A 56,503-nucleotide genomic window follows, 5' to 3' on the forward strand; every position below is an offset into this window, starting at 1 on the left:
TTCGTCTTCCCGAACGCCGCGTTGTTCTCGAGCTCGGAGACGACGTACTCGCAGTAGAACGGGTACGGCCCGTTGCCGCAGCCGAGCTTGTTCGAGCGGACCTTGTTCGGGTCGATGACCGGCGTCTTCAGCGCCGAGTTGGCCTGGGAGACCGAGATGACGTGCAGCTCGAGCATCCGCTTGATGACCACGTCACGGCGGTCCTTGGCGCGCTTGGCGTTGTTGGTGGGGTCGTAGCCGGTCGGGTTCTTCACCAGGCCGGCCAGCATCGCGGCCTGCGGCAGCGTCAGCTGGGAGGCGTTCACCGAGAAGTAGTGCTGGGCGGCGGCCTGGATACCCCACGCGCCGTCGCCGAAGTTGGCGAGGTTGAGGTACTTCTCCAGGATCTCCTGCTTCGAGTACTGCTTCTCGACCGCGATCGCGTACCGCAGCTCGGCGACTTTGCGCTGGTAGTTGTCGGCGGTCGCGGCCGCGACCTCCTCCGGCGTCTTCGCCTTCTCGACCAGGCTGATCTTCACGTACTGCTGGGTGATGCTCGAACCACCCTGCTGCACCGAACCGGCGGACTGGTTCTGCATCAACGCGCGCAGCGTGCCCTTGAGGTCCAGCGCGCCGTGCTCGTAGAACCGGTCGTCCTCGATCGCGACGATCGCCTTCTGCATGATCGGCGCGACCTGGGCGAGCTTGACCGGCGTCCGGTTCTGCTCGGCCAGCGTGGCGATGACGGAACCGTCCGCCGCCAGGATGACGCTCTTCTGTTTGAGCGGCACCTCGTCGAACTGCTGCGGCAGGTCTTGCAGGGTAGTGGATGTCTTCTCTGTGGTGAACCCGGCGAGGCCGGCGAAGGGGATGGCGAGACCGGCGGCAAGAGCCCCCGACAGCACGCTCACCCCGAGGAACAGAACCACAGATTGGACGACTCCCCGGTCACCCTTTTCCCTGACGCGCATGGTTATAGAGACTACGGGACGCGCTGTTTGGGTTACCGCTCCGCTTATGACTTCAGTCACACCTGCTGGACAAAGTTCATCCAAAAGGACGAGGGCCCGAGCAGATCGCTCGGGCCCTCGCTGCTGACTACAGCTGTACTGCGTTACGCGGCGTACTGGTGTGCCTGTACCTCGGCCGGCTCCAGGGCCAGCTCCAGCACCTCGCGGACATCGCTCACCGGGTGAACGGTCAGCTCCGCGAGCACGGATGCCGGCACGTCCTCCAGGTCAGGCTCGTTCCGCTTCGGGATCAGGATCGTGGTCAGCCCGGCCCGGTGGGCGGCGAGCAGCTTCTGCTTCACCCCACCGATCGGGAGCACCCGTCCGGTCAGCGACACCTCACCGGTCATCGCGACCTCCGAACGGACCGGCCGTCCGGACAGCAGCGATGCCAGCGCCGTTGTCATCGTCACACCCGCCGACGGTCCGTCCTTCGGGACGGCACCGGCCGGTACGTGGATGTGGGTGTTCCGCTCGGCCAGATCGCCTACCGGCAGCCCCAGCTCCGCGCCGTGCGAACGCAGGTACGACAGGGCGATCTGCGCCGACTCCTTCATCACGTCACCGAGCTGTCCGGTCAGCGTGACTCCGGTCGGGCCGGTCTCCTTGTCGGCCAGCGACGCCTCGATGAAGAGCACGTCACCACCCGCACCGGTCACCGCCAGGCCGGTCGCCACACCCGGAAGCGCCGTACGCTCGGCCGACTCCGGAGTGAACTTCGGCGAACCCAGGTACTCCTTCAGGTTGTCGCCGCCGATCGTCAGGGCGCCCAGCTCCTCGCCCAGGGCCAGCTTTGCCGTCACCTTCCGCAGTACGCGGGAGATGGACCGCTCCAGCTGCCGTACGCCGGCCTCCCGGGTGTACTCACCCGCGAGCACCCGCAGCGCCGAGTCCTCGATCTTCACCTCGTCCGCTGTCAGGCCCGCCCGCTCCAGCTGACGCGGGAGCAGGTGGTCACGGGCGATGATGACCTTCTCGTCCTCGGTGTACCCGTCCAGCTGCACCAGTTCCATCCGGTCCAGCAGCGGCGCCGGGATGGAGTCCAGTACGTTCGCCGTGGCCAGGAAGACCACGTCGGACAGGTCCAGCTCGACCTCCAGGTAGTGGTCCCGGAAGGTGTGGTTCTGCGCCGGGTCCAGGACCTCCAGCAGCGCGGCCGTCGGGTCGCCCCGGTAGTCCGCACCCACCTTGTCGATCTCGTCCAGCAGTACGACGGGGTTCATCGAACCCGCCTCGGTGATCGCCCGGACGATCCGGCCCGGCAGCGCACCGACGTACGTACGCCGGTGACCGCGGATCTCGGCCTCGTCCCGCACACCACCCAGAGCGACCCGGACGAACTTCCGTCCCATCGCACGGGCCACGGACTCACCCAGCGAGGTCTTACCCACACCAGGCGGACCGACCAGGGCCAGTACGGCGCCACTGCGGCGTCCGCCGACCACGCCGAGACCACGGTCCGCGCGGCGACGCCGTACGGCCAGGTACTCGGTGATGCGCTGCTTCACGTCATCCAGACCGGCGTGGTCCGCGTCCAGCACGGCCCGCGCCTCGCGGATGTCGTAGCTGTCCTCGGTCCGCTCGTTCCACGGCAGCTCGAGGACGGTGTCCAGCCAGGTACGGATCCAGCCGACCTCGGGGGACTGCTCAGCGGTCCGCTCGAGCTTGTCGACCTCGGTGAGCGCGGCCTTGCGGACGTGCTCCGGCAGGTCGGCCGCCTCGACGCGGGCCCGGTAGTCCTCTTCCTCGGACTCGGCCTTACCGTCCAGCTCGGCCAGCTCCTTGCGGATCGCGGCCATCTGCTGGCGCAGCAGGAACTCCCGCTGCTGCTTCTCCATACCCTCCTGGACATCCTTCTGGATCGTCTCGGAGACCTCGAGCTCGGCGAGGTGGTCCTTGACCCAGCCGATCAGCTTCTCCAGCCGCTCGGACACGTTCGCGTTCTCGACCAGCCAGGACTTCTGCTCGTTGCTCAGGTACGACGCGTAGCCGGCCAGGTCGGACAGCTCGGAGGGGTCGTCCACCTGCTTGATGGAGTCGATGACCTGGTACGCGCCGCGACGCTGCAGCACGGAGGTCGTCAGAGTCTTGTACTCGCGGGCCAGCTCGGCGGAGCGGTCGTCGGTGATCTCGTGCATCACCGTCGCGCCCACCCACAGCGCCGCACCCGGGCCGGCCGTACCGGCGCCGATGCGGACCCGCTGGGTCCCGCGGATCACGGCCGCCTGGGCACCGCCCGGCAGCCGGCCGATCTGCTCGATCTCACCGAGCGTTCCGGCCTTGGCATAGTTACCGTCCAGCCGCGGCACCAGGAGCACCTGGTCCTGACCCGCAGCCTGCGCGGCGTCGATGGCCGCCCGGGCCTCGCTGTCGGCGAGTCGGACCGGCACGACCATTCCCGGCAGGACCACGACGTCGTCCAGCGGCAGTACCGGAAGATTCAACGTATCGGTCACGCTGTCACACCCTTTTCCAAGTTGAGTCTGACAGGCTCAACCATTGGCGCCATCAGGTCATTCCCGGGGCTTCGGGGTGTTCGCTGACGGTGAAATCAAGTAATCATGCGGTCAGCAGGTCACCGATCTGGCGCAGACCGGTCAGGTCGTGCACATCGTCCGCGAGCGCCGGCACCTCGACGGTCCGGATCGCACGGTGGCCACGGCGGAAGCGGTCGGCGCGGCGGTGGTCGCCCACGACCTGTTGCATCTTGTCCGCGTGCAACCGCAGTACTGCGGCCGTCAACGGCGACTTGTCCGCTTCCTCGAGCTTCTCGGCTGCAGCGAGTGACCGCTGCGCCGACAATTCCGTGGCCTGCGAGCTCGTCACCCTGTTCAGCACGACGCCGGCCAGCGGCATTCCCTCCGCCCGCAACCGCTCGGCGAAGTACGACGCCTCGCGCAACGCGTCGTTCTGCGGCGCGGCCACCACGAGGAACGCGGTGTGCGGCTCGCGCAGCAACGCGACCGTCTGCTCGGCCCGCTGCCGGAACCCGCCGAACAACGTGTCGAAGGCCGCAACGAACGTTTGTACGTCGGTCAGCACCTGCGCGCCGAGCACCTTGTTCAGCACCGACATCGCCATGTTCACGCCGGCCGACATCAGCTTGAACGGACCGCGGGCCGGCGCCAACAGCAACCGGAGGAAGCGCCCCTCGAGCAGCGAGGCCAACCGCTCGGGCGCGTCCAGGAAGTCCAGCGCGGATCGCGACGGCGGGGTGTCGACGATGATGAGGTCCCAGTCGCCGGTCTGCTCGGCCTGCTTGTGCAGCTGGCCCAGCTTCTCCATCGCCATGTACTCCTGCGTGCCGGCGAACGACGAGGAAAGCGCCTGGTAGAAGGGATTCGCCAGGATCTGCTCGGCCTTCTCCGGCGTCGCATGCTGCAGTACGACGTCGTCGAACGTCCGCTTCATGTCGAGCATCATCGCGTCCAGCCGCCCGCCGTTGGCCACATCCACCTCGGCCACCGCGCGCGGGGTGTTGTCCAGCTCGGTCAGCCCGAGTGACTGCGCCAGCCGTCGCGCCGGGTCGATCGTCAGTACGACGACCTTCCGCCCCCGCTCCGCCGCCCGCAGCCCCAGCGCCGCAGCTGTCGTCGTCTTGCCGACCCCACCCGCGCCGCAGGTGACGATGATCCGCGTCCCGGCGTCGTCGATCAGCGCGTCCAGATCCAGCTCTGTCATGCGCGCAGTTCCTCCGCCAGATCGAACAAGGCTCCGTGGTCGATGCCCTCGGGCAGCAGTTCCAGCTCGACGACTTTCTTGCCCAGGGCATCTATCCGGTCGCGGTTCTCGCGTTCGAGCCCGACCCGGATCGCGTGGTCGTGCGCCTCGGCCGCGAGCGTCCCGACCAGGTCGTCGCCGATCGTGATCCCGGCCGCCTTGAGGCCCCTGGTCAGCTCCGCGGTGGGCAGTTTCTCCTTCACCGCAAGGGCCAGCGCGTTGTCGTCGAGCGGGCTGTTGCGGACCATGTTCACCACGATCGACCCGATCCGCAGATCGATCTTCTCCAGCTGCTCGACCGCGTCCAACGTCTCCTGGACCGGCATCTCCTCGAGCAGCGTGACCAGGTGCACCCGCGTGACGTCGGAGCGCAGCATGCCCATGATCGCGTCGGCCTGGTTGCGGATCGGCCCGACCTTGGCCAGTCCGGCGACCTCGTGGTTCACGTTCAGGAAGCGTCCGATCCGCCCGGTCGGCGGCGCGTCCAGCACGACGGCGTCGTACGCGAGCCGCCCGTGCGCCTTACGGCGGGTCGCCTCGTAGACCTTGCCGGTGAGCAGTACGTCGCGGAGCCCCGGCGCGATCGTGGTGACGAAGTCGATCGCGCCGACCTTCTCGAGCGCTTTCCCGGCGCGGCCGAGGTGGTAGTACATGTCGAGGTACTCCAGCAGCGCGGCCTCGGCGTCCACGGCGAGCGCGAACACCTCACCGCCGCCGGGTCCCTGGGCGATGCGGCGTTCGACGTACGGCAGAGGAGGTACGTCGAAGAGCTGGGCGAGCCCTTGACGGCCCTCGACCTCGCAGAGCAGAACCCGCTTGCCCTCGTCCGCCAGGGACAGAGCCATAGCGGCCGCAACGGTTGTCTTCCCGGTGCCCCCCTTACCGGTGACCACGTGCAGTCGCGCCATGGTCCCAGGGTAGGACGTGGCCCAGGACACACCGTTAGAGTCCCCTTCATGAAGAAGTTCGAGTACTTCACCGCGCCGCTGCTGGTCCACTCGACCAAGGAGATCCTGGACAACTTCGGCCAGGACGGCTGGGAGCTGGTCCAGGTCGTCCCGGGGATGAACCCGGAGAACCTGGTCGCCTACTTCAAGCGGGAGATCGAGGACAAATGAGCCACCCCGAGGAGAAGCTCGCCGAGCTCGGCCTGAAGCTGCCCGACGTGGCGAAGCCGGTCGCCGCGTACGTCCCGGCGGTCCGGACCGGTGACCTCGTCTACACCTCCGGCCAGCTGCCGCTGCGCGACGGCACGCTGATCGCCACCGGGAAGGTCGGGGATGAGGTCAGTGCGGAGGTTGCCAGCGAGTGCGCGCAGCAGTGCGCGCTGAACGCGCTGGCCGCGGTCAAGGCGGAGATCGGCGACCTGGCGAACGTGAAGCGAATCGTCAAGGCGGTCGCGTTCATCGCGTCCACACCGGACTTCACCGGCCAGCCGCAGGTCGCGAACGGCGCCTCCGAGCTCTTCGGCCAGGTCTTCGGCGAGGCGGGTCAGCACGCCCGCAGCGCGGTCGGCGTACCGGTCCTCCCGCTGGACGCCCCCGTCGAGGTCGAACTCATCGTCGAGGTCGGTTAACCATCCCGTGCGGGACCTGAACTCCGAACTGATGACCGGCCGAATGGCCGAAACAGCCCTCGAGTACGCCCGCGGCTCCCGGACGCCGGTCGCCCCCCGACCGGCGTCCACAGTCATCCTGCTCCGTGACGCACCACTCGAGGTGTACCTGCTGCGGCGGCAGCGGACGATGGCGTTTGCGGCGGGGATGACGGTGTTTCCGGGTGGGCGGGTTGATCCGGCTGACTCGGCGATTGCCGACTCGTGGTCGGGACCGCCGCCGAGCGTGTTTGCGGAGCGGCTCGGGTGTTCCGCGGAGTTGGCTGCGGCGTACGTCGCCGCCGCGGTCCGTGAGACCTTCGAGGAGTCAGGCGTCCTGCTCGCCGGACCGTCCACCGAGACGGTCGTCGGAGACACCACCGGCGCGGACTGGGAAGCCGACCGCGTAGCCCTCGAATCCGGCGAGCTGCGCTTCGCCGACTTCCTCCACCGCCGCGGTCTCCTGCTGCGAGCCGATCTCCTCGGCGCCTGGGCGCACTGGATCACCCCGGAGTTCGAGCCCAAGCGCTACGACACCGCGTTCTTCGTCGCAGCCCTCCCCGCCGGCCAGGTTACCCGCGACGTGACCAGCGAGTCCGACCAGGTCACCTGGATCCGCCCAGCCGACGCGGTCGCCGCCGTCGACGCCGGCGAGGTGCTGATGCTGCCCCCGACCTACCTCTGCTGCCGCGACCTCACGCAGTACGACGACGTCAAAAGCATCCTTGCCGGTGCGGGCGACCGGGAGATCCGGACGATCATGCCCACCGTGCGCATCGACGGCGACCAGGCCTATCTGGAGACCACATGACTGAGTACGCGACCCTGATCCGGGCCGACAACCCCGGCCCGATGACGCTCGACGGCACCAACACGTGGATCCTCAAGGCGCCCGACGGCGAGCGATCGGTCGTCGTCGACCCCGGCCCCATGCTCGAGGACCACCTGACCGCGGTCCTGGAGGCGGCCGGCAAGGTAGCCGTCGTACTCCTGACCCACAAACACCCGGACCACTCCGAGGGCGCCGCCTGGTTCGCCAACCGGGCCGGCTGCGGCGTACGCGCCGTCGACCCCGCCTTCCGGATCCCCACCGACCACGCGCACGGCCTCGGAGAGGGCGATGTGATCACCGCCGACGGCCTGCGCATCGAGGTCCTCCCGACCCCCGGCCACACGCTCGACTCGGTCTGCTTCTGGCTCCCGCAGGACGGCTCGCTGCTCACCGGCGACACGGTCCTCGGCCGCGGTACGTCGGTCGTCGCGTACCCGGATGGTGCCCTAGGCCCCTACCTTGACTCCCTGAACCGCCTCCGCGCCTTCGCCAACTCCCCGGCCGGCGTAGAACGTCTGCTCCCCGGCCACGGCCCCGTCATCGACGACCCCGCCGCCGTACTCACCTACTACCTCGACCACCGCGAGGAACGCCTGAACCAGGTCCGCGCAGCCGTCGCCGAAGGCCACACCACCCCGGAGGCGATCGTCGAACACGTGTACGCCGACGTCGACAAGACCCTCTGGCCCGCCGCCGAACGCTCGGTGCGGGCCCAGCTGGACTACCTGAACGGCTAGCGCGCCCGCCGCTGCAGGCGGTCGACGTCGAGGAGTACTACGGAGCGCGGCTCCAGGCGGACCCAGCCCCGGGAGGCGAAGTCGGCCAGCGCCTTGTTCACGGTCTCGCGGGAGGCACCGACGAGCTGCGCCAGCTCCTCCTGGGTGAGGTCGTGGTGGACGTGTACGCCGTCGTCGGCCGTGCGGCCGAAGCGGCTCGCCAGGTCGAGCAGGGCCTTGGCGACCCGGCCCGGTACGTCGGAGAAGACGAGGTCGGCGACCACGTCGGAGACCTTGCGCAGCCGGCCGGCCAGCTGCAGCAGCAGGCCGCGAGCCACCGCGGGGCGGCCGTCCAGCCAGCGGAGCAGCTCGTCGTGGGTCAGCGACATCAAGGAGGCGTCGGTGACGGCGGTCACGGTCGCGGACCGCGGTCCCGGGTCGAACAGTGACAGCTCACCGAACATCTGGCCCGGGCCGAGCACCGCGATCAGGTTCTCCCGGCCGTCGGCCGACGTCCGGCCGAGCTTGACCTTGCCCTCGACCACGACGAACAGCCGATCGCCGGAGTCGCCCTCGTGGAACAGCACCTGGCCGCGCCGCAGCCGACTCTCGGACATCGATGCGGCCAGGGCGTCGGCCGCCTCGTCGTCGAGCTGACTGAACAGCGGTGCCTGTCGGAGCACTGCGGCATCCACTTTGGGCCTCCTAGGACCTTCGACCACGACTGCGAGCGGGGGATCTGCCCCGTCCGGCACCGGGTCGTTCACACCCGGTCGCCACAAAACCGTAGCCCCTCCGGTGTCGGCACCGCCACGTAGGCTTGCCTCCATGCCATCCCCGCGTGTCGCGGAACCAGTCCCGGGAGCCCTCCCGACGGTCTCGCTGAACCTCCCCCGCAAGGCCCCGGTGTTCGTCGACGAGACCCACACCCAGCTGGTCCGGCGGGCCCGCAAAATGCACAAGGTGCTCACCGATACGTATCCGGACGCCCACTGCGAGCTGGACTTCAGCACTCCGCTCGAGTTGCTGGTGGCCACGATCCTGTCGGCCCAGACCACCGACGTCACGGTCAACAGGGTGACCCCGACGCTCTTCGCGAAGTACCCGTCCGCCCAGGCGTACGCCGAGGCCGACCGGGACGAGATGGAGGCCATCCTCAAGCCGACCGGCTTCTTCCGGGCCAAGACCAACAGCGTGATGAAGCTCGGCCAGGCCCTCGTCGACGACTACGACGGCATCGTGCCCGGCAAGCTGACCGAGCTGGTCAAGCTCCCGGGCACCGGCCGGAAGACCGCCAACGTGGTCCTCGGCAACGCCTTCGGCATCCCGGGGATCACGGTCGACACGCACTTCGGCCGCTTGGTCCGTCGGTTCGGCTGGACCGCCGAGGAGGACCCGGTCAAGGTCGAGCACATCATCGGCGAGCTCTTCCCGAAGAAGGACTGGACGATGCTGTCGCACCGGCTGATCTTCCACGGCCGCCGCCGCTGCCACGCCAAGAAGCCGGCCTGCGGCGCCTGCCCGATCGCCCAGTGGTGCCCGTCGTACGGCACCGGCCCGACCGACCCGGACGTCGCCGCGAAGCTGGTGAAGGTCCCGGCGTGAACCTCCCGGCACGATCGCGTACGACGTCCCGCCGCCTGCCACTGGTCTGTACGGCGACGGGCGTCGCGCTCGCGATCCTGCTGGCTGCCTGCGGCACCGAGAAGCCGGGGGCCGCTTCCAGCACGCCACCGGTCGCGGGCGCCGACAAGCTGACGGCCTGTCCCTCGACGCCCTCGAAACCTCCGACGACGAACGGCCTCCCGGATGTCAGCCTGCCGTGTCTGGGCAGCGGCCCCGACATCCGGCTCGCCGACCTCCGCGGTCCGCTCGTGATCAACGTGTGGGCGCAGTGGTGCGGTCCGTGCCGCGACGAAGCGCCGTACCTGGCCAACCTCGCGAAGGCGGGGACGGTGAAGATGCTCGGGATCGATTACGACGACCCGCGGCCGGAGTTGGCGGTGAAGTTCGCGGCCGATGAAGGGCTGACGTATCCGCACGTCGTCGATCGGGACAAGGCGATCCAGCGCGCGTTGAAGATCGGCGGTCCGCCGCTGACCGCGTTCATCGACAAGGACGGCGCGGTCGCGTTCGTGCATCGCGGCGTACTCACCTCGCAGCAGCAGCTCGACCAGTTGGTGGAGGATCACGCGCGATGACCTTCGACGTGGAGATCCCGGACTGGCTGCAGCCGTTGGCGAAGGCGTCCGACGACGTCGACCCGAGCCAGTTGTCCCGGTTCCTGCCGCCGGACGATCCGTCGGTACGGAAGTCCGCCGTCCTGATCTTGCTTGCTGATGGCAACGATGGTCCCGAGGTGCTGCTGACCGAGCGGGCCTGGACGTTGCGCAGCCACGCCGGGCAGATGGCGTTCCCGGGCGGGGAAGCCGATCCCGAGGACGGGACCGGCGACGAGGGTCTGGTCCGGACCGCATTGCGTGAGGCCGAGGAAGAGACCGGGCTGGACCCGGCCGGCGTCGTACCGTTCTCGATCTGGCCGGCGCTCTGGGTTCCGGTGAGCAACTTCGGCGTGTCGCCGGTGCTGGCGTGGTGGCGCGAGCCGTCGCCGGTCGCGGTGGTCGACCCGGCCGAGGTCGCGTCCGTGCACGAGGTGCCGATCAGCGCGCTCGCCGACCCGGCGAACCGGATCAGCTGCCTGCATCCTTCCGGGTTCACCGGTCCGGCGTTCGTCGTCGGCGACCTCTACATCTGGGGTTTCACCGCCGGGTTGCTGGATAAATTGCTCCTTCTCGGCGGATGGCGCCGCGACTGGGACCCCTCGGTCGTCGTACCGTTGCCCGACCGACTGGTCGAGGCGGCCTGGCGGAGGCACGGGGACAAGTCGGAAGGCGTGGAATGAGCTGGCTCGACTGGGCGGTGCTCGGCACCGCGGCACTGGTGGCGATCTCGGGGTACGTCGAAGGATTCGTACTCGGGGCGTGCGCCACGCTCGGCCTGCTCGGTGGCGCCGCGATCGGCGTCTGGGGTGTCCCCAGGATCCTGGACCACTTCTCACCGAGCGTGACGGTGTCGTTCGCTGCCCTCGTGCTGGTGGTGGGACTGGCCGCACTCGGGCGAATGCTCGGAGCGATGGTCGGCACCAGAGTGCGCAATCGACTGTCCTGGAAACCGATCCGCTTCCTCGACGCGCTCGGCGGCGCCGCACTGGCGGCCGCGTCGGTGCTGATCGTGGCCTGGGTGCTCGGCGTCGCGGTGAGCGGGGCGCGGATCCCGAGCGTGACGTCGGCGGTCCGCGGATCGCAGGTGCTGGCGAAGGTCGACGAGTTCCTGCCGAACAGTGCGGACCGTGCGCTGCAGTCGTTCAACGACGTGGTCAACACCGATCTGTTCCCGCGGTTCCTCGACCCGTTCGTGCCGGAGCGGATCCGCGAGACCCAGCCGCCGGACAGCGCGATCGCGCGGCAGCAGCCGGTGCGGTCGGCGTACACCCGGATCGCGAAGGTGACCGGGGTCGCGAGCTGCTCGCGCGGTCTCGAGGGCAGCGGGTTCGTGTACGCGCCGCAGCGGGTGATGACGAACGCACACGTCGTGGCCGGTGTCAGTTCGCCGTCGGTCGAGGTGAACGGGAAGAAGTACGACGCCAGGGTCGTCGTGTTCGACCCCGAGACCGACATCGCGGTGCTGTACGTGCCGAACCTGAAAGAGCAGCCGCTGACCTTCGACTCCACCGGTAAGGCCGACGATTCGGCGGTCGTGCTCGGCTACCCGGAGAACGGTCCGTTCGACTCCGAGCCGGCCCGGATCCGCTCCGAGGAACGGCTCCGCGGCCCGGACATCTACGGCGACAAGACGGTCACCCGCGACGCGTTCTCGATCTGGGCCTCGGTCCGCCCCGGCAACTCCGGCGGCCCACTGCTGTCGGCCAAGGGCACCGTGTACGGCGTGGTCTTCGCCGCCTCCGTCGAGGACAACCGCACCGGCTACGTCCTCACCGCCGAACAAGTCTCCACCGACGCCCGCACCGGCACCAGCGCCACTCAAGAGGTTTCCACCCAGTCCTGCACCTGATGCAGCAGGACGGAGTGGTCATCGCGTTGAAGGGGTGTGGCGGTGACAACTCGGGCGCTCCCCTTCGACGAGCTGGTGCAGTCGAGTCAGCAGCGGCTGCTGCGGCTCGGGCTGATGCTGACCGGGAGCGTGCACACCGGGGAGGACCTGGTCCAGGCGGTCCTCGCGCGGGCACATCGCCGGTGGGAGCAGATCAGCGAGCTCGAACATCCTGAGGCCTACCTGCGGACGATGGTGGTCAACGAGTTCCTGAGCTGGCGCCGGCTGCTGAAGAACAACGAAGTACCGCTCGCCGAGCCGATCGAGCAGCCGACCAGCGAGGACCTCAGCGCCCGCCAGGCCCAGCGCGACGCCACCTGGCAACTGCTGGCCGGCCTGCCGCGCAAACAACGCGCCGTCCTGGTCCTGCGGTACTACGAGGATCTGCCGGACGCGGAGATCGCCGAGGTTCTGGGTATCACGCCCGGCACCGTTCGCTCCAACGCCGCCCGGGCCCTGGCAACGCTTCGCGACCGGCTACCCGAAGAGGAGGCCTGAGATGACCAAGCTGACCGATGAGGAGCTCGGCGACCTCCTCCGCGAAACCTTCGCGGACCGGGAGACCTTGGTCCGTCAGTTGCCTGAGGCGACGAAACGCCGCCACCCCGGCCCGATCCTGCTCGCGGCCGCCGCGGTCCTCGCCGTACTCGCCGGCGTTCTGTACGGCGTACACCGTGCCGACCGACCGGATCCTGCGCCGCCCGTGGCGGCCGCCACTGAGCCGGGCGACATCTGGGGCGCCGCTATCGTCGCCATCGCGCGTCAGTTCGCCCCGGCCGGCGGATGGCAGTCGATCGAGGTGTCCGGGCCGGGGGATCGGCCGTGGACCCTCCCGTCGGGGGCGACCCCGCCCCCCCGTCGTGAAGTTCACTGCGGAGGACCGGAAGCGGATCGAGCAGGTGGTCGCGCCGGTCGCACCGGTGGTCTGGAACGGGCGAGACTCCGGAAATGCCTGCGACGGTAGGCGCGTGGCAAGCATCTCGGTCGGTCCGATCGTCGACAAGGGCGATCACCAGGAGGTTGCCGTCAGCATCTTCTACGACTGCGGTCGCGGCTACCTGCCGACGTACCGTATCGAGAGGGTCGACGGCGTCTGGAAGGTCACCGGGACGATCGGTTATCCGACCGGTGTCGAGCCCCTCGGCGGCTGTCCTACGCCGGAAAAGACTTCAACCAGTCCACGACGAGCCTGTTGAACAGGTCCGGTGTTTCCTCGTGGGGGAAGTGGCCGGCTGGGGCGATGAGCTCGTCCCGTAGGGGCGCGGTGACGAGGCCGGCCGGGGTGGACGTGGTCGGGGAGATGGCGGAGTCCTGGGCGCCGTTGACCTGCAGGACGGGTACGGCGACCGGCGTACGCATCCGCGACGAGTACTTGCGACCGTCCGGTCGCAACCGGGATCGAGCGAACCAGCGGTGGTACTCGAGGGCGCAGTGCGGCGCCGGCCACACCTGGAGTGCTGCGCGGTAGCGGCGTGACGCCTCCGCGTCGGGGAAGGTGCCGTCCGGCGCGGCCCAGGCGCGGAGCAGGCCCTCGATGTGGATGCCGTCGTGAGCGAGCAATCGCCGTTCCGGAAAGACCGGTAGCTGGAACCACGCCGTCCGGCTCAACGCCTTGGCCCGGCCGGCACGAGCCAACACGAGCGGATGCGGCGCCGACACCGCGGCCAGCCCACGGACCTGCCGAGGCGCCAGTACTGCGGCTGACCAGCCGATGAAGCCACCCCAGCCGTGCCCGACCACGACCGCGTCGGTCGCGCCGAGCGAGCGGATCACGCCGGAGACGTCAGCTGCTGCGGTGTACGGGTCGTATCCGCGCGGCGTCTTGTCGCTGGCGCCGTACCCGCGCAGGTCCATCGCCACCGCGCGGTAACCGGCGGCCGCGATCACCGGCAGTTGGTGTCGCCAGGCCCACCAGAACTCGGGAAAGCCGTGCAGGAACAGGACGAGCGGGTCGTCCGCCGCGCCGCACTCCGCCACGTGGAACCGGGCCCCGTTGGCCGCGACGAGCGAGTGCGACCAGGGGCCGTCGACCAGCAGATCGACGACTCCCGCCGGGCTCAGCGCCGTACGCCCGACTCAGGCAGGGCTGCGTGCTCCCCGTCGCCCTTGCCGATCGCCTTGAGCGCCTCGACCGACTCCTTCGAGGTCTCGATCGTCCGCTCCGGGCCCTTAGCGCTCTTCAGCGCCCGCATCCCGATGAACACCAGGATCGCGCCGATCAGCAGGAAGGCCCCGGCCACGATCAGGAACGCGATGGCCGGGTGCAGGCCGGCCGCGGTCAGTCCGTACGCCGCGGCGATGCTCAGCAGGATGACCGCGAGCAGCGCCAGGAACGCGGCCGCCGCGAACAACCCGGCGCCGGTCCCGGCTGCGACCGCGGTCTTCTTCAGCTCGGTCTTGGCGAGCTCGACCTCACCGCGGACCAGGCTGGACAGTTCCTTGCTGGCGTTCGCGACAAGCTGGCCGACCGTGGGCTCGTCCCCGTTCTGCCCCATCGACATCGCAACTCCTTCCCACACGTCCGTGCCCCGACACTACAGTCCGTACCCGCGGTCAATCGGCGTACGCGCGGTTTCGGCGAGCCAGTAGGAGCGCGGCGATCAACGCGGCCAGTACCGAGGCAACCAGTACGGCGGCCTTGGCGCGCTCGACCTGGGCCGCATCCGATCCGAACGCCAGTTGGGCGATCAGCAATGCGACCGTGAACCCGATGCCGGCCAGCACGGACACCGCGGCGACGTCGCGCCAGGCCAAGTCGGAGTTCAACTCGGCCCGCGTGAAGCGTGCGGTCAGCCACGAACCGCCGAACACCCCGACGGACTTGCCGACCAGCAGCCCGGCGACCACACCGATCGCGACGGGATCGGTCAGCATCTGCCGTACGGCGGTCCCGCTCAGCGTCACGCCTGCGGCGAAGAGTGCGAACACCGGTACGGCGACACCCGCGGACCACGGCCGCAGCCGGTGCTCGATCCGCTCGGCCGGGGCGTGCTCCTCGCCTGGATCCGCGACGACGCGGGTGACGAGCCCGAGCGCGACGCCGGCGATCGTGGCGTGGATCCCGGACTCGTGCATGAACCACCACGTCGCGAGTGCGATCGGTATGTACAGGAACGGCGTACGGACGCGGCGTCGCTGGAGGAAGTACCAGAGCGCGATCAGGACGACCGCGGCGAGCAGCGAGAGCAGGTGGAAGCCGTGCGAGAAGAACACCGCGATCACGAGGATCGCGCCGAAGTCGTCCACCACGGCCAGCGTCAGCAGGAACGCCCGCAGCGCACTCGGCAACGACGAGCCGACGATCGCGAGCACAGCCAGCGCGAACGCGATGTCGGTCGCGGTCGGCACCGCCCAGCCGTGCGGTTTGCCGTCGTCCGAGACCAGGTTGGTGACCAGATAGATGATTGCCGGAAGCACCATTCCGGCGATCGCCGCGACCACCGGTACGACGGCCTCGTTGAGCTTCGACAACGTGCCGACGACGAGCTCGCGCTTCAGCTCGACACCGGCCAGGTAGAAGAACAACGCCAGCGCCCCGTCCGACGCCCACGCCTCGACCGTCAGCGGGCCGAGCTGGACGTCGCGGACGTGGTGGTACGCGTCCTGCCACGGTGAGTTCGCCCAGACCAGCGCGACGACAGTGGCCGCGAGCAACAACAACCCGCCGGTGGTCTCAGCACGCAGCGTGTCGGCGAGGAACGCCCGTTCGCGCCCGAGGATGCGGGGGAACGCGCGCTTCTTCTGCCGGATCCGCGGGTGCTGGCTCATGTCGGCCCTTCATTTCGGGGTCGGTCGGACGGACGCCGACCAGACTTCCCGGCACACCCAGTAGCCGATTCTACCGGGTCGCGTGCGCTTTGCTAGCTGATCCAGACGCGCGGATCGGGACCCTTCGGGACGATGCCCGTCGGGTTGATGTTGGTGTGGGTGACGTAGTAATGCCGCTTGATCTGGTCGAAGTCGACCGTCTCGCCGAAGCCCGGGAGCTGGTACAGCCGGCGCGCGTACGCCCACAGGTTGGGGAACTCGGTCAGCTTCTGCCGGTTGCACTTGAAGTGGCCGTGGTACACCGCGTCGAAGCGGACGAGCGTCGTGAACAGCCGGATGTCGACCTCGCGGAGCGTGTCGCCGAGCAGGTAGTCACGGCCCGCGAGCCGTTCCTCGAGTACGTCGAGACGCGCGAACAGGGCGTCGTACGCCTCCTCGTACGCGTCCTGGCTGGTCGCGAAACCGCAGCGGTAGACGCCGTTGTTCACGTCGCGGTAGATCTCGTCGATCAGCGCGTCCATCTCCGCGCGATCCGGCGGGATCAGCTGAGGCGCGCCTGGCTTGTGGAAGTCGGTCCACTCGGTGGAGAGGTCCAGCGTGATCTGCGGGTAGTCGTTCGTGACCACGTCGCCGGTCAACGTGTCGACGATCGCGGGCACCGTCACGCGTCCGTCGTACGTCGGATCTGTGCGCTGGTACGCCTCGGAGAGGAACTTGATACCGAGCACGGGGTCGGTGTCGTCAGGGTCGAGGGTGAACCGCCAGCCGCGTTCGTCGCGGATCGGGTCGACGATCGCCAGGCTGATCGCGTCCTCCAGGCCGAGCAGCCGGCGGACGATGACGGACCGATGCGCCCACGGGCAGGCCAGACTCACGACCAGCCGGTACCGCCCCGGCTCGACCGGCCAGCGACCCTGGTCGTCCGGACCCTCGCCCGGCGCCGAGGTGGAGTCCCGCGTGATCCGCCCGGTGAATCTGTTGCCCTGCCGCTTCCATTCACCGGCCGACGACGTCTCCTGTACGAACTGTCCCGGGGTCATAACGACAAAACTACCCCTGCTGGGAATTGGCTGAGGCTGTGGATGGTCACTGGCCGTAAGGCGGCACTGGACGTTACAGTCGGGCTGACAAGGTCGTCCCGGGGCAGCGTGGTCGCCGGGCGTCTTGCGCGGTAAGACACACCGCGGTCCGCGTACCCCGGCAACCGGTTTGCCGGGCAGATTCCCAGGGATACTTGAGCTCATGGCCCGCCCACGGAACAACCCCGGCGATCTCGCCGAGCTCCCTACGGAGCTGCGGACCGATCGTCCGAAGGGTGACCAGATTCGCGAGATTCTGGAGAACCTCACCCGCTCGCTGGCCGTCGGTACCGTCCTGCCGTCCGAGCGCGTCCTGGCCGAGCGCTTCGGCGTGGCCCGGATGACGGTCCGGCAGGAAGTGGACCGGGTCGTGGCCGAGGGCCTGGCCAACCGCCGCCCCGGCGGCGGCACCTTCGTCGCCGAGCCGCGCCCGTCGCGGATGCTCGCCTCGTCGTTCACCCAGGACATGATCAACCGCGGCATCCAGCCCGGAGCCAAGGTCCTCGAACACCGCGTCGGTGCCGCCGATGAGGACCTCGCCCGCGAACTCGAAGAGCCGATCGGCACTCCCGTCCTGCACCTTGTCCGGCTCCGCACCGCGGACGGCGACCCGATGGCGATCGAACGCACGGCCCTGTCCCTGCAGCGCTACCCCGGCCTCGACGAGATCGACTTCGCCGAGAAGTCGCTCTACACCGAACTCTCCACCCGGTACGGCGTGACACTGGGCATGGTCTCCGCCTCGATCGTCGCCGCCCCACCAGAACCCGGCGACGCCGAACTCCTCGAGATCGACAACTCCACCCCGTGCCTCATCATCACCGTGGCCCCCCGCACCGCCACCGACCAGGTCATCGAATTCGGCCGATCGGTGTACAGGTCGGACCGCTACGACATCACGGTCGCGTACCGCGCCACCTGACCCCCCGCGCGCTTCCGCAGCCGACTCTCGTCGCTCCGCTCCTCGGCGCGGCAGCTCCGCCCGCTGCCCACCCACCCCCGGGCTTATCGCCCGGAGCATCCTTTCCGGCTGCCGCCGGGGTTTGCGGCTGCCGCCGCGTTGGCTCGCTGTCGCTCGCGTGTGACTGCGTCTGGCGGGCGTCTGCTCATCGTGCGGCTGCTGCGCGGGGAAGCTGGTCCGTCCCCCGCGAGCTACGCAGCCGCCTCTCGTCGCTGCGCTCCTCGGCGCGGCAGCTCCGCGCGCTACCCACCCACCCCCGGGCTTATCGCCCGGAGCATCCTTTCCGGCTATCGCCGGTGTTGGCGGCTATCGCCGCGGCTTGCTCGCTGTCGCTCGCATGTGACTGCGTTTGGTCGGCGCCTACCGGTCGTGCGACTACTGCGAGTGGAACTGGTTCGTCCCCGCGTGCTTCGCAGCCGCCTGTCGCCGGCGAGTTGCGGGCTGCCGCCCGCGGTGCGCTCGCTTTCGCTCGCGTGTGACTGCGTAGGCCGGGCGTCGCCGTGGAGGTGATGGCCGATTCACCCGTCATGCTCGCGCGGATCTTGGACGTAGATCGTTTGACCCGGCTGCCGAAGCCTTGCGGGACAACGTCAGCGGTTCGACATGGTCATGCACGCTGGGCGACTGCGTCGCTCGCAGCCCCGCGCATTTGAGCTGATGCGCGGCTGCTTGAACAACCACGAACGGGCACCGCCAGCAGGCAGTCAACGAGCGAGGCAGCGCGACCCGCGGGCGGCGACGTAGCTCGCGGGGCTGACCAGCACGCACTCGGAGTAGCCGCACGATGAGCAGACGCCGACCAAGCGCAGTCACCTGCGAGCGACAGCGAGCAGACCGCGGCGGCAGCCGCCAACACCGGCGATAGCCGGAAAGGACACTTCCGGGCGATAAGCCCGGGGGTGGGTGGGCAGCGCGCGAAGCAACCGCGCCGAGGAGCGCAGCGACGAGAGGCGGTTGCGTAGCACGCGGGGGCTACGTCTCCAGGTACTTCGAGACCTCGTCCAGGATCAGGTCCATCGGCTTTGTTGCGTCCACCTGGAGATAGCCGTCAGTCGGGCGTTTCGTCCGTTGGATCCACTCGCGGAACAGTTGTTCGCCGTCCGTGTCCGTGCCGCCTGCATCGATCGCATGTTGGCCGATCGCTCGACGTTGGCTGCGGAGTGTGGGTCTGCCTCGGAGGCGGCTGTCGATGAGCGCGAGATCCTCCGTCCAGCACTCGACGTACTTGTACGCCGCACCCCGCTCCCCAGCGATCTCCCGACCCGTCGCCAGGATCTCGTCGTACCCGCACGGGCTGTCCATCACCACGCTCACGCCCTGGTCCAGCAGATCGCGTGTGAGCGCAAACATGACCGGATACGCGGCCCGCCCGCTCGCCTCGATCGGTAAGCCGCCGTCCAGGATCGCGCTCCGGATCACGTCGAGATCCACGACGATCGCGCCGTACCGCGCACCGACGTGTCGCGCGACGGTCGACTTGCCGGCGCCGGGAATGCCGGACATCTGTAGAAGGAACTGCTTCATACGTTCAGACTCCGGAGAACGTTCGGGGTCTCGCCGCGCTCCGCCAGACGGGCAACGACCTCCACGGTCAGCGCCTGGAGGAGCATCGCGCCGATCATCGTCGACGTGGCGCCCGTGCGTTCGGGGGAGCCGGGCACCTCGATGAGCGCGTCACCCGGTACGCCGCAGTTGTCGATCACCACGTCCGCGGTCTCGAACAACCGCTGGCCACCCGGCACCCGGGACGTGGTCGCCGTGGTGTGCGCCATCGATGTCAGCGCGATCACCTGCGCACCCCGCTCCCGTGCACCCAGAGCGAACTCGACCGGTACGGCGTTCCGCCCGGAGTTCGACGCGATCAGTACGACATCGCCGGACTCCGGCTGGTTGATCTCCAGCAGAACCGCGGCCAGACCGGGCAGCCGCTCGAGCAACGAGCTCTTCTCCAGCCCCTCGTGCAGCATCAGCCCCGGCTCGAGAATCGCCCGTACGTCGGCCAGCCCGCCGGCGCGGCCGTACACCTCCTCGGCCAGCGCGTGGCTGTGCCCCGTTCCGAACACCCAGAACCGCTTCCCGCCGGCGAGCGCGTCCGCGACCAGCCCCGCCGCCACCCGGATCGCCCCGAGTTGCGTCTCGGCCGCCTTCTGCGCGATCGCCAACGCCCTACCGAAGTACTCCTCAGCCCCAGCCATACGCCGAACCTATCGCCCGCGCCCCCGGGCCCGCGAGCACCCCGACTAGACCAGTATTCCGCGGCCCGGAATCTTGCTCACCGCAACTACGCCGGCCCGCGAATCGTGGGTGCGGCCAACGCTGAGATCACCGATGGCGGACCTCTCGCCCCATAGACTGCCCAGGTGGACGAGCAGCAGACTCCGACCGCCCTGACTCAGTTGCCGAGCTGGCTGCTGACCCAGAGCGCGGCCCAGGCGCACCGGATCGTCACCGAGTCGTTCGCCGCCGGGGGTGCGCGGGCGTACCACTTCCGGTTGCTCGCGACGCTGGTGGAGTTCGGCCCGGCCAGTCAGGCAGAGCTCGGGCGGCGCAGCTGCATCGACCGCAGCGACGTAGTTGCCGCGCTCAACGAGCTGGAGGGCGACGGGTACGTCGAACGCAGCCCGGACCCGGCCGATGCCCGACGCAACATCATCACGATCACCACGGCCGGCAAGCGGCAGTACAAGCGGCTGACGAACCTGGTCGGCAAGGCGCAGGAGGAGATCTTCGCGCCGCTCTCGGCCACCGATCGTGCCCGGCTGACCACGATCCTGACCAAGCTCCTGGGCTATCACCAGGAGCTGTAGGCCTACACGTCCGGCAGCTGGGCGCGAGCCGCCCGCTGGGTACGGCGTACGCGCAGCTCACGAGCGTGAACCCGGCGGCGCGCGGCCCGGGAGATCTTCCGGCGTTCCTCGGTCACAGGTGTCGGCTGGGAGTCGGTCTGCATCGCGTTCACAGGTTGTCCGATGCGCGGACCGGCGCGATGGTTCCGCCGTACGCCGGAATTTCTGCTCCGCCGGGCCCGGAATCGGTCCTGTTCGGCGCAGATTCGAAACGACTCGGCGATACCCCGGTTCCGTGGCAGGGTGAGCGTTGGTAGAAAGGTAGCCGGGCGCGCCGGCGCGCCGAAGCCAGCGATGAGGAGTCGTCGACGTGACGAATGCAGAGTCACCCAAGCCCGAGGCCCAGTCCGAGGCGCTGTCGAACCTGATGCACGAGGAGCGCCGGTTCGAGCCGCCCGCCGAGCTCGCCGCGAACGCCAACCTCAAGGCCGACGCGTACGAGCGGGCCGCGGCCGACCTGGAGGGGTTCTGGGCCGAGCAGGCCAAGCGCATCACCTGGGCCACCGAGCCGACGGAGACGCTGGACTGGAGCAACCCGCCGTTCGCCAAGTGGTACGCCGACGGCAAGCTGAACGCGGCGTACAACTGCGTCGACCGCCACGTCGAGAACGGTCTCGGCGACAAGGTCGCGTACTACTTCGAGGGCGAGCCCGGTGACACCCGCGAGATCACGTACGCGCAGCTCAAGGACGAGGTCAGCAAGGCGGCCAACGCGCTGCTCGAGCTGAACGTCCAGGCCGGCGAGATCGTCGCGATCTACATGCCGATGATCCCCGAGACCGTGGTCGCGATGCTCGCCTGCGCCCGGATCGGCGCCCCACACACGGTCATCTTCGGCGGCTTCTCCTCCGAGGCGCTGAAGGACCGGATCCTGGACTGCGACGCCCGCGTCGTGATCACGTCGGACGGCGGCTACCGCCGGGGCGCGGCGGCGGCGCTGAAGCCCGCGGTGGACGCGGCGCTGGTGGACTGCCCGGATGTGCGCAACGTGCTCGTGGTGAAGCGCACCGGTCAGGACACCGAAATGGTCGAGGACCGCGACCTGTGGTGGGAGGACTTCGTCGGCAAGCAGTCCGCGGACCACACGCCGGAGGCCTTCGACGCCGAGCACCCGCTGTACGTGATGTACACCTCCGGCAGCACGGGCAAGCCGAAGGGCATCCTGCACACGACGGGCGGCTACCTGGTCGGTACGGCGTACACGCAATGGGGTGTGTTCGACCTCAAGCCGGACACCGACGTGTACTGGACCGCCGCCGACATCGGGTGGGTCACCGGCCACAGCTACATCGTGTACGGCGCACTCGCGAACGCGACCACGTCCGTGCTGTACGAAGGCACGCCGGACACCCCGCACCAGGGCCGCTGGTGGGAGATCGTGCAGAAGTACAAGGTGTCGATCCTGTACTGCGCGCCGACCGCGATCAGGACATTCATGAAGTGGGGCGCGGACATCCCGGCCAAGTTCGACCTGTCGACGCTGCGGGTGATCGGGTCGGTCGGCGAGCCGATCAACCCCGAGGCATACATCTGGTACCGCGAGAACATCGGCGGGAACAAGGCGCCGGTCGTCGACACGTGGTGGCAGACCGAGACCGGTATGCACATGATCTCGCCGCTGCCGGGCGTGACCGCTGGCAAGCCGGGCGCCGCGATGCGGGCGATCCCGGGCGTGAACGTGGATGTCGTCGACGACGCGGGCAACTCGGTGCCGGACGGGTCGGGCGGCTACCTGGTGATCACCAAGCCGTGGCCGTCGATGCTCCGGACGCTGTGGGGCGACGACCAGCGCTTCGTCGACACGTACTGGTCGCGCTTCCCGGGCGTGTACTTCGCCGGCGACGGCGCGAAGAAGGACGAGGACGGCGACCTGTGGCTGCTCGGCCGCGTCGACGACGTGATGAACGTGTCGGGGCACCGATTGTCGACGACCGAGATCGAGTCCGCTCTCGTCTCGCACCCGAAGGTCGCTGAGGCGGCCGTTGTGGGTGCGTCGGACCCGACCACCGGTCAGGCGATCGCGGCCTTCGTCATCCTGCGGTCCGAGGCGGGCGACGGTGGTCCTGACGTGGTGCAGGAACTCCGCAACCACGTAGCCAAGGAAATCGGCCCGATCGCCAAGCCCCGCCAGATCATGGTCGTCTCCGAACTCCCCAAGACCCGCTCCGGCAAGATCATGCGCCGCCTCCTCCGCGACGTAGCCGAAAACCGCGAGGTAGGCGACGTAACCACCCTCGCCGACTCCACCGTCATGGACCTGATCAAAACCAACCTGGCCGCCGGCAAGTCCGACGAAGACTGATCAACTCCAGGTACTCCGCAACAGACCCCCGGGCGCTTGCCTCGGGGGTCTGCTGTTTTGTTCTGGGGAGGTGGTTCGCCCCCCGCGCACTCCGCAGCGCTCTCTTCGTCGCTCCGCTCCTCAGCGCCCTGCTCCGCACGCTCCCACCCACCCCCCGGCTCATCGCCGGTGCATCCTTTCCGGCTATCGCCGGACGTTCCGGCTGCCGCCGGGATTATGCGGCTGCCGCCGCGTGAGCTCGCTGGCGCTCGCGGGTGACTACCCGGTCTGCCGCGTGCTTTCGCAGTTGCTTTCTTCGTCGCTGCGCTCCTCAGCGCACCTGCTTCGCCCGCTCCCACCCAGCCCACCGGATGTTGCCCGCGCATCCGGTCCGGCCACCGCTTATCGGCTTGGCCGGCCAGTGCCGGCGCCGGTGTGGGTGCGGCTGCCACCGCCGCGCCGCTCGGGCCCGACTACTCGGCTGGCTCAAGCGAAGGGGCCGTCGCGGTGGCAGACCTGCCAGCTGCCGGACCCGCCAGTGTCGGCCGGGTTGCTGGCGCCGAACCTGCCAGCTACCGCCGACGTCTTCCGGCCGCCGCCGGGCCGCGGCTTGTTGCGGCGGCACCGCTCACGGGCGACTGCCCGATTGTCCGCGGGCGAGCGGGCCGTGGTGACGACGGACTTACCGGCTGCCGCCGTTGGGGTGCTCGCTGCCCGTTCGAGGGAGGCTTCCCGGGTTGCTGGCCCTGGGGGAACGGGGTGTTGTGGCGTTGGACGGTGTTGATGGCGAAGAGGGCTTCGTCAGTCGGGGACAGGTTCCAGGAAGCTTGGGAGTTGTTCGAGGGCTGTGACTGCGGGTGGGGGGAACTGGCGGGTGGGGCCGTTCGGGCCTTCCTCTGGGCGGCGGAGGTAGTGGTTGATGAAGGTTTGGGTTTGGGTGAGGACGGTGGCGGATTGGGTGGGGGTCAGCTTGCCGGCTTGGAGGGCGTCGGCGAATTCGTCGAGCTCCTCCGACAGTTGCGGCTCGAGTACCCGCTCGACCACGAATCCGTTGTCGGTCAAGGAGTTGTGGATCGACGAGAACGTGTCGGTCGTGTGGGTGATGGTCACGTCCCGGTCCCAGAGCGACGGGTACGAGTACGGGCCGACCGCGTGGTACGCGTCCCCGAGCCCGATGCCCTCCCGCTCCGAGCGTTCGACGGCCCAGCGGATCGGGTGGGCGATGGAGACGACGAGTACGCCGTCCTCGGTCAGCAGCGACCGCACCGCGCGCAGCGTCCGATCACGATCCCGGGCGTACGCGAGCGACTGCAGGAACACCACCACATCGAACCGCCGGCCCTCGATCGCCTCGATCTCGTCGAGCGTGGAGAGGTCGCCGGTGAGCAACGTGACGTCGACGTCGTCCGGCGGCGTCACGAACTGCGCGCCGACGTCCACGCCGACCACCGACGCCGCGCCGTACTCCCGGGCCAGCTCGACGGCCTTGCCGCCGTTGCCGCAGCCGACGTCGAGGACGGTCTTGCCCGCGACCGACCCGATCATCGAGCGCTGGGCGTCCCATTCCATCAATTGGTCGAGCGAATCCTCACGGACTCGGGACTGTTCGTATGCGGTCGTCAACGTCTGCCACGGATCCATGCCGCGAGGCTATAAGGCAGGTGCACCCGGACGTGACCTATTTTCGTGGGATGACAGCCGTGCTTGCGATCATCCACGCGGGGCTGGCGGCGGCGTGGGTCGGCGGGATGGCGTACTCGCTGTTCGTCGTGCAACCGAAGCTCAAGCGGTACTTCGGGACCGACCAGGACGGCCGCGAGCACCTCACCGCAGTCATTGCCTCAGGCAACCGCTGGAAGGTGATCGGCCTGATCGCCGCGATCGCGCTCACCGGCGGCGCGATGCTCGCGATCAACCAGGACCACTGGTGGATCCACGCGGTGAAGGGCTTGTTGTTGCTGATCGCAACCGGCATCTTCTGGTACGTCTCCTGGCGCCACTGGCCGCAGCGTGTCTTCGCGACCGCGGCCGAACTGCCGACACTCCAACGTCGCCTGATCATCCTCGCGACCACGATGCTCGGCCTGGCCGGACTGGCATTCGCGCTAGGGGTGCTCGCCGTACACCTCTGAGAGTTTGCTCACCCAAACGATTGCTTGTGTCACTCCCTGCGAGAAATACATTGGGAGGGAATGCATCTCTCGAGGGACGAGGAGTGACCGTATGTGTGGCATCACCGGGTGGGTGGCGTACCGGCAGGATCTCGGCGCGGAGCGGGAGGTCGTCGACGCGATGACCGAGACGATGTCGTGCCGCGGGCCGGACGCGAGAGGCACCTGGTACTCGCCGCACGTCGCGCTCGGGCATCGCAGACTCGCGGTCATCGACCTCCCCGGCGGCGAGCAGCCGATGACCACCGAGGTCGTCCACGAGGTGCGCACGATCACGCTCGGGATGGTCTACAGCGGTGAGGTCTACAACTACACCGAGCTGCGCGACGAGCTCCGCCGCCGCGGGCACGCGTTCACGACCGACTCCGACACCGAGGTCGTACTCCGTGCCTACGCCGAGTGGGGTACTGCGTTCGCGGAACGGCTGAACGGGATGTACGCGCTCGCCATCTGGGACCCGCGGACCGAGACCCTGGTGATGGTCCGCGACCGGATGGGCATCAAGCCGTTCTTCTACTACCCGACCGCGGACGGGGTGCTGTTCGGTTCCGAGCCGAAGGCGATCCTGGCGAACCCCGCCGTACCGGCCGTCGTCGAGGCCGGGGGTCTGCGCGAGCTGTTCACGATGTCGAAGACGCCCGGCAAGTCCTTGTGGGCGGGGATGTTCGAGGTCGAGCCGGGCACTGTCGTCACGGTCGATCGCGCCGGCATCCGTCGCAACGTCTACTGGCGGTTGGAAACCAGGCAGCACACCGACGACCAGGACACCTCGGTCGCGCGTATCCGGGAGCTGCTCGACGACATCACGCGGCGGCAGCTCGTGGCCGACGTACCGCGGTGTGTGTTGTTGTCGGGCGGGCTCGACTCGAGCGCGATCACGGCGCTCGCCGCCGGGCAGCTGGCGGAGGAGGGGAAGAAGGTCCGCAGCTTCGCGGTCGACTTCGTCGGGCAGGAGGAGAACTTCCAGCCGACCGAGCTCCGCGGTACGCCGGACACGCCGTACGTGCACGACGTTGCGGATCTGGTGCATTCGCAGCACTCGGACATCGTGCTGGACAACGCCGTACTGACCGATCCGGAGATCCGGCGGAAGGTGGTCCGGGCGAACGACGGGCCGATCGGCGGCGACATCTTCAACTCGCTGTACCTGCTGTTCTCGGCGATCCGCGAGCAGTCGACGGTCGCGCTGTCGGGCGAGTCGGCGGACGAGGTGTTCGGCGGGTACCTGTGGTTCCACGACCCCGAGGTCCGGAACCGGCCGATGTTCCCGTGGATCGCGTACTCGCTCTCGCGACGACAGTCCGGCCAGGTCAACGTCCTACGGAAGGACGTGCTGCGGCAGCTCGACCTCGGCGGTCATCTGCGGGACCGGTATGCCGAGGCCGTGGGCGAGATCGAGCGGCTCGAAGGGGAGTCGGACGACGAGTGGGCGATGCGGAAGGTCTGCTACCTGCACCTGACCCGGATGGTGCGGATCCTGCTCGACCGGAAGGACCGGATGAGCATGGCGGTCGGGCTGGAGGTGCGGGTGCCGTTCTGCGATCACCGGCTGGTGGAGTACGTCTACAACACGCCGTGGTCGATGAAGACGTTCGACGGGCACGAGAAGAGCCTGCTGCGGGCGGCGACCAGCGACGTACTGCCGCGGTCGGTGGTGGAGCGGCGGAAGTCGCCGTACCCGCAGACCCAGGATCCGGCATACGTCGAGGCGCTGGCGGGGCAGGTCCGTGAGCTGGTGGCCGATCGGCATCCGGTGTTCGAGCTGGTGGACCGCGAGCGGGCCGATCAGCTGGCCCGGTCGGCGGAGGGGGCGGGGCGGCGGCAGCTGGAGCAAACGCTGTCGCTGGCGACCTGGATTGACGTTTATCACCCAGATATCAGGCTCTCGTTGTAGGAGTTGTTTGGCTGCCTGTGCCAGGATGGCGCTTCCCGACGGAGGTGATCCACATGGCGCACATGGCGGCGGCTGAGACTCTGCTACTCCTGGTGAGCATGCACCGGATCGTCAGGCACCTGCGCCGGAGCAGGACCACCACGGTCATGCACCCGACGCAGTTCCTGGCGCTGATGCTGATCGCCGACGAGCAACCGATCCGGATCGGCGAGATCGCCAGCCGGGTCCCGTGCTCCCAACCCACCGCGACCACCACGGTCGCGGCGCTGGAACAAGCCGGCCTGGTACGCCGCGAGCCGGACCCCGTCGACGGCCGCGCCACCGCCGTCGTCCTCACCGAGGTCGGCGCCGCCACCGTAGAAGCGTCCGGCCAGCAGGCAGCCGACGAACTCTCCAACCTCCTCAACCGCCTCGACGACACAGACCGAGCCCTGGTCCTCAAAGCCGGCCAAGCCCTCTCCCGAATAACCAAAGACCTGTAAGCCAGGGTTTCCAGGGGCATCCAGGGGCAGATAAGAAAATCCGCTCCCCGACCCACAACTTCCGGCTACAGTTGATCTTGCTCGTGGACAGAAGAGTCCCTTGAAGTGGACCCGGCAGCCATCCGGACGGTCGGTGAGCCGGGTCTCGCGCTTTCTTCAGAGGTCGCGCAGGCCACTGAACGCCGCGACAGTGCGGCGCCAGTGTCCTGCGCGGGCCCACGCCCAGCCGACGGCATCGGGCACCCACAGCAGCGGATCGAGCTTCGGCACCATCAGCTCCCACCGCAGCTCGAAGCACTCGAAGCGCAGGCACGCGGCGTGCAGCGTCTCCCGGTCCCGCGCGATGGTCGACTCGTCCCGCTCGATCACGAGCCGCTCGGCGTCAGTTGCCGCATCGCGGACGATCGCCTCGAGACAGCGGCGCCTGTTAGCGAGCGTCTCTCGCTCGGTCGCATAGATGTCGACCAGCAGGTGTAGCCCTGCGATGACGTCAAGGATCTGCTTGCGGCGTGCATCGGTCTCGTGCCTGAAATGCAGACGCTCCTGTCCAGGCAGGAGCAGCCCGCGAAGAGCCTTGCGATTGACCGCGACATCACCTGATGGGCACCGAGCGGCAACCATCAGGAATCCCCGGGTCTTGTTCTCGTCGACGAACACGTGGGTTGGCATCTCCCCGCCCTGTGAGTGGCAAGGTTCGACGTTCACACGTGTCGGGAGGTAGGTCCGGCAGTGACACCGGGGCATCTCGGGGCAGGTTGGGGCAGATTGAAATGGAGCCGCCGGAGGTCGGTGAGTCCTCCGGCGGCTCCGTGGTGTTAGTTGCGGTTGATGGTGAAGGTTGTGGTTGTGTTTTGGATGTCTTTGGCGTTGTTGGAGAGGGTTAGGTTGTTGAAGGTGACGGAGCCTACGGCTGGGCCTTGGCCGGGTTCTGGGAGTTCGTTGGCCCAGATTCCGAAGCCGGACTTGGCATCGAAGGCGTCGCCGGATTTGCGGGCTCCGGTGATTGTCGTGTTGGTGAAGACGGTGTCCGCGACCGGGAACTGCGGCTGGCCGCCGACGTAGTTGGTCTGGAACATGATCCCGCTGTACGTCGGATCGACGATGTCGAGATCACTCACGCGAATCCCCTGGAAGATCTTCGATGCCGAGAAGATCCACACCCCGGGGAATGCCTGATTGCCCCAGAAATGCCCACCGGATCGCACCACCGAAGCATTCTGGAAGACGGTCGGCGGGGTCGCACCGAATCCGTTCATCGGAATGCCGAAGTCCAGCGAGCTGATCGTGATCCCCGGGTACGTGAGCATGTCCGCCGCGTACAGGTTCCGGAAGATGTTGTTCGTCCCGCCATACACGGCGAACCCGGCGGCCCGCCAGGTCAGCGCCGCGGACAGATTCTCGAAGACGTTGTCCCGCACCTCCCCGCCGCCGTTGTCGGTGGCGTTGAAGAGCGCGAAACTGTCGTCGCCGGTCGAGCGGGCGTCGTTGTTGCTGACGGTGTTCCCGGACGATCCGTTCGTCATGTTGATGCCGTCGGCGAACGTGTCCCGGATGCGTGAGTTCTTGATCGTCGACGTGTCGGTGTTCGAGCCCCAGTACATGCAGACCATGTGCTCGACCCAGATGTTGTCGATGGTCATGTTCGCCGTACCGGAGAAGTCGAACACCTTCCCGGGTCCGTCGATCCGCGACGTGTAGTTGCCGAAGTACGCGAATCCGCTGAACGTCGAGCCGTTCGCCGATGCCTCGGACCGGAATCCGACATCGGTGTTGTCCTGCGTCGTCGGCGCGTGGAACCGGGTGAACCAGGGTCCGGCCCCGACGATCTTGACGGCCTTGCCGTACACCTGGAACTTCGACGACGTGTCGTAGTCACCGGCCGGCAGATAGACGCCCTGCAACGTGCTGTCCTGCCGCACCCGGTCGAGCGCGTTCTGCACGTCCTGCTGGGAGAACCCGGCCGGCGTCACGAATCCGGCGCCCGGGTTCGCAACCTGAGTCGCGGCCTCGGTGTCGACGAAGTCGATCGAGTACGTCGTGCTGTTGGCCGGATCCTTCTGCAGCCGGATCTTCGTCCCGGCCGGATACGTCTGGTCGAGCATCAGGTTGGCTTCGTCGTAGATGTGCCGCGCCGGACCCGATCCGGGCGAGTTGTTCGGCGACGCCTCCGCGCCGTACAGCCAGGCGTACTTCGAGGTCAGCGGCAACGTCTTCGCGAAGCTGCCGTTGATGTAGACACTGATCGACGAGCTCTGGCCACCGCCACCGGCGGAGTCCGGCATCGAGAACCGGGTGACCAGCGTGTTCGTCGATGCCCGCGTGGTGAACTCGACGTACGAGCCGTTCGAGTTGAGCGTCACCGCGCGCCGGCCGGAAGCCTCGCCGGCCAGATCGCCGATGGTCCGGTTCGGCCCGATGACGGTCGCGCCGCCGCCGACCGAGGCGTCCTCCGCTTCGAGGTGGTCGTACGGCATGTTCGCACCGCGACCGACGAAGAGGGGCCGCTCGCTGGTGTTGTTCGTCCGCTTGACCGGCAGCTCGTTCGCGTCGTCGGCCAGCACGACCCGCACGGTGTAGCGCCCGTTTGCCGCCGTCCAGTTGCCCAGAGCAACAGCAGGAGTGGTCGCACCGGCCGCGATCGCACCGTTGTACGACCCGGTCAGCGTAGTGACCACGGACGACCCGTTGAGTACCGTCAGCGTGATCCCATGCGCACCAGACGCAGAGGCGACACTGCCTTGGTTGCGCAAAGCAACCGAGAAGGCGACGGAGTTGCCCGCCGACGGGTTGCCCGGCGTCCAGTTGACCGCCGACGCGATCAGGTCCGAGCTCGCGACCGGCGTCACCACAAGAGGCCCGGAAGCGTTCGCGGTGTTGTTGCCGTCGTTCTGCTCGATCACCGTGTTGGCCTCGTCGACCTTGGCGCTCAACGAGTACGACCCCGCGTCGCGCGTCCCGATCGAGGCGCTGACCGTTGTCGACGCCCCGGCCGCGAGCGCGCCGACCGCCGCCGTACCGACCTTTGTGTCGCCGAAGTAGAAGTTCACGTCGGTCGCCGCGGACCCCGCCGTACCGCCGTTGTTCACCGTCGCGCGGACCGTGATCGCGTCGGTCTCCACCGGAGACGTCGGTGTCCAGGACACGTTCGACAAGGTGAGATCCGGGTTCGGAGCCGGTACGCCGAGCACCTGCAGCTCAGCGACCTGCCCGGCCGGCGCGCCGGTGTTCCCGGTGAAGTTCAGCCGTACGTCGGCCACCCGCGCGCTCACCGGGATCGTCACGCTGTTGCCGCTCGACGGGCTGAAGTTGTACGCAGCGGAGCCGACGATCGTCGTGAACGTCGACGAGCTCTGCTCGCGACCGAGGATCGAGAACGTCTGCGTCCGCGGCCCCCACGCCGAGTCCGGGTTGAGCCGGACCACGATCGAGCTGAGATCCGCATTCGAGCCGAGCTGTGTGGTCAGCGTCGCCGGGTTGGCGTTGCCCTCCCAGTACGTCGTCACATCGTCGTCGTTCGCGTTCGCCGGCACGTAGGTGAACGTGTACCCGGACGCGGTGATCGGCTTGTGCAGCGCGAGGTTGCTACCCGGTCCGCCGCTGCCGTTACGGGTGACGGTGTTGCTGTTCGGAGATTGATTGCCAGCAGCATCCTTTGCGCGGACGAAGTACGTCACCGACACGTTGGCCGGCTGGTTGTCTGTGTACGTCAGCCCGGTCACGCTGGTTTTCAGCTGGCCGTTGGCGTAGACGTCGTACCCGGTGACGCCGACGTTGTCGGTCGACGCGTTCCAGGTGAGGCGGATCTGTCCGGAGCCGGGCTCGGTGAAGGCCAGGCCGCCCGGGGCGGTGGGAGCCTGGGTGTCACCGGTCGCCGGCCCGTAGACCTCGAGCTCGGACAGCTGCCCGGCCGGCCACCCGGTGTTCGCGGTGATCCGGATCCGGACGTACCGCGTGGTCGCCGTGCCGTAGTTGACGGTCACGGTGTTGTTCGGCGGGCTGAACGTGCGCGCCGCGGACGCGGACAGATCGGTGAAGTTCTGCCCGTCGACGCTGCCCTGGACCGCGAGGGTCTCGTCGCGGGCACCCCAGTTCGCGGTCGGCAGCTTGAGCACGACCTGGTTGGTCGCGACCGACGAGCCGAGGTCGACCTGGACCCACTGCGGGAACGCGTTGTTCGCGCTCTCCCAGTAGCTGCTCTGGTTGCTGTCCGTCACGTTCGACGCGACGTAGGTCTGGGTGCTGCTACTGGCCGAGGCGGCTTTGCCGGCGGCGAGGTTGGGTCCGGCGAGTACGGCGGCCTGCGCGGCCGGTACCGGTCGGACGAGTGGTGCCGCCGCGAGACTCGCAGCCAGCAAGGCGGTCAGCAACCGCCATCTCGGAATACGCATGGGCCTCTCCTGGTGGGCGGGTCAGGGAAGAGCTGCCGCGCTGGAGTCCAAAACTTTCGCTGACTTGCTCATTTCTTGCGCGGCGATGGCTCATTGTTACGGCACCGCTACGCAGCCGTCAACGGTTCATGAACGACGAAAGGCCCGGCTCGCACAGAGCGAGCCGGGCCTTCGGGAGCAGCGTCAGTGCTTGGCGGGACCTTCCGCGCCGGCGCCGGTGAGCGAGCGGACCGAGAGTTCCTTGTACCGCTCCTCGCTGGACTTGTCCCGGCCGAGGTACGTGCCGAGGACGCCGAACAGGAAGCCGAGCGGGATCGACACGATGCCCGGGTTCGACAGCGGGAACCAGGCGAAGTCGGCGCCGGTGATCATCGACGTCGGCTTGCCGGACACCACCGGCGAGAACACCACCAGGACGACCGCGGAGATCAGGCCGCCGTAGATGCTCCATGCAGCGCCGGAAGTGTTGAACCGCTTCCAGAACAGGTTGAAGAGCAGTGCCGGCAGGTTCGCCGAGGCCGCGACCGCGAAGGCCAGCGCGACCAGGAATGCGATGTTCAGCTTCTGTGCCGGGATCGCCAGCGCGATCGCCACCGCCCCGATCCCGATCGCGGCGAACCGCGCCACGCGGAGCTCGCTCTTCTCCGACGGCTTCTGCTTCGCGATCACGTTGGCGTAGAGGTCGTGCGCGAACGACGACGCCGACGTCAGCGTGAGCCCGGCGACCACCGCGAGGATCGTCGCGAAGGCGACCGCCGCGATCAGCGCCAGCAGGATCGCCCCGCCGATCGATCCGGCACCACCGCCGACGGCCTCCGCCAGCAGCGGCGACGCGACGTTGCCCTTCGACTCGGCCACCGCCGAACCCTTGCCGGTGTCGAGCAGCGCCGCCGCGCCGAACCCGAGAGCCAGCGTCATCAGGTAGAACACGCCGATCAGGCCGATCGCCCACTGCACCGAGCGCCGCGCGGCCCGTGAGTCCGGCACCGTGTAGAAGCGGATCAGGATGTGCGGCAGACCCGCCGTACCGAGGACCAGCGCGAGGCCGAGGGACAGGAAGTCGATCTGGCCGGTGAGGTCCTTGCCGTACAGCAACCCGGGCTGCAGGAACGACTCGCCGTGGCCGGACTTCGTCGCCGCCGCACCGAGCAGGTCCGAGAGGTTGAAGTGGAACTTCAGCAGCACCAGGAACGTGATCACGACGGTGCCGGCCATCAGCAGCACGGCCTTCACGATCTGCACCCAGGTGGTGCCCTTCATGCCGCCGATCGTCACGTAGATGATCATCAGCGCGCCGACCAGGACGATCACGGCGGCCTTCAGACCCTCGCTCTTCACGCCGAGCAGCAGCCCGACGAGCGAGCCGGCGCCGACCATCTGGGCCAGCAGGTAGAAGATCGACACCACGATCGTCGAGGTAGCGGCCGCCGTCCGGACCGGCCGCTGCTTCATCCGGAACGCGAGCTGGTCGGCCATCGTGAAGCGGCCCGAGTTCCGCAGCAGCTCGGCGATCAGCAGGAGCGCGACCAGCCAGGCGACCAGGAAGCCGATCGAGTACAGGAAGCCGTCGTACCCGTAGAGGGCGATCTGGCCGGAGATGCCGAGGAAGGACGCGGCGGACATGTAGTCGCCCGAGACGGCCAGACCGTTCTGCGCGCCGCTGAAGTTGCGGCCGCCGGCGTAGTAGTCGGCCGCGGTCTTGTTCTGCCGGGACGCCCACCAGGTGATGTACAGCGTCACGGCAACAACCGCGGTGAACAGGGAGATGGTCAGGGCCCGGTTGCCGGGCTCGGTGGCCATCGGGATGAGAAGCGAGTTCACCGGCGGCGCTCCCTCTTGTACTTGGCGTTCAGTCCGTGGGCCAGCGGGTCAAGCTTCCGGTTGGCGAACCGGCCGTACAGCGCGGCGATCACGAAGGTCGACACGAACTGCAGCAGGCCGAAGATCAGCGCGACGTTGATGTGGCTGCCGCCGATCCGGTGGCTCATGAAGCCGCGGGCCCAGTTGTTGCAGGCGACGTACGCCAGGTACCAGGCCATGAAGGTGATGGTCCACGGCACCACGAAGTTCTTGTAGCGCCGTTTCAGCTCGGTGAAATCGGCCGCTTCGTACACAGCCTCGTATGCACGGGCATCCCGCTCGCGCACCGCCTGGTCGTCCATCAGATCCCCTTTTGCCCGGACACGAACAGGTGCACGTTAGCCGCAAGTCGCCCGTTTGTGACCTACCGCAACCAAAACGTTTCTACAGGTGCGGTGCGACCGGCCCGTCGACGGTACGGCGGTAATTGGCGAACTCGCTGGGGTGCGCCCGGAAACAGTCGGTGAAGTACGGCATCCGCAGCGCCTCCGGGGGCCGGGCGGTGTGCTCGTAGATCAGCTCGATCTGGTCCAGGACCTGGTCGCGCCGGGTGTCCTTGAGTACGGCGACCCGCGAGTGCGACTGGGCCAGCTGCCGCAGGCCCTCGCGGTTCAGGTCGTGCCAGTGCCGGAACCGGGCGAACTCGGGCGGGGTGAACAGGTTCGACTGGTCCAGGATCGGCATCGGGTCGAACCGGTCGCTGCCACCGACGCCGTCGCCCTGGATGGTCTGGAAGATCCGGCGGACCCACGGGACCACGGTGTCAGCGTTGTTCCAGAGCAGGCCCAGTACGCCGTTCGGCCGCAGCACCCGGGCGATCTCCGGCAGCGCGCGGGCGTGGTCGAACCAATGGAACGCCTGCCCGACGATGACCGCGTCCACCGAGGCGTGCGCGAGCGGGATCGACTCCGCGGCGCCGACCATCGTGTCGATACCGGACCGCCGGCGGCAGACCTCGAGCATCTCCTGGGACGGGTCGACCGCGATCACATCGTGTCCGAGCTCGGCGGCGACCGCGGCGAGCTTGCCCGTGCCGGCCCCTAGATCGAGGACCTGCAGACCACGGCCCGGGCCCAGGATCCAGGTCAGCGACTCGACCGGGAACGTCGGGCGACCCACGTCGTACGCCGCCGCGACGGCGCCGAACGACTTCGCCCGCGCCGCGTGCGCGCCGTTGGCCGGGCCGTCCGCGGCGTCCCCGGCTGGGTCATCGGTGGTCATCACCGTAAATCATGCCGTAGTGGACGGCCTGCGTGCGGTCACTCGCCGAGCTTCTTCTGCTCGATGTGTGCGTTGAGCGCGGCCAGCTCCGGGTGGGCGTCCAGGATCGCGACCAGTTCCGCGCAGTTGAGCCGGGGTGCGTCGAAGTCCTCGATGAGTGCGTCGAGCAACTTCCAGTCGTCCGCGGTGTCCAGGGTCAGCCGGTACTGCGCCCCGCCGCCGGACCACGGCAGGTTCAGCAACCGCATCTCGCCGGACCGGTTCTGGTGCAGGTACGGCGTGACGTGCTCGCGGTCGGCCTTGAGCGTGGCCTTCGCCTCGGCGTCGTACAACCGGGCGGTGGAGAAGATCTCGAAGTCCATGCCGCGCGGGTAGGTCCGCTCGAGGCAGTTCGAGATGTACAGGTCGAGGTCGTTCTCGGCCCGCCAGCGATCGACGCCCGCGGCAACGATCTCCGGGTCGATCAGCGGGCAGTCCGACGTCACCCGGACGATCGCGTCCAGCTCGTGCTCGCGGGCGGCGCCGGCGAACCGGCTCAGTACGTCGTCCTCGCTGCCGCGGAACACCGGGATGCCGTCCTCCTGACACACCTGCACCACGAGGTCGTCGTGGACGTTCGTGGTGGTCGCGACGATCACCGGCAGGCCGGTGCGGCTCAGCCGGTCGAGATGGTGTTCGAGGTACGAACGGCCCGCGACGCTCAGCAGCACCTTGGCCGGCAGTCGCGTGCTGGTCACGCGCACCTGCGTGATGATGCCTACTTTCAGGGGTTCCATCGGAACATCTCCCGGATCTCGGCCGGACCGGCGACATGGTCGACGCCCAGCTCGGTATCGGTGAACTCGCGCGCGACCGCCGCCGGGACGAACGGCTGGTCGAGCTCCGGCCACAGCCGTTTGATCCGTGCCTGGCCGCCGAACGACGGGTGCTCGTTCTCCAGCACCATGGGATCACCGTAGACCCCGGGCTGCAGTCCGAGCGAGGCGCCGTACAGAACGGCGGAGCTGAGCCGGTTGGACGCGACCCGCTCGTGCCGGCGGAGCTCGCGCAGCTGGTTGACCAGGAACTTGGCGTTGGTACGGCGCCAGTGCAGGCCGCGGTAGCCGTGCGTGATGACCCGGAAACCGGCGTCCTTGTAGACGTTGCGGATCGCGGGCTTGTCGTACTCGTTCCAGTACAGGCAGACGGTGACCGGGCCGGTCTCGTGCTCGTTGATCGAGGCAACGATCCGGCCGTGGTCGCCGAGCACGTGCTGGCCTTCCCAGCCGTGGAACGGATAGAAGATGGTGCCCTTGGCACGTTTCGCCGGGGTGGCGAGCTCCGGATGGATCTTGAGCAGGTACAGCCAGACCGAGCCGATCACCGAGTAGTTGCGCAGGCCGAGCGCGTGGCCGCGGCGGCGGACGCTGTCGGACCAGACGAACTTCGGCATCCCGGGCGCGAAGTTCGTGCCGTGCGCGAACCCGTCGAGGATGTTCCAGCCGTGCTGCAGGTAACCCCAGATCCGCGGCGGTTTCGAGAGGCCGGCGTACGACGCCATGATGTTGGCGTGCCCGTAGAAGTGGTTGGCGTGGTGCATCAGCGACGCACCTTCCGCAGTACGCGCTTGAGGCGGCGGCGGATCACCCGAGCCGGGTTGAGGACGGCGTGGCCGACGCGATACGGGAGCGAACGCCGGATGCCGCTGACGGTGCCTTCGAAGAGGATCGCCCGGGCGCTGGCGTGGGCGAGCTCGTCCGCCAGCCGTGCGACCGTCGCGAGCTGCTCGGCGCTGCCGCGCGGGCGAATGACTTCATCCGGCGTGAACTCCTGCTCCGGCACGGTGATCCCGGCCATCGACGCCAACCGCGCCGTCAACGCGTGCGGGTCGGCCGCCGCGGGCCATGGTTGCCGAGAGCCACTTTCCAACACCCGCTTCGCGAACCGAGCCAGGTGCTCCACAACGTCCAGCTCCTGCGGCTCCCCGAACAGCCGGTACGACGTCCCGTCGAGGATCACGTTGTCCGGCGACCCCGCACCACCCGACCCCAGCCAGGCCACATACCCAGGAATCACCTTCCGAAGCTCGGCTTGATCATCAGAGCGCAGGGCCGTCAGAAGATGCTCCTCCAGCAAAACACCTTCGCCACGTGGCACAACACCTTCGGGCAACTCAGCCGGCGTATCCGCCCCAATGACGAAATACCAAGCCGGAGCCAGCTCCACGCCGAGCCCAGCCGCGGCCGCGTCAAGCACCACGCGGTACGGATCCATGAGCACCGGACCTTGGTTGCCTGCAGCAACAGCACGCGCGCCGACGACGGCCGCGAATCCTTCGACCGAGCTGACCGCGACATCCGCCTGGACCAGCGACGGGAAGACGGCGTACGTGCGCCTCACCTGCACACCTGCGTCGTCGAGAGCGGTGGTTAGCGGTCTAAGACCAGCGGGCGCGCGATCGGCGACATCCCGTCCCCAGTCCTCGTCCCGCGGAAGAGCCGCGGCAATATCCGGCTGCACCAACCGCTGGAACCCGAACGAGTTCTCCGCTCCCAACAACAACCGGCCACCGGGCGCCAGTTGCCGAACCAACCGCCCGAGCCCATCGCCCCAGCTGAACCGCGCAGTATCCGGCCCGACCAGCCGATCCATCCCATCCAACGCAACAACCACGTCATACCCACCACCGACGCCGCTCGCCGTGCCGCCACCGACTCCGTTCGCACCGGCGGCCGCGGCCCTCGTCCCTCCGGCTTCTTCGTCAACCGCGAAGCGGTCGACCGAGCCGCAGAAGACTTCGCCTTTGGTGGTTGAGAGAAGTTCGGCCAGCTCTTCGGCGTCCGGGGCGGAGCGGACGAGGAGGTCCACCGACGTGACCTGGGAAGCGACAGCGGTGATGAGATCGGCGGCATGGGGGCCGGCGATCAGGACGGTGTCCTCGGGGTGGAGGGTGGCGGCCAGGAGTGCTGTCGCTGCGGGTCCGGCGGCCGCGGGGCGGGCGTCGCCCGGGTGCAGATCCGACCAGTTGAGCATCTCTCCGCCGATCAGATTCGATCGGGTCACATCCGTCACGTTAGCTAACCAACTCCACGAGAGTCTCGATCACGCGGTCGACGTCACCGTCGGTGAGGGCCGGGAAGAGCGGTAACGACAGCTCTTCGGCGTAGTACTGCTCCGCGTTCGGGCACAGTCCGCGCTTGTACCCCTGCCGCGCGAACACCGGATGCCAGTACACCGGAATGTAGTTCACCTGTACGCCGATCCCCGCGGCCCGCATCCGCTCGAACACCTCGCGCCGCCGCCCGCCGAGCACCCGGATCGGGTACAGGTGCCACATCGGATCGACGCCGTCCCGCTGAACCGGCGTACGCAGACCGTCGACGTCGGCGAACGCCTTGTTGTAGCGCGCAGTGATCTCGGTACGACGGCGTTTGAACTCCGCGAGACGGGCGAGCTGGGAGAGGCCGAGTGCGGCGCCGAGATCGGTGAGGCGGTAGTTCACGCCGTACTCGTGGACTTCCTGGTGCCACGGGCCTTCGTCGGTGAGCTCGAAGCGCGACGGGTCGCGGACGAGGCCGATGAAGTGGAACTCGTGGGCTCGCTGCCCGACAACCGGATCCTTGCAGACGACCGCGCCGCCTTCGCCGGTGGTCAGGTTCTTCGTCGGGAAGAACGACATCGTGGTCACATCGGCCAGGTCACCGACCGGACGGCCGCCCGCCGAGCCACCGACCGAGTGAGCGGCGTCGGCCAGCGTGCGAGCACCGACCCGGTCCGCAAGCGGCTGGAGAGCGTCGTAGTCAGCGGACTGACCGGCATAGTCGACCGCGGCGACGACCCTGGTCCGCTCGGTGAGAGCAGCGTCCACAGCTGCCGGGTTGATCAGGCCGGTGTCGTAGTCCACATCCGCGAACACCACGCGAGCGCCGAGCATGGCGGCGCAGGAAGCCGTGGCTACGAAGGTCATCGGCGTGGTGATGACCTCATCGCCCGGGCCGACGCCCAAGGCGGCGTACGCGATGTGCAGGGCCGCGGTCCCCGACGTACAGCTGACTGCGCGGTGGCCGCCCGCGAGTTCAGACACCGCCTGCTCGAAGGCGGTGACCGCCGGTCCGGTCGTGAGCCAGTCGCCCCGCAGTACGGCGGTGACCGCCGCGATGTCGTCCTCGGAGATCGATTGGCGTCCGTACGGCAGCACGGTCAGACGTCGCTCTCGAGGATCTTGCGGATCTCCTCGATCGAGTACCACTGGTCGTTGGTGTCGGACGCGTAGTGGAAGTCGCCCGCGACCGGACGGCCGTCGGTGGGCGGCTGGTAGCCCCAGGTGGCGAGGTCGGGCTGCAGCACGAAGCGGTTGCCGAGGGACAGCGCGCGGCGGCCTTCCTCCGGGCTGATCATCTCCTCGTGCAGCTTCTCGCCCGGGCGCAGGCCGACGTCGTGCATGGTCGCGCCGGGCGCGATCGCCTCGGCCAGGTCGGTCACCTTCATCGACGGGATCCGCGGTACGTACAGCTCGCCGCCGGTCATCAGGTCGAACGAGTCGACGACGAACTCGACCGCCTCCGGCAGCGTGATCAGGAACCGGGTGCAGCGCAGGTCGGTGATCGGCAGCGACTGGCCGGCCGCGTGCAACGCGCGGAACTTCGGGATGATCGACCCCCGGCTGCCCATCACGTTCCCGTACCGCACGACGCTGAAGCGGGTGTCGTACGCCGCCGCGTAGTGGTTGCCGTTGATGAACAGCTTGTCCGCGGTCAGCTTGGTCGCGCCGTACAGGTTGATCGGGCTGGACGCCTTGTCCGTCGACAGCGCGACGACCCGTTTCACACCGCAGTCGATCGCCGCCTCGATCACGTTCTGCGAGCCGATCACGTTGGTCTGGACGAACTCCCACGGGTTGTACTCACCGCTGTCCACCTGCTTCAGCGCAGCGGCGTGTACGACGTAGTCGACCCGGTGCATCGCCCGCAGCAACCGGGACCGGTCGCGGACGTCGCCGAGGAAGAACCGCAGCCGTGGGTCGTCGCCGAACAGCTGGCGGACCTCCCACTGCTTCAGCTCGTCGCGGCTGAACACGATGATGCGGCGCGGATTCAGCTGGTCCAGCGCGTGCCGTACAAAGCTCCGGCCGAACGACCCGGTGCCTCCGGTGACGAGGATGTCGGAGCCGGTAAGGATTGACACGCGAGCGGGACCCTTCTGACGGACAGTTCCGAACCGCACACGCGCGGTACGGACCTCGAAACAATAGCTGCCCCGTGAGCCGGTCCTTCAATCCACTGTCTCAGCCCGGCGTGATCAAACGTACGCTCGGGAAGTAGAAGCGGAACGGGCGTGGGTCGCGGGTGATGACGTCGTAGCGCTGCACGGCGGCGTGCGCGCCGATGTAGAAATCCGGCAGCGGCGAGGTCTTGGCGCCGCCGGCGCGGCGGTAGGTGACGAAGGCGCGCGCGGCCAGGAAGCCGGCCGGGAACGGCAGCGGTTCGCGCCGGAAGTCGCTGACCGGCAGCGCGGCGTCGACCTCCTCGATCCGGTCGAACCCGGCCGAGACCTCGGCGTACACGATCGGGTTGATCACCAGCTCGCCCTGGTCGCGGGCGCCGGCCACCGCGGTCGCGGACCACTCGCCCCAGTCGCGGTCGTCGGTCAGGATGTCGAGCAGCACGCAGGTGTCGATCAGCGACACGCGCTCCTCGGACTGCTCTGCCCGGCGGCGCGGGCCGAGCAACTTGTCGGGGCGATCACTCGCCACGCAGCAGCTCCATCAGCTCCTCGGTGCTCATCCCGCCGGTCGCCCGGCCGCGCATCTCCCGGACCAGCCGCTGCCCGCGGCTCTCGGCCTCCTCGACCCGCACGATCCGCAGTCCGTCGGCCGCCTCGATCACGGTCACTTCGTCCCCCTCGTGGAGATGGTGCTTGCGCCGGAGCTCGGCCGGGATCGTGACCTGGCCCTTGCTGTTCAGTCGCATCGTAGCCTCCCACGTATTACTTCTCCTACGTACTACTAGTCTATCCACAAGTGCGGATTCTCACCCCGGCCCGCCCCCGGGAACCGGATATGCAGCCGATACGGTCTGGGCGTGAAGCGCGTCGGGGTGCGATGTGATGTGGGGCCGGCCCGGGGCATCGGGCACGTGATGCGCTGCCTGGCGCTCGCCGAGGAGGTACGCCGCCGCGACGTCGAGCTGATCTTCCTCTGCGACGCGCACACCGTGCCGTGGGCCGCCGACCAGATCGCGGCGCGCGGCATCGACGTACATCCCGCTGTGTGGACGCCCGCCGAACACCTGGAGCTCTTCGAACGGCTCGAGCTTGATGCGGTCGTCTTCGACTCCTATGACCTGGACGCTGCCGTCTACGCGGCCGCCCGGGTGCTTCCAACGCTGGCGATCGTCGACGGCGACTTCCGCGGCGCCGAAGCGGACGTCCTGCTCGACCAGAACCTCGCTGCGGAGCTCGACCACCCCACGCTGCCGCGGGACTCGGTCCGGCTGGCCGGTCTGCCGTACGTGATGATTCGCGACGAGATCCTCGACCACCGTCCCGCCGAGCCGCCCGCGGCCCGGCATTCCGTAGTACCGAAGGTGTTTGCGTTCTTCGGTGGCACAGATGCCTTCGGTGCCGGCCCGTACGTCGCCCGCGCGCTAGCGGCAACCGGTCTGCCGTTCGAGGCCACCGTGGTCGCGCCCAGTCCCGACCTCGCCGCTCAGATCGCTGCCGTCGAACTGCAAGCGCAGCAGCAGCTCCAGATCATCGGTCCGACCAATCAACTGGCCGCAGAGGTCCGTGCCGCCGACCTGACCATCAGTGCGTCGGGTACGTCGACCTGGGAGCTGCTCTGTCTCGGTGCGACGACCGGACTGGTCTGTGTGGTCGACAACCAGGTCATGGGCTACGAACGCGCTGTCGGTACCGGTGCGGCAGCTGGGCTGGGCTTGTTGAGCGCATTGCAGACAGACACGTCGTCCGCGGTCCCGACACTCAAGCGGCTGCTGTCCGACTCGGCTGAGCGTGGCCGATTGGCTGGTGCAGGGTGGGAGCTGGTCGACGGCCGGGGACGGGAGCGGGTGGCTGACGCCCTCCTGCAGCTCATCTGAGCTCGTAGACCGTCGCGTCCAGGGTGGCGTGTCGGAGGCGGACGAAGTTGCGGAGTGCGGGCGAGACCCCGCCGGCGCGGTTGTCGGCGTACAGCCAGCGCACTCCGGCCTGGCGTAGTCGCTCGATCGACGCGGGGGTCGGCGACTTGAAGGCGGTGTCGTTGGCCGCCAGTTCGCTGCTGTCCCAGTACGGGATCAAGCTCGGGTTGTCGCCGGTGGTGAGGGCTATGCGGTTGGCCTGATTGGAGTACGACCAGCCTTCGATCAGGACAGGGCGCTCCGACAGTGCGGCGAGCCAGAAGTGCCGGCTGTCGCAGAGGCCGTTGCGCTGGATGATGCAGTGCGCGTTCGTCGCGACCAGGTCGCCCGGTGTGCTGTTCTTCTGGAGCCACTGGGCAGCGCCTGCCTCAGCAGCCGTCGCACCGCCGCGGAACGGATGCGCGAAGACCAGATTCGACGCCTTGTCCGACACGAACGCCTGCAACGGCACCAGCGCCGCGCCGATCATGCACGCCGCGACCGCCGCACCGAGCAATGCCACGAAGAAGTTGCCCGGTCGCCGCGCCAGCTTCCAGACAACGGCCACCAGCACACCAACCACCAGGACAGCAGCCAGCGTCCACAGCCATGGCGCCTTGATACCGGGCAGCTCAGCGGACTGCCAACGAGCGATCGCCAGCGCCACCAGACCCAGCAGTCCGGCCGATCCCACGAGCACCACGGCCCGCCGATCGCCGAGTCGCCCGACCAGATTCGCCAGCCCGACGGAAGCCAGTACGGCGACCACGGGGAACGCCGTACGAAGGAAGTAGAGCTGGCTGACGCCCGACTGGGTGGTCAGCAACGTCCCCAGCAACCCGGCGACCACGAAGCCGGCCAGGAACACCGCACCGGTGTCCCGCCACCTCCGACCGAGGAAGAACAACCCGGACGCGGCCAGTGCCCAACTCAGCAGAGTCGTTGCCCCGGTCAACAACTGTGCGTGCGGGTTCGACATCAGCATCGGGTACGGCGCCAGCTGCACGAACGTCTCGAACGGCTTGATCTCCGTCCCCCACGTGCTCCCGCCGAAGATCGTGATCAACGCCGCCACGAACACCGCCAGCGACAGCAGCCCGCCGTAGAACGCAGGCCGGGTACTCCGCCGCGCCAGCCCCAACTGCAGGAACGCGAACGCGAACCCGACCCCCACCAGCGGCAGGATCGTCGACTTTGCTCCGGCCGCCACCAGCGCAAGCAGCACCAGCAACACCCATCGGCTGCGTTCCCTCCCGCCGGACCGCAGCAGGTCCACCGCCACGATGCACACGGCCAGTGCGATCAGTACTCCGAGGTTCTGCGTCGGACTGAGGTACGCCGCCACCGCAGTGGAGACGCCGCCCAGGCCAGCCCCGGCCAACGGCTGCATCGCGCCACCGAGGCCAGCGATGAACACAGCGAGCGGTCCGGCCCAGGTGGCGCCCGACTCCGCCGTCGGAGCGAGCCGACTGGTCAGCGCGAACACCAGCCCGCAGCCGGCGAGGAACAACGGCATCCAGGTCAGCGAATGGATCAGATCGGTCAGATCGATCCGCGTACCCCACTGCGTCGCGGCCGTCGCCTGGTGGAAGAACGTGTGGTACTTCATCGGCTCCCCGCCGAGCCACAACGTCGAGATCGGTACGTCGTACTTCGCGCTCGCCGCCAGCGCCTGCTGGAAGGCCAGATCCGGGTACGCACGCAGCGGATCGGTGTACGCCGGGAGGAACTGCCCCGGACCGCGCCGGTACACGATCAGCAGCACGACCGCGGTCGACGCCGCGAGCAGCCACGCCTGCAGCGGTCGCAGCGGCTTCTCGACCCGCCGCCAGACCCGCGCCCGGGCGTCACTGTCGACGAACGCGACCACCAGCACGACCGGCGCCCACACCCACGACCACGCCTGCAGACCGATCGACGCGCTGGCCAGATAGACCAGCACCTGCCCGGCCGTCCCGACCGCGAACCCCGCGGACAGGTCCTCCACCAGGTTGCGCCCGTACCCGCCGATCAGCCGCCACAGCGCGAACCCGGGCAGCAGGACCGCGACCCCGGTGAACAGCACGAAGCGGACCAGCTCGAAGAACGTCGCGTGCAGCGCGAGCAGGACGATCGCCAGGACCACGACAGCAAGCCCGGCGGCCAGACCGGAAAGGGAAGGCCCCGCAGTACGCGGCCCCCGCCGCCTCGCTCTCGCGCGCATGCCGTAACACTAATGTGAAATTCGTCCCGGAGCGTGCCCGGCGATTCACGGGTGGTCACCTCCGGCGTCACCGACATGCCTTAAGCTCGACGCCCTATGAGTTGGTACGACGCGCTCGAGGCCGGTGAACTGACCGTCCGGCCGTCCGTTGACGCGGCGAAGCGGTTCGGGGTCTCGATCGACCGGATGTCCGTCTCGGCCTCCGCCGGTACGCCGCTCGCCGAGGTGCTGGGTGCGGTCGAGCGGTCGACCGCGGACGTGATCGTGCTGCGCTACCCGGCCCGCGAGACCACCTGGTTCGCCGCGCTGGCCAGCGGCCCGCGGCAGGCGCTGCTCGCCGACACCGTCGTCTACTGGTCGCTGCCGACCGGCAAGGGCCGGCGTCCCGCGCCGCTGGCCGGCTTCAGTACGCAGCTCGAGCCGACGGTCGACGAGGACCTGGTCGACGACGTGGTCGCGGACGTCTTCGGCGACTCCGGCAACCACTACTGCTCCAACCCGATCTTCGACCGGACGCTCGCGCTGGCCGGTCGGCAGGACTGGGCCCGGCGGCGGATCGCCGAGGCGGGCGCCGTCGTACTGCGTGGTCCCGATCGGCGGGTGCTCGCGCTGGCGGCGGTCGACCAGCAGCGCTCGTGGACCGAGATCCAGGTGGCCGGCGTCGTACCGGCCGAGCAGGGCCGCGGCCGGTACGGCCACCTGCTGGCCGCGATCGAGGACGCCTGCACGTCCCGGCGGCTGGTCGTCTCGACGCAGGGTCACCTGACCGGCATCCAGCGGATCTGGGCCCGGTACGGGTTCGAACCCGTGCATAACCTCCTGACCGTTCACCTCGTTGCCGCTACGTAGGAATCCGCTGGGGGCCAGCACGTAGCTGTCGAGGGAGGAAACACCGGAGTGACGCCGCGGCTGAGCGTGGTGGTGCCCTTCTACGGCGTCGGTGAGTACCTCGGCGACTGTCTGGAATCGATCGCCCGGCAGGCCTGGACCGATTTCGAGGCGATCCTGGTCGACGACGGTTCCCCCGACGACAGCGCCGTCATCGCCAAGGACTTCTGCGCCCGGGACCCGCGGTTCCGGCTGATCCAGCAGGAGAACGCCGGCCCCGGTCCGGCCCGCGATCGAGGCATCAGCGAGGCGACCGGTGAGTACCTGGCGTTCGTCGACGGCGACGACCTGGTCTCGCGGTACGGATTCGCGGCCCTGGTCCGGACCTTGGACCGAACCGGTTCAGACTTTGCCGGCGGCAACGCGCGGCGGTTCAACAACAGCTTCGGGGTGCGGCCGTCGTGGCTGCACAAGCAGCCGTTCGCCCGGGTCCGGCACGCCACGCACGTGACGGAGTTCCCCGATCTGGTCCTGGACCGGATGCTCTGGAACAAGATCTACCGCCGCTCGTTCTGGACCGAGAACGGCTACACGTTCCCCCCGATCCGGTACGAGGACTACCCGGTCGCGCTCAAGGCGCACCTGGACGCGGTCACGGTCGACACGATCACGCAGGCCGTCTACTACTGGCGCGAGCGCGAGTCGGGCGAGTCGATCACCCAGCAGAAGTTCCAGCTCGGCAACATCCGCGACCGGGTCACCTCGGCGGGGATGGTGATCGACCTGGTCGAGGATGCAGTGCCGGTGGTACGTCGACGTACGCACGCGCACCTGGCGCAGATCGACGTACTCACTCTGATGTCCGCGTTCGGCACCGTCCCGGCCGAGGAGGAGCAGCATCTCGTCGAGCTGTCGCGTGAGCTGCTCGACCGGATCGACGGCGACGTGCTGGCGGCAACTCATCGCTACGACCGGATCCAGCACGCTGCTTTGCGTGCCGGGGACGTCGACTTGCTCAGGCGGCTCGCGGTCTTCCGCAACTCCGGCGGGCTTCGTGGCGGCGCACGGGCTGTTCCGCGCGCCCGGCGGTCGCGGCAGCTCGACTACAACTACCCGGGCCAGGGCGAGACCGTCGTACCGCGGCGGCTGTACGGGCTGCGCGAGCAGGACCTGACCCTCGCGACGAGCGTGCGCGAGGTCGTCTGGGTCGACGGCAAGCTGTCGGTCAAGGGCACCGCCGAGATCCGCCACCTCGAGACGGACCGATCGTCGAACCTGCAGATCGCGCTGGTCGTCGACGACACCTCACATCCTCTTGAGGTACGCCGGTACGCCGCGCTGGATCTGCACGGGGACAAGTCGCTCGTCGGCTTCGAAGTACTGCTGGATCGGGAGGTCCTCGCTCATTGCACGGGGGCTCCCGCGCACTTCGAAGTGCGGATGCGGTCGGGGCGGCGGGACCGGAAGGGCATGCTCGGCGGCCAAGGACCGGGGAGCCCTGGCTGGGCGCCGGGTGCGTGGATCGACGAGACGAACTGGATCCAGCCGGGTCCGGGTAAGTACGGCTGGTTCTCGCTGCGGCGGCTGACGGATCCGTGCCGGTTGACCGCGGTCGAGCACGCGGCCGACGAGTTGGTGCTGCATGGACGGGCGTCGTTCGACGAGCCGGAGTTGCACCTCAGCCGGCCGGTCGTCGGCGGTGAGGAAGAGATTCCGTTGGAGGTCGACGGGCATGATTTCACCGCCCGACTGCCGATCCGGGACATCCTCGCGGCGGCGAACCACGACGATCCGTTCGGGCAGCGGACGACCCGTTCGTTCCGCGTTCATGGTCCGGATCGGCAGGAGCGCGTGCTCCTGTGGACGGCGGGCGACTCGGCTGTCTCGCGCGTCATGGACGATCGGGTTGTCACGTTGACCCGGTCGACCGGCGGGTACGTGAACCTGCACGAGTCCCCGATCCGGACGACCGCGGCGCAAGCTGTTGCTGAAGGCAATCAGCTGGTCGTGCGCGGTTCGGAGGGTTGCGACGCCACTTTCAGCTGGCGGCGGTACCTGGCCGACTCCGACGATCACCTGGACGTCGCCTGCCGTCGTACCGTGTCGGCCGATGGCTGGTCGGCCGTGGTCGATGTGGAGTCGCTGATCCCGGTGACAGCGGTGAAGGTGTCCGTCGACCCGCTGGCGGCGTTGGCCGACTGGATCCTGTTCGCGACCTCCCCTGACGGTGCGGCGCACGCCGTACAGTGCGAGCCCTTCCTGTGCAGCCGGTTGCCGTTGGCAATCACTCACGGGACGCATGCGCTCGCAGTCCGACCCCATGCCGGCACTCTGCACGTCGAGGTGCGCTGATGCATCACCACAACCATTACTACGGTCAGACGCACATCCTGTCGCGGTACGCCGGGTTCGACTTCGACCACCCGCCGCGGTTGCGGGGGTACCTGCAGCACGGCTGGAACATCGGCTGCGGCTGGAACCCGGTGCACGAGTTCTACGACGGCGCCTGGCGGTTCACCTGGAGCGATGCGCCGCGTCGTCGCGGGCACGCGCTCGGCCGGCGGAACTACCACAGCATCGGGGCGCCGTTCCTGTACCTGATGGAGCTCGAGCCGGAGAAGGAGGAGCCGGTCGAGCGTGAGGGCACGCTGTGGTTCCTCTTCCACGGGTGGGAGGGCGGCAAGATCCACGGCGACCACCGGCGGCTGATCGACGAGATCCGTGAGACCGAGCCCGGTCCGGTGACGTTCAGCCTGTACTACACGGAGTACGACCGGCCCGAGGTACGCGGGTTCTACGAGGACGCCGGATTCCGCGTGGTGTCGTTCGGGCGGCGCGGGTTCTCGTACGAGGGGACCGATCGGCGCTTCCTGTTCAAGCAGCTCGCGGAGTTGCGCAAGCACAAGCGGGTCGCGGCCAACCGGCTGTCGACCGCGATCTTCTACGGCATCGCGGCCGGCTGCGAACCGGCGGTGTACGGCGACCCGATGGAGATGGAAGGCGAGAACCCGTTGTTCGGCGGGCAGAGCCGGATCGAGCGGCTGTGGCCGGAGATGCTCGGCAGGTCGATCGACGTGGAGGCCGCGCGGGCCACCACCGACCTCGAGCTCGGGAAGCCCTGGATGATGCCGGCCGCGGAACTGCGCAGCCTGTTCGATTGGAGAGAGCGTGTCTGAGCTGCAGGTGGTCCGGGGCGAGATGCAGCCGTGGACCGATCACACGACGCCGCGGCCGGCGCTCGCGGCGCTGCTGACCGACGTCGTCCCGGCCAACCGCCGGACGCTGATCCTCGGGCCGCACGCGCCGCAGCAGATCGAGTCCGTGCTGGCGCACTCCGCCGACGTCACGATCCTGGTCCGCTCGGTCGCCGATGCGCAGCAGCTCGGCGAGGACTTCGGCCCGTGCCTGCAGGTGATCGCGGGCGCGCTGGACGGGTTGGAGGTCGAGCCGTACGACGTGATCATCGCGACCGACGGACTCGATCGAGTGCTCGGGTACGACAGCGCCGACCTGTCGTGGACGGAGCGGTTGGCTGCCCTGTCCCGGCTCGCGACGGCGGATGCGGTCGTCGTACTCGCGCTGGAGAACGAGTTCTCGCTGCTGAACCTGCTGGACAGCCGGCCCGCGCACGAGCGGCACGGCGACGACGAGTGGCGCCCGCTGCACGACGACCCCACGCGCCCGGTCTCGGTCGACCAGCTGAAGGCGGCGCTGCCGTGGCGCGCCGAGGTGTACGCCGACTTCGCGTCGCGCACCTTCATCCGCGCCGACGTCGCTGGCTCCGCTCGCCCCGGCGAGCTGCCCACCCGGCTGGCGATCGGTGCGCTCGAGTCCGTCGACGTACCGCTCCTGTCACCGCCGAACGAGGGTGTCGACACAGCTGCCCGAGCCGGGTTGCTGGCCTCGGTCCCCACCGGTTGGCTCGCGATCTTCGGCGCCCAGCCGTCGCACGACATCTACACCCAAACCGCCCAAGCAGTCCTCACCGCCGACGAAGACCTCACCGGCTGGTCCACCACCAGCACCATCGGCCCCGCCACCCCTGACTCTTCTGCGCCCGTCGAACTTCCCTATGAGAGTCTGCTGCTCTTCGACCCGTCTGTCGTCCCCGCCACCGTCCCGCCGGGTGTCTCGGTGGAGACCGTGCTCTTCCGGCTCGCCGCCGCCGAGGACGTCCCCGCCTTCCGCAAGTTGGCCGCCGACCTCGGCGAATGGGTAACCACCTCGCGCATCATCGTCCGCTGGGACGACATCGTCTTCGACGGCGAATCCTTCGCGTACGGCGTCTCCCCGTGGGTTGCCCACAACGAGGTGGAAAAGGACGATCTCCTGGCGGCAGCCTGGGTCCGCTTCCACGATCGCCTGCTCGGCCAGCACCGCCGCCACCCGTGGCCGCCGTGGATGCTCGGTGACGACCTCGTCTCCGCCTGGCTCGGCATGTCCGGCATCGAGCCGCCCGAGCAACTCCAGGCGACGTCGCCCGACACCGCTCCCGCGACCGCCCAACAGGTTGCCCGTGGCAAAGAGCTCGCAGCAGCGCTCGACGTAGTACTCGAGACCCGCAAAGCCACCATCGACGTACGCACAGCCCTGGCAGAAGCTGAAGAAGCCAAGCAGGAGCTGTTCGAGCTCAAGGGCCACGTCTACGGCCTCGAACGCACGCTCGGCTTCCGCAACAAGGCGATGAAGACCCGCGAGAACCGCATCCGCGAACTCCGCGGCCAGCTGCAGCGGCTCACCACCGCCCACGAGCGGATCCGCGATTCCCGCACGTACGCCGTCTCGCGGGTGATCTTCCACGCCGCGCAGGTCCGCAACCCCAAGACCGTTGCCCGCAAGGTCGCCCGCCGGATCCGGAAGCGATGAGCGGTCCGCGCCTGAGTGTGGTGGTGCCGTTCTACAACGTCGGCGCGTACATCGGGGACTGCCTGAACTCGATCGCGCGCCAGACCTGGGGCGACTTCGAGGCGATCCTGGTCGACGACGGTTCGCCGGACGACAGCGCTGTGATCGCGAAGGAGATGTGCTCCCGCGACTCGCGGTTCCGGATCGTCGAGCAGGACAACGCCGGGCTCGGTCCGGCGCGCAACACCGGGGCGGAGCACGCGACGGGGGAGTACCTCACGTTCGTCGACAGCGACGACCTAGTGACCCGGCACGGGTTCGGGCTGCTGATCAAGGCGCTCGACCGGTCCGGTTCGGATTTCGCCGGCGGCAGCGCGCGGCGGTTCAACAACAGCTACGGCGTACGGCCGTCGTGGCTGCACGGGCAGACGTTCACCGAGGACCGGTTCGCGACGCACATCTCCGAGACACCGCAGCTCGTGCTCGACCGGATGGTGTGGAACAAGGTCTACCGCCGGTCGTTCTGGGACGAGTACGACTACCGCTTCCCGGCGATCCGGTACGAGGACTACCCGGTCACGCTCAAGGCGCACCTCGACGCGGTCACCGTCGACACGATCGCGGCGCCGGTCTACTTCTGGCGCGAGCGCGAGTCGGGCGACTCGATCACACAGCAGAGGTTCCAGCTCGCGAACATCCGCGACCGCGTCGTCTCCGCGGGCCTCGTGCTGGACGAGATCTCGGATGCCCTGCCGGAGATCCGGCATCGGGTGCACGCACACTTCCGCCAGATCGACCTGCACTCGATCCTGTCGGCCTTCGGCACCGTCCCGCCGGAGGAGGAGCAGCACCTCCTCGAGCTGACGAGCGAACTCCTCGGCCGGCTTGACGACGCCGTACTCGAGACCGCGCCGCGAGTCGCCCAACTCCAGTTCGACGCTCTCCGCGCGGGTGACGTCGAGCTGCTGCGCCTGGTTGCTCTCGACCCGCAAGCCGCGGAGGAGCAACTGCCGCTGTCCAAGACCGACTTCACGCTCGCGACCAGCATCCGCGACGTGACCTGGATCGACGGCGAGCTGTCGGTGCGGGGCACCGCCGAGATCCGTCACCTGCAGTCGAAGCCGTCGAGCCTCCGGATCGGCCTCGTCATCGCCGGCCGGAACTACCGCCTTCCGGTACGGCGGTTGCCGGCGACCGACCTTCGCGGCGAGGAGAGCCTGGTCGGGTTCGAGGTCCGCGTCAGTCGCGAGCTGCTGGCCAAGTGCCCGGCGGGGCCATCGCACTTCGACGTACGGATGCGCGTCGGCGGGATCCGCCGCCGGGACATGCTGCGTGGTCAGAAGGCGGGCAGCCCGGGGTGGCCGCAGGGGATGTGGATCGACGGGACCAGCTGGATCCAGCCGGGTCCGGGCAAGGAAGGCGCGTTCGCCGTACGGCGGTTGGCGGATCCGTGCCGACTGACCTCGGTCGAGCAGACGCCTGATGCCCTGGTGCTGCATGGCCGGTCGGCGTTCGACCAGCCGTCGTTGTTCGTCAGCCGGCCGTTGTCGGGCGGTGAGGAGGAGCTGCCGCTCGAGGTCCACGGCCGCGACTTCACCGCGCGACTGCCGATCCGGCCGATGCTCGAGGAGATCAACCCGGACGATCCGTTCAGCCAGCGGACGACCCGGGCGTTCCGGATGCGCGGGCCGGAAGGCCGCGAGCAGGTGCTGCTGTGGACCGCGGGTGACCGCTTGGTCTCACACGCCGAAGGCGGTCGGGTGGTGATGCTGACCCGGTCGACCGGCGGGTACGTGAACCTGCACGAGTCCCCGATCCGGATGACCGCCACCGCCGCAGTTGCTGCTGGCAACATGTTGGTTGTGCGAGGCCCCGATTGGGGTGACGTCGACTTCAGCTGGCGACGGTACCTGCCAGATTCCGACGATCACGTGGACGTTGCGTGCCGTCGTACTGTCTCCGATGACGGCTGGGCCGCCGTTGTCGAGATGGCGGCGCTTGAGCCGGCCGACTGGATCCTGTTCGCGACGGCGCCGGACGGTACGTCGCATGCGGTGCAGTGCGAGCCGTTCTTGTCCAGCCGGTTGCCGTTGACGATCACGCGTGGCCGGTGCACGTTCGCCGTACGGCCGCTTGCGGGGACGCTGCATCTTGAAGTGAGCTAGCGCCTCGCTACCAGCAGCTGGTGGGTGACCGGCCAGTCGACGGGGTCGCCGGTCGGGGTGGTGATGGAGGCGACCGGGGCGATGCGGTTGTCGATGACCCAGTCGTTGCGCCAGGCGTTCGAGGCCGGGTCGATGGTGAAGCCGGCGCGTTCGGCGACGGCGGACCAGCCGGCGAAGTTCAGGCCGCAGAACTGCTCGTGGGTCTCGCTCAGCCAGTTGTCGACGTAGTCCTTGCGGGTCAGGAAGTCCATCGCGTCGGCGAGTCGGAGTACGAGCCCGCCGGGGTGTTCGTCGTACTCGAACGGGACCTTGGCGTTGCGCCGGAAGTCGTGGGCGAACTGGAAGAACCGCGCGCGGGTCGAGAGTTTGGTGATGTACGCCGCGGGGTCGTTGAGCGCCTCGAGTTCGGTGATGGCGTCCGGGTTCTCGCCATCGCTGTCGTCGAGCTGCAGTACGACGGGACGGTCGGGCTCGTCGGGGCCGCAGACGTCGGAGTTGATCCAGATGCCGTGTGGGGCCGTGTGCGCGAAGAGGGCGTCGGCGAAGCGTTGAACGGTGTCGGGGCGGGATCCGTCGGCGTACGACCAGATCTCGTGGGTGAGTGCGAGTGTCAGGGTGGTGTCGATCGACCGCGGCGGGAAGACGGTCGAGCCGAGCATGTTGCGTTGGTAGAAGTAGACGTTGGGGTTGGTGAAGAGGCCTTGTTCTTTCTTGTGTACGCATTCGGCGTACAAATGCCGGGCGACCTCGACGCCGATCAGATCCGACTCGTGGAAACGTGGATCGGCATCGATCAGTTGTAGCGTCGCGCCGGTCGCGCAGCCGATGTCGAGAATGCGGCCGGGACGGACAAAGCCCTTGATTTGTTGCCATTTCCGGTCCGCGGCGGTTTCGAACGCGTCGGCGTACGTCTTGTAGTCACGGGTCGTGGTGAGGCCGCCGTCATCGCCCACGACCGGGTCATTCACACACCGCGCAACGTGTGCATCCAGGGCGTATCGCTCGAAGACATCCACTGTCGCCGGGTGTGCCAGTTCCTTCCACTGATCAGTGCCCGCAGCAATCATCAGCAACACGTCCCAAGGGTGGGCGACACCCTCGGGTTCGACCCCGATCACGCTGAATCCCAACCGCTCGTACAACTTGCTGACCGCCGGCGTCGAGCACGCCACGACTGTGTTGGCCGGCGTCAACTGCACCAAATCATCGGTCCCGGCCTCGATCGCCTTCACCGTCACCTCGGCGAACTCGTCCGTCGGCGGCGTATCCACCACCCCCACTACCAACGACCGAATCCCCGTCGCCACACTGAACCGCTCGATCGCCGCCTCCCGCCGATCGAACGCCACCGGATTCCGCTTCGTCGTCTGATGATTCGCCGACGTCACCGCCCACACGACAGTCCGCCCCGCAAACCGCTCCAGAAACTCCCCCTGAAACCGGGTCAACACATGGTGCCGCCCCGGAAACAACAAGTACTCGGTCACACCGCATCCTTCCCCGCTACCATGCCTCGACATCACATGATCCCAGGAGGAGGGGCCTCGGGATGCACCACCTGAAGCGCCGATCAGCTGTCGTCGCCTGCTTGCTGCTGGCCCTGTCGGCCTGCACCAACTCCAACGCTGCCTCCCCGCCGACACGGACACCACTGACTCCAGCCCCGTCCAGCACTTCGGCGTCGCCGGAGCCGACGATCTTCGTGCAGCCGTCGTACCGGTACACCGTGTTCGACTTCGAGGCCCTGCCGCCGGTGCGCTACGGGAGGTCCACTCTGGAGTGGTCGACCACCATCTGGCAGCAGAACCAGACGTGGACGCCGAGACCCGACCCGTTGGCCGGCCGCTCGGTCGAGCCCGAGGTCTGCCGGACCGTGACGCGCAGACCGGAATGACGGTTCCGGTCAACGGCGAGTACCCGTACAGCGGCGCCATCATCGTTGACCTGACCGGAGCAGCCGCGGACCGGTACATCGACCAGTACAGGACGACGCCCTCCGAGTGCGCGAACATCCTGGTCGACGGCACCGAGCGGGCGGCTGTTGTCGAGCGGTCGCTGCCGGGGTTCGGTACGCGGTCCCGTTATCTGACCCGCAGCTACCCGCTGGCTGGTGGGCGATGGACAGAGCGCATCCTGCTCTATCGCACCCCGACGTACCTGATGGATATCCGGCAGCACGGGCCAGGTGGATCCGACGCAGGCTTTCAAGCGTTCGCGCGGCAGGTTCGCGACCTTGTCCAGGCGAACCTGAAGGCCACCTAGAGCAGGTCCCAGGTCAGTGCGGTGCCGGCCTTGGTGTCTGCTCGGAACGGGCGGCCGTTGACCTGTTGGAAGAGGTCGGGGGCCAGGCCGCCGGCGGGGCGGATGGAGCGGACGTTCTCGGGGGTGATGGGGTCGCCGGCCCGGACGTCCTGGGTGACGTAGAGGGAGCGGCGGAAGCGGAGGACGTTCTCTTCGGCCTGTTTGGGGCCGATGACAGGCTTGCCGAGCGACAGCTGGGCGACGCGCGTGCTCTCGACCAGCAGCTCCAGCTCCCACGGCTCGAGCGAGAAGGCCGAGTCGACGCCCCCGTCGACCCGCTTCAACGTCACATGCTTCTCGATCACGGTCGCCCCGAGCGCCACAGCTGCCACTGCAGCGCCGATGCCCATCGTGTGGTCGGACAGACCGACCTGTACGCCGAGGGCGTCGCGCAGGACCGGGATGCCGCGCAGGTTCGACTGCTCCGGCGGGGCGGGATAACTCGCCGTACACGACAGCACGATGATCTTCTCGTTGCCGGTCGAGCGCGCCGCCCGGACCGCAGCGTCGATGTCGGTGAGTGTCGCGGAGCCCGTCGAGATGATGATCGGCTTACCGGTCTCCGCCATCCCGCGGACCAGCGGCAGGTCACCGATCTCGTTCGACGCGACCTTGTACGCCGGGACGTTCAGCTTCTCGAGGAAGTCGATCGCGGTCTGGTCGAACGCGGACGAGAACGCCACCAGCCCGAGCGACGTCGCCAGCTCGAAGATCGGCTCGTGCCACGCCCACGGCGTGTGCGCCTCCTCGTACAGGTCGTACAGCCGCGCCTCGCTCCACAGCTCGTGCTCCGCCGGCAGCCGGAACGCCGGCAGGTCGAGGTCGAGCGTCATCGTGTCGGCGGTGTACGTCTGCAGCTTCAGCGCCTGCGCGCCGGACTCCGCGACCGCCCGGACGATGTCCAGCGCCCGCGCCAGGTCACCGTTGTGGTTCCCGGACATCTCGGCGATGACGAACGGCTGGTGATCCGGTCCGACCGGCACACCGCCGATGTCGATGGTGCTCATTACTTCCCCTTGCGTCGATCCTGCTTGCGCAGGCTGATAGGTATCACGGTGAGCTCGCGGCCATCGGCGTACCGGACCTCCGGCGTACCTTCGACGAACCGGAAGCGCCGGTTCATCTGCCGTACGACGGCGTTGTGCTCGAGCACCTCACCGGTGAGTACGTCGAGGCCGAGCTCGTCGAACGCGTACGCCGTGGCCTCGCGCATCACCTCGATCCACGCGGGCAGCGTCTCGCCACGCTCGGCGAGCCCGTCGGCGTCCAGGAAGAAGCCCCACGCGCCCGACGAACCGTCGAGGTCGAAGAAGCTCACGACGCCGGCGGTCGCGCCGTCCCGTTCATAGATCAGGACCCGGCGGCTGGGGTCGACCGAGGTCTTCGCCCACCACGCTGCGTGCTCGTCCGCCGAGATCTCGTGCGAGGTGATGCTGACGTCGCGATTGGCCTGCTGGTTCCGCAGCCGCCGGATGATGTCGACATCAGCTTCAGTAGCGGTGCGCAGCATGTTCCTAACCTAGCGTCTTCTCTTCAAGCGCCTGTGTGTGTAAACATCTTTCGACTTCAGGTTGAACGACGGTCGGAGAGTGACATGAGAGTCTGGCGAGCGATGGGTGTCTTGGGTGCGACAGCGGGCCTGCTGATGAGCGGGCTGACCACTACGGCGTCTGCCGCGCCGGTCGACCAGCAGAACTGCGCGCCCAGCGCGACCACGCCGCTGCGGCAGTTCCGGGCGAGCTGGGTCTCGTCGGTGGTGAACATCGACTGGCCGTCGAAGACCGGTCTGAGCGCCGCGCAGCAGCAGTCCGAGCTGATCGGGTGGCTCGACGACGCGGTCCGGCAGCACCACAACGCCGTCGTCCTGCAGGTTCGTCCGACCGCGGACGCGTTCTGGCCGTCGAAGGTCGAGCCCTGGTCGCAGTACCTGACCGGAACCCAGGGCGGCGACCCCGGCTACGACCCGCTGGCGTTCGCGGTCGCCGAGGCGCACAAGCGGAACCTCGAGCTGCACGCGTGGTTCAACCCGTACCGGCTCTCGATGGGCACCGACCTCAACGCGCTCATCCCGACCCACCCGGCGCGGCAGCACCCCGACTGGGTCGTCACGTACGGCGGGAAGCTCTACTACAACCCCGGCATCCCGGCGGCCCGC

General features: G+C 68.4%; 55 protein-coding genes (2 of these 55 running past the window's edge). 26 read left to right on the forward strand and 29 right to left on the reverse strand.

Annotated features, from left to right (window positions below; genetic code table 11):
* The 4 genes from FDA38_RS00580 to FDA38_RS00595 form a co-directional block, all read right to left on the reverse strand.
* On the reverse strand, nt 1–950 hold the start of the coding sequence (locus FDA38_RS00580; protein ID WP_137252111.1) for a penicillin-binding protein. Its footprint begins 1,453 nt before the window's first position; 950 of the gene's 2,403 nt are visible here — the first part of the coding sequence; it begins with the start codon at nt 948–950; its stop codon lies beyond the left edge, outside the window.
* A 143-nt stretch (nt 951–1,093) separates the two neighbouring features.
* Nucleotides 1,094–3,445, reverse strand: coding sequence for an endopeptidase La (lon, locus tag FDA38_RS00585; RefSeq protein ID WP_137252112.1), 2,352 nt, complete (start codon nt 3,443–3,445; stop codon nt 1,094–1,096).
* Nucleotides 3,446–3,548: 103 nt separating this feature from the next.
* Nucleotides 3,549–4,670, reverse strand: a complete 1,122-nt coding sequence (locus FDA38_RS00590; RefSeq protein WP_137252113.1) for an ArsA family ATPase — start codon at nt 4,668–4,670, stop codon at nt 3,549–3,551.
* Nucleotides 4,667–5,617 (reverse strand): ArsA-related P-loop ATPase, encoded by a 951-nt coding sequence (locus FDA38_RS00595; RefSeq protein WP_137252114.1) that lies wholly within the window; start codon nt 5,615–5,617, stop codon nt 4,667–4,669. The genes FDA38_RS00590 and FDA38_RS00595 overlap by 4 nt, the downstream gene beginning before the upstream one ends.
* Before the next feature lie 48 nt (nt 5,618–5,665).
* Here FDA38_RS00595 and FDA38_RS00600 point away from each other — a divergent pair, with 48 nt between their 5' ends.
* From FDA38_RS00600 to FDA38_RS00615, 4 genes are read left to right on the forward strand one after another with little or no spacing between them, the layout of a single operon-like run.
* Nucleotides 5,666–5,827, forward strand: a complete 162-nt coding sequence (locus FDA38_RS00600) for a DUF4177 domain-containing protein (protein WP_130386959.1) — start codon at nt 5,666–5,668, stop codon at nt 5,825–5,827.
* Complete coding sequence (locus FDA38_RS00605; protein WP_137252115.1) at nt 5,824–6,285, forward strand: RidA family protein; 462 nt, start codon at nt 5,824–5,826, stop codon at nt 6,283–6,285. The genes FDA38_RS00600 and FDA38_RS00605 overlap by 4 nt, the downstream gene beginning before the upstream one ends.
* Nucleotides 6,286–6,328: 43 nt before the next feature.
* The gene (locus FDA38_RS00610; RefSeq protein WP_233714438.1) at nt 6,329–7,114 is read left to right on the forward strand and encodes an NUDIX hydrolase; all 786 of its coding nucleotides are present in this window, start codon (nt 6,329–6,331) and stop codon (nt 7,112–7,114) included.
* Nucleotides 7,111–7,872 (forward strand): MBL fold metallo-hydrolase, encoded by a 762-nt coding sequence (locus tag FDA38_RS00615; protein ID WP_137252117.1) that lies wholly within the window; start codon nt 7,111–7,113, stop codon nt 7,870–7,872. Before FDA38_RS00610 ends, FDA38_RS00615 begins: the two co-directional genes overlap by 4 nt.
* On the opposite strand, the gene FDA38_RS00620 is transcribed toward FDA38_RS00615, so the two are convergent.
* Entirely contained in the window at nt 7,869–8,546 is a 678-nt protein-coding gene (locus FDA38_RS00620) for a Crp/Fnr family transcriptional regulator (RefSeq protein WP_137252118.1), read from the reverse strand. The two genes, FDA38_RS00615 and FDA38_RS00620, sit on opposite strands and share 4 nt — an antisense overlap.
* Nucleotides 8,547–8,679: 133 nt before the next feature.
* On the opposite strand from FDA38_RS00620, the gene nth reads away from it, so the two are divergent.
* From nth to FDA38_RS00655, 7 genes are read left to right on the forward strand one after another with little or no spacing between them, the layout of a single operon-like run.
* On the forward strand, nt 8,680–9,456 hold the full coding sequence (gene nth / locus FDA38_RS00625; protein WP_137252119.1) for an endonuclease III: 777 nt from the start codon (nt 8,680–8,682) through the stop codon (nt 9,454–9,456).
* Entirely contained in the window at nt 9,453–10,052 is a 600-nt protein-coding gene (locus FDA38_RS00630; RefSeq protein WP_233714439.1) for a TlpA family protein disulfide reductase, read from the forward strand. The genes nth and FDA38_RS00630 overlap by 4 nt, the downstream gene beginning before the upstream one ends.
* Nucleotides 10,049–10,753: an NUDIX hydrolase gene (locus tag FDA38_RS00635; RefSeq protein ID WP_137252120.1), complete on the forward strand. Its 705-nt coding sequence runs from the start codon at nt 10,049–10,051 to the stop codon at nt 10,751–10,753. Before FDA38_RS00630 ends, FDA38_RS00635 begins: the two co-directional genes overlap by 4 nt.
* Nucleotides 10,750–11,922, forward strand: coding sequence for a MarP family serine protease (locus tag FDA38_RS00640; RefSeq protein WP_137252121.1), 1,173 nt, complete (start codon nt 10,750–10,752; stop codon nt 11,920–11,922). Before FDA38_RS00635 ends, FDA38_RS00640 begins: the two co-directional genes overlap by 4 nt.
* 42 nt (nt 11,923–11,964) lie before the next feature.
* Nucleotides 11,965–12,459, forward strand: a complete 495-nt coding sequence (locus FDA38_RS00645) for a SigE family RNA polymerase sigma factor (protein WP_137252122.1) — start codon at nt 11,965–11,967, stop codon at nt 12,457–12,459.
* 1 nt (nt 12,460) lies between these two features.
* Nucleotides 12,461–12,925, forward strand: a complete 465-nt coding sequence (locus tag FDA38_RS00650; RefSeq protein WP_137252123.1) for a hypothetical protein — start codon at nt 12,461–12,463, stop codon at nt 12,923–12,925.
* 4 nt (nt 12,926–12,929) lie between these two features.
* Nucleotides 12,930–13,157: a hypothetical protein gene (locus tag FDA38_RS00655; RefSeq protein ID WP_137252124.1), complete on the forward strand. Its 228-nt coding sequence runs from the start codon at nt 12,930–12,932 to the stop codon at nt 13,155–13,157.
* Here FDA38_RS00655 and FDA38_RS00660 read toward each other — a convergent pair.
* The 4 genes from FDA38_RS00660 to FDA38_RS00675 form a co-directional block, all read right to left on the reverse strand.
* Nucleotides 13,114–13,938 (reverse strand): alpha/beta fold hydrolase, encoded by an 825-nt coding sequence (locus tag FDA38_RS00660; protein ID WP_233714440.1) that lies wholly within the window; start codon nt 13,936–13,938, stop codon nt 13,114–13,116. The two genes, FDA38_RS00655 and FDA38_RS00660, sit on opposite strands and share 44 nt — an antisense overlap.
* 80 nt (nt 13,939–14,018) lie before the next feature.
* Entirely contained in the window at nt 14,019–14,462 is a 444-nt protein-coding gene (locus FDA38_RS00665) for a phage holin family protein (RefSeq protein WP_137252126.1), read from the reverse strand.
* Nucleotides 14,463–14,514: 52 nt separating this feature from the next.
* On the reverse strand, nt 14,515–15,729 hold the full coding sequence (gene nhaA / locus FDA38_RS00670) for a Na+/H+ antiporter NhaA (RefSeq protein WP_137252127.1): 1,215 nt from the start codon (nt 15,727–15,729) through the stop codon (nt 14,515–14,517).
* A 92-nt stretch (nt 15,730–15,821) separates the two neighbouring features.
* Nucleotides 15,822–16,769, reverse strand: coding sequence for a glutathione S-transferase family protein (locus tag FDA38_RS00675; protein WP_137252128.1), 948 nt, complete (start codon nt 16,767–16,769; stop codon nt 15,822–15,824).
* Nucleotides 16,770–16,971: 202 nt separating this feature from the next.
* Here FDA38_RS00675 and FDA38_RS00680 point away from each other — a divergent pair, with 202 nt between their 5' ends.
* Nucleotides 16,972–17,730: a GntR family transcriptional regulator gene (locus FDA38_RS00680; protein WP_137252129.1), complete on the forward strand. Its 759-nt coding sequence runs from the start codon at nt 16,972–16,974 to the stop codon at nt 17,728–17,730.
* 1,011 nt (nt 17,731–18,741) lie between these two features.
* On the opposite strand, the gene FDA38_RS00685 is transcribed toward FDA38_RS00680, so the two are convergent.
* Nucleotides 18,742–19,293 (reverse strand): AAA family ATPase, encoded by a 552-nt coding sequence (locus tag FDA38_RS00685; protein ID WP_137252130.1) that lies wholly within the window; start codon nt 19,291–19,293, stop codon nt 18,742–18,744.
* On the reverse strand, nt 19,290–19,964 hold the full coding sequence (locus FDA38_RS00690) for an SIS domain-containing protein (protein WP_137252131.1): 675 nt from the start codon (nt 19,962–19,964) through the stop codon (nt 19,290–19,292). Before FDA38_RS00690 ends, FDA38_RS00685 begins: the two co-directional genes overlap by 4 nt.
* Nucleotides 19,965–20,129: 165 nt before the next feature.
* On the opposite strand from FDA38_RS00690, the gene FDA38_RS00695 reads away from it, so the two are divergent.
* A complete protein-coding gene (locus FDA38_RS00695) occupies nt 20,130–20,576 on the forward strand; it encodes a MarR family winged helix-turn-helix transcriptional regulator (RefSeq protein WP_137252132.1) in 447 nt (148 codons plus the stop codon).
* Between the two features lie 2 nt (nt 20,577–20,578).
* Here FDA38_RS00695 and FDA38_RS42005 read toward each other — a convergent pair whose 3' ends face one another.
* Nucleotides 20,579–20,728: a hypothetical protein gene (locus FDA38_RS42005; RefSeq protein WP_170989537.1), complete on the reverse strand. Its 150-nt coding sequence runs from the start codon at nt 20,726–20,728 to the stop codon at nt 20,579–20,581.
* 254 nt (nt 20,729–20,982) lie between these two features.
* Between FDA38_RS42005 and acs the strand changes: the two genes are divergently transcribed.
* Complete coding sequence (gene acs, locus FDA38_RS00700; RefSeq protein ID WP_137254038.1) at nt 20,983–22,917, forward strand: acetate--CoA ligase; 1,935 nt, start codon at nt 20,983–20,985, stop codon at nt 22,915–22,917.
* A 780-nt stretch (nt 22,918–23,697) separates the two neighbouring features.
* Here acs and FDA38_RS00705 read toward each other — a convergent pair.
* On the reverse strand, nt 23,698–24,537 hold the full coding sequence (locus FDA38_RS00705; protein WP_137252133.1) for a class I SAM-dependent methyltransferase: 840 nt from the start codon (nt 24,535–24,537) through the stop codon (nt 23,698–23,700).
* Between the two features lie 50 nt (nt 24,538–24,587).
* Between FDA38_RS00705 and FDA38_RS00710 the strand changes: the two genes are divergently transcribed.
* The 3 genes from FDA38_RS00710 (at nt 24,588) to FDA38_RS00720 (ending at nt 27,443) form a co-directional block, all read left to right on the forward strand.
* Nucleotides 24,588–25,028: a hypothetical protein gene (locus FDA38_RS00710; RefSeq protein ID WP_137252134.1), complete on the forward strand. Its 441-nt coding sequence runs from the start codon at nt 24,588–24,590 to the stop codon at nt 25,026–25,028.
* 91 nt (nt 25,029–25,119) lie between these two features.
* Nucleotides 25,120–26,961 carry an asparagine synthase (glutamine-hydrolyzing) gene (gene asnB, locus FDA38_RS00715; protein ID WP_137252135.1) on the forward strand — a complete coding sequence of 614 codons (1,842 nt, stop codon included), beginning with the start codon at nt 25,120–25,122 and terminating at the stop codon, nt 26,959–26,961.
* 53 nt (nt 26,962–27,014) lie between these two features.
* The gene (locus FDA38_RS00720) at nt 27,015–27,443 is read left to right on the forward strand and encodes a MarR family winged helix-turn-helix transcriptional regulator (RefSeq protein WP_233714441.1); all 429 of its coding nucleotides are present in this window, start codon (nt 27,015–27,017) and stop codon (nt 27,441–27,443) included.
* Between the two features lie 156 nt (nt 27,444–27,599).
* Here FDA38_RS00720 and FDA38_RS00725 read toward each other — a convergent pair whose 3' ends face one another.
* The 12 genes from FDA38_RS00725 to FDA38_RS00780 form a co-directional block, all read right to left on the reverse strand.
* Nucleotides 27,600–28,112 carry a hypothetical protein gene (locus FDA38_RS00725; RefSeq protein WP_137252136.1) on the reverse strand — a complete coding sequence of 171 codons (513 nt, stop codon included), beginning with the start codon at nt 28,110–28,112 and terminating at the stop codon, nt 27,600–27,602.
* A 146-nt stretch (nt 28,113–28,258) separates the two neighbouring features.
* Entirely contained in the window at nt 28,259–31,831 is a 3,573-nt protein-coding gene (locus FDA38_RS00730; protein WP_137252137.1) for a discoidin domain-containing protein, read from the reverse strand.
* 183 nt (nt 31,832–32,014) lie between these two features.
* Nucleotides 32,015–33,631: a solute symporter family protein gene (locus tag FDA38_RS00735; protein WP_137254040.1), complete on the reverse strand. Its 1,617-nt coding sequence runs from the start codon at nt 33,629–33,631 to the stop codon at nt 32,015–32,017.
* A 17-nt stretch (nt 33,632–33,648) separates the two neighbouring features.
* Nucleotides 33,649–33,993, reverse strand: coding sequence for a DUF485 domain-containing protein (locus FDA38_RS00740; RefSeq protein ID WP_137252138.1), 345 nt, complete (start codon nt 33,991–33,993; stop codon nt 33,649–33,651).
* Between the two features lie 82 nt (nt 33,994–34,075).
* Complete coding sequence (locus tag FDA38_RS00745) at nt 34,076–34,912, reverse strand: class I SAM-dependent methyltransferase (RefSeq protein WP_137252139.1); 837 nt, start codon at nt 34,910–34,912, stop codon at nt 34,076–34,078.
* A gap of 38 nt (nt 34,913–34,950) precedes the next feature.
* Nucleotides 34,951–35,688, reverse strand: a complete 738-nt coding sequence (locus FDA38_RS00750) for a cytidylyltransferase domain-containing protein (RefSeq protein WP_233714442.1) — start codon at nt 35,686–35,688, stop codon at nt 34,951–34,953.
* Nucleotides 35,676–36,491 (reverse strand): hypothetical protein, encoded by an 816-nt coding sequence (locus FDA38_RS00755; protein WP_137252140.1) that lies wholly within the window; start codon nt 36,489–36,491, stop codon nt 35,676–35,678. The genes FDA38_RS00750 and FDA38_RS00755 overlap by 13 nt, the downstream gene beginning before the upstream one ends.
* Nucleotides 36,491–37,954: a hypothetical protein gene (locus tag FDA38_RS00760; protein ID WP_233714443.1), complete on the reverse strand. Its 1,464-nt coding sequence runs from the start codon at nt 37,952–37,954 to the stop codon at nt 36,491–36,493. Before FDA38_RS00760 ends, FDA38_RS00755 begins: the two co-directional genes overlap by 1 nt.
* Nucleotides 37,955–37,964: 10 nt before the next feature.
* Complete coding sequence (gene pseC / locus FDA38_RS00765) at nt 37,965–39,089, reverse strand: UDP-4-amino-4,6-dideoxy-N-acetyl-beta-L-altrosamine transaminase (RefSeq protein ID WP_137252141.1); 1,125 nt, start codon at nt 39,087–39,089, stop codon at nt 37,965–37,967.
* Between the two features lie 2 nt (nt 39,090–39,091).
* Nucleotides 39,092–40,075, reverse strand: a complete 984-nt coding sequence (gene pseB, locus FDA38_RS00770; RefSeq protein ID WP_137252142.1) for a UDP-N-acetylglucosamine 4,6-dehydratase (inverting) — start codon at nt 40,073–40,075, stop codon at nt 39,092–39,094.
* A gap of 100 nt (nt 40,076–40,175) precedes the next feature.
* Entirely contained in the window at nt 40,176–40,643 is a 468-nt protein-coding gene (locus tag FDA38_RS00775; RefSeq protein WP_233714444.1) for a type II toxin-antitoxin system VapC family toxin, read from the reverse strand.
* Complete coding sequence (locus FDA38_RS00780) at nt 40,633–40,860, reverse strand: AbrB/MazE/SpoVT family DNA-binding domain-containing protein (RefSeq protein WP_130445939.1); 228 nt, start codon at nt 40,858–40,860, stop codon at nt 40,633–40,635. Before FDA38_RS00780 ends, FDA38_RS00775 begins: the two co-directional genes overlap by 11 nt.
* 111 nt (nt 40,861–40,971) lie before the next feature.
* Between FDA38_RS00780 and FDA38_RS00785 the strand changes: the two genes are divergently transcribed.
* Complete coding sequence (locus FDA38_RS00785) at nt 40,972–41,988, forward strand: PseG/SpsG family protein (RefSeq protein ID WP_233714445.1); 1,017 nt, start codon at nt 40,972–40,974, stop codon at nt 41,986–41,988.
* On the opposite strand, the gene FDA38_RS00790 is transcribed toward FDA38_RS00785, so the two are convergent.
* The gene (locus FDA38_RS00790) at nt 41,981–44,209 is read right to left on the reverse strand and encodes a hypothetical protein (RefSeq protein WP_137252143.1); all 2,229 of its coding nucleotides are present in this window, start codon (nt 44,207–44,209) and stop codon (nt 41,981–41,983) included. The genes FDA38_RS00785 and FDA38_RS00790 overlap by 8 nt on opposite strands.
* 96 nt (nt 44,210–44,305) lie before the next feature.
* Between FDA38_RS00790 and FDA38_RS00795 the strand changes: the two genes are divergently transcribed.
* From FDA38_RS00795 to FDA38_RS00815, 5 genes are read left to right on the forward strand one after another with little or no spacing between them, the layout of a single operon-like run.
* Nucleotides 44,306–45,058, forward strand: coding sequence for an N-acetyltransferase (locus tag FDA38_RS00795; protein WP_137252144.1), 753 nt, complete (start codon nt 44,306–44,308; stop codon nt 45,056–45,058).
* A 48-nt stretch (nt 45,059–45,106) separates the two neighbouring features.
* Complete coding sequence (locus tag FDA38_RS00800; protein WP_137252145.1) at nt 45,107–47,389, forward strand: glycosyltransferase family 2 protein; 2,283 nt, start codon at nt 45,107–45,109, stop codon at nt 47,387–47,389.
* Nucleotides 47,389–48,213, forward strand: coding sequence for a DNA replication complex GINS family protein (locus tag FDA38_RS00805; RefSeq protein WP_137252146.1), 825 nt, complete (start codon nt 47,389–47,391; stop codon nt 48,211–48,213). The genes FDA38_RS00800 and FDA38_RS00805 overlap by 1 nt, the downstream gene beginning before the upstream one ends.
* Nucleotides 48,206–49,903 carry a hypothetical protein gene (locus FDA38_RS00810; RefSeq protein ID WP_137252147.1) on the forward strand — a complete coding sequence of 566 codons (1,698 nt, stop codon included), beginning with the start codon at nt 48,206–48,208 and terminating at the stop codon, nt 49,901–49,903. The genes FDA38_RS00805 and FDA38_RS00810 overlap by 8 nt, the downstream gene beginning before the upstream one ends.
* On the forward strand, nt 49,900–52,047 hold the full coding sequence (locus FDA38_RS00815; protein ID WP_137252148.1) for a glycosyltransferase family 2 protein: 2,148 nt from the start codon (nt 49,900–49,902) through the stop codon (nt 52,045–52,047). Before FDA38_RS00810 ends, FDA38_RS00815 begins: the two co-directional genes overlap by 4 nt.
* On the opposite strand, the gene FDA38_RS00820 is transcribed toward FDA38_RS00815, so the two are convergent.
* On the reverse strand, nt 52,044–53,534 hold the full coding sequence (locus tag FDA38_RS00820) for a class I SAM-dependent methyltransferase (RefSeq protein WP_233714446.1): 1,491 nt from the start codon (nt 53,532–53,534) through the stop codon (nt 52,044–52,046). The genes FDA38_RS00815 and FDA38_RS00820 overlap by 4 nt on opposite strands.
* A 62-nt stretch (nt 53,535–53,596) precedes the next feature.
* On the opposite strand from FDA38_RS00820, the gene FDA38_RS00825 reads away from it, so the two are divergent.
* Together FDA38_RS00825 and FDA38_RS00830 are read left to right on the forward strand one after the other, a co-directional pair.
* Nucleotides 53,597–53,941, forward strand: coding sequence for a hypothetical protein (locus tag FDA38_RS00825; RefSeq protein ID WP_137252150.1), 345 nt, complete (start codon nt 53,597–53,599; stop codon nt 53,939–53,941).
* Nucleotides 53,938–54,309, forward strand: coding sequence for a hypothetical protein (locus FDA38_RS00830; protein WP_137252151.1), 372 nt, complete (start codon nt 53,938–53,940; stop codon nt 54,307–54,309). The genes FDA38_RS00825 and FDA38_RS00830 overlap by 4 nt, the downstream gene beginning before the upstream one ends.
* Here the strand turns inward: FDA38_RS00830 and pseI are convergent.
* Nucleotides 54,306–55,355 carry a pseudaminic acid synthase gene (gene pseI / locus FDA38_RS00835; RefSeq protein WP_137252152.1) on the reverse strand — a complete coding sequence of 350 codons (1,050 nt, stop codon included), beginning with the start codon at nt 55,353–55,355 and terminating at the stop codon, nt 54,306–54,308. The genes FDA38_RS00830 and pseI overlap by 4 nt on opposite strands.
* Nucleotides 55,355–55,858: a GNAT family N-acetyltransferase gene (locus tag FDA38_RS00840; protein WP_137252153.1), complete on the reverse strand. Its 504-nt coding sequence runs from the start codon at nt 55,856–55,858 to the stop codon at nt 55,355–55,357. Before FDA38_RS00840 ends, pseI begins: the two co-directional genes overlap by 1 nt.
* A gap of 84 nt (nt 55,859–55,942) precedes the next feature.
* On the opposite strand from FDA38_RS00840, the gene FDA38_RS00845 reads away from it, so the two are divergent.
* Nucleotides 55,943–56,503 carry the start of a glycoside hydrolase family 10 protein gene (locus FDA38_RS00845; protein ID WP_137252154.1) on the forward strand. 1,011 nt of this gene lie beyond the right edge of the window, so 561 of the gene's 1,572 nt are visible here — the first part of the coding sequence; the start codon lies at nt 55,943–55,945; its stop codon lies off the right edge, out of view.

Source organism: Kribbella jiaozuonensis (assembly GCF_005233875.1).
In the GTDB taxonomy this organism is placed as follows: Bacteria; Actinomycetota; Actinomycetes; order Propionibacteriales; family Kribbellaceae; genus Kribbella; species Kribbella jiaozuonensis.

Bases quoted from the DNA above. Each gene is read 5' to 3' on its own strand.
- FDA38_RS00590 (WP_137252113.1), bottom strand. From the start codon at position 4,670: ATGACAGAGCTGGATCTGGACGCGCTGATCGACGACGCCGGGACGCGG.
- FDA38_RS00595 (WP_137252114.1), bottom strand. From the start codon at position 5,617: ATGGCGCGACTGCACGTGGTCACCGGTAAGGGGGGCACCGGGAAGACA.
- FDA38_RS00600 (WP_130386959.1), top strand. From the start codon at position 5,666: ATGAAGAAGTTCGAGTACTTCACCGCGCCGCTGCTGGTCCACTCGACC.
- FDA38_RS00605 (WP_137252115.1), top strand. From the start codon at position 5,824: ATGAGCCACCCCGAGGAGAAGCTCGCCGAGCTCGGCCTGAAGCTGCCC.
- FDA38_RS00610 (WP_233714438.1), top strand. From the start codon at position 6,329: ATGGCCGAAACAGCCCTCGAGTACGCCCGCGGCTCCCGGACGCCGGTC.
- FDA38_RS00615 (WP_137252117.1), top strand. From the start codon at position 7,111: ATGACTGAGTACGCGACCCTGATCCGGGCCGACAACCCCGGCCCGATG.
- nth (WP_137252119.1), top strand. From the start codon at position 8,680: ATGCCATCCCCGCGTGTCGCGGAACCAGTCCCGGGAGCCCTCCCGACG.
- FDA38_RS00635 (WP_137252120.1), top strand. From the start codon at position 10,049: ATGACCTTCGACGTGGAGATCCCGGACTGGCTGCAGCCGTTGGCGAAG.
- FDA38_RS00640 (WP_137252121.1), top strand. From the start codon at position 10,750: ATGAGCTGGCTCGACTGGGCGGTGCTCGGCACCGCGGCACTGGTGGCG.
- FDA38_RS00650 (WP_137252123.1), top strand. From the start codon at position 12,461: ATGACCAAGCTGACCGATGAGGAGCTCGGCGACCTCCTCCGCGAAACC.
- FDA38_RS00665 (WP_137252126.1), bottom strand. From the start codon at position 14,462: ATGTCGATGGGGCAGAACGGGGACGAGCCCACGGTCGGCCAGCTTGTC.
- nhaA (WP_137252127.1), bottom strand. From the start codon at position 15,729: ATGAGCCAGCACCCGCGGATCCGGCAGAAGAAGCGCGCGTTCCCCCGC.
- FDA38_RS00675 (WP_137252128.1), bottom strand. From the start codon at position 16,769: ATGACCCCGGGACAGTTCGTACAGGAGACGTCGTCGGCCGGTGAATGG.
- FDA38_RS00680 (WP_137252129.1), top strand. From the start codon at position 16,972: ATGGCCCGCCCACGGAACAACCCCGGCGATCTCGCCGAGCTCCCTACG.
- FDA38_RS00685 (WP_137252130.1), bottom strand. From the start codon at position 19,293: ATGAAGCAGTTCCTTCTACAGATGTCCGGCATTCCCGGCGCCGGCAAG.
- FDA38_RS00690 (WP_137252131.1), bottom strand. From the start codon at position 19,964: ATGGCTGGGGCTGAGGAGTACTTCGGTAGGGCGTTGGCGATCGCGCAG.
- acs (WP_137254038.1), top strand. From the start codon at position 20,983: ATGCACGAGGAGCGCCGGTTCGAGCCGCCCGCCGAGCTCGCCGCGAAC.
- FDA38_RS00705 (WP_137252133.1), bottom strand. From the start codon at position 24,537: ATGGATCCGTGGCAGACGTTGACGACCGCATACGAACAGTCCCGAGTC.
- FDA38_RS00710 (WP_137252134.1), top strand. From the start codon at position 24,588: ATGACAGCCGTGCTTGCGATCATCCACGCGGGGCTGGCGGCGGCGTGG.
- asnB (WP_137252135.1), top strand. From the start codon at position 25,120: ATGTGTGGCATCACCGGGTGGGTGGCGTACCGGCAGGATCTCGGCGCG.
- FDA38_RS00720 (WP_233714441.1), top strand. From the start codon at position 27,015: ATGGCGCACATGGCGGCGGCTGAGACTCTGCTACTCCTGGTGAGCATG.
- FDA38_RS00725 (WP_137252136.1), bottom strand. From the start codon at position 28,112: ATGCCAACCCACGTGTTCGTCGACGAGAACAAGACCCGGGGATTCCTG.
- FDA38_RS00730 (WP_137252137.1), bottom strand. From the start codon at position 31,831: ATGCGTATTCCGAGATGGCGGTTGCTGACCGCCTTGCTGGCTGCGAGT.
- FDA38_RS00735 (WP_137254040.1), bottom strand. From the start codon at position 33,631: ATGGCCACCGAGCCCGGCAACCGGGCCCTGACCATCTCCCTGTTCACC.
- FDA38_RS00740 (WP_137252138.1), bottom strand. From the start codon at position 33,993: ATGGACGACCAGGCGGTGCGCGAGCGGGATGCCCGTGCATACGAGGCT.
- FDA38_RS00745 (WP_137252139.1), bottom strand. From the start codon at position 34,912: ATGACCACCGATGACCCAGCCGGGGACGCCGCGGACGGCCCGGCCAAC.
- FDA38_RS00750 (WP_233714442.1), bottom strand. From the start codon at position 35,688: ATGGAACCCCTGAAAGTAGGCATCATCACGCAGGTGCGCGTGACCAGC.
- FDA38_RS00755 (WP_137252140.1), bottom strand. From the start codon at position 36,491: ATGCACCACGCCAACCACTTCTACGGGCACGCCAACATCATGGCGTCG.
- FDA38_RS00780 (WP_130445939.1), bottom strand. From the start codon at position 40,860: ATGCGACTGAACAGCAAGGGCCAGGTCACGATCCCGGCCGAGCTCCGG.
- FDA38_RS00790 (WP_137252143.1), bottom strand. From the start codon at position 44,209: ATGCGCGCGAGAGCGAGGCGGCGGGGGCCGCGTACTGCGGGGCCTTCC.
- FDA38_RS00795 (WP_137252144.1), top strand. From the start codon at position 44,306: ATGAGTTGGTACGACGCGCTCGAGGCCGGTGAACTGACCGTCCGGCCG.
- FDA38_RS00805 (WP_137252146.1), top strand. From the start codon at position 47,389: ATGCATCACCACAACCATTACTACGGTCAGACGCACATCCTGTCGCGG.
- FDA38_RS00815 (WP_137252148.1), top strand. From the start codon at position 49,900: ATGAGCGGTCCGCGCCTGAGTGTGGTGGTGCCGTTCTACAACGTCGGC.
- FDA38_RS00825 (WP_137252150.1), top strand. From the start codon at position 53,597: ATGCACCACCTGAAGCGCCGATCAGCTGTCGTCGCCTGCTTGCTGCTG.
- FDA38_RS00830 (WP_137252151.1), top strand. From the start codon at position 53,938: ATGACGGTTCCGGTCAACGGCGAGTACCCGTACAGCGGCGCCATCATC.
- pseI (WP_137252152.1), bottom strand. From the start codon at position 55,355: ATGAGCACCATCGACATCGGCGGTGTGCCGGTCGGACCGGATCACCAG.
- FDA38_RS00840 (WP_137252153.1), bottom strand. From the start codon at position 55,858: ATGCTGCGCACCGCTACTGAAGCTGATGTCGACATCATCCGGCGGCTG.